The 56,375-nt window shown below is 71.4% G+C and carries 52 protein-coding genes and 2 pseudogenes (1 of these 54 running past the window's edge); 24 read left to right on the top strand and 30 right to left on the bottom strand.

Annotated features, from left to right (window positions below; all coding sequences use genetic code 11):
- From M1R94_RS14450 to M1R94_RS14440, 3 genes are all read right to left on the bottom strand, one after another.
- A protein-coding gene (locus M1R94_RS14450) for an aconitate hydratase (protein WP_249382417.1) crosses the window boundary here: on the bottom strand, positions 1-2,066 show its 5' portion. It extends 769 nt beyond the left edge of the window; only the first 2,066 of its 2,835 coding nucleotides appear in the window; the start codon lies at positions 2,064-2,066; its stop codon lies beyond the left edge, outside the window.
- Positions 2,067-2,227: 161 nt separating this feature from the next.
- Positions 2,228-3,466 (bottom strand): class I SAM-dependent RNA methyltransferase, encoded by a 1,239-nt coding sequence (locus tag M1R94_RS14445; RefSeq protein ID WP_249382416.1) that lies wholly within the window; start codon positions 3,464-3,466, stop codon positions 2,228-2,230.
- The gene (locus tag M1R94_RS14440; protein ID WP_249382415.1) at positions 3,463-5,547 is read right to left on the bottom strand and encodes an APC family permease; all 2,085 of its coding nucleotides are present in this window, start codon (positions 5,545-5,547) and stop codon (positions 3,463-3,465) included. Before M1R94_RS14440 ends, M1R94_RS14445 begins: the two co-directional genes overlap by 4 nt.
- Before the next feature lie 110 nt (positions 5,548-5,657).
- Between M1R94_RS14440 and M1R94_RS14435 the strand changes: the two genes are divergently transcribed.
- Entirely contained in the window at positions 5,658-6,308 is a 651-nt protein-coding gene (locus M1R94_RS14435; protein WP_249382533.1) for a potassium channel family protein, read from the top strand.
- Positions 6,308-6,979: a potassium channel family protein gene (locus M1R94_RS14430; protein WP_249382414.1), complete on the top strand. Its 672-nt coding sequence runs from the start codon at positions 6,308-6,310 to the stop codon at positions 6,977-6,979. The genes M1R94_RS14435 and M1R94_RS14430 overlap by 1 nt, the downstream gene beginning before the upstream one ends.
- Here the strand turns inward: M1R94_RS14430 and M1R94_RS14425 are convergent.
- From M1R94_RS14425 to dut, 4 genes are read right to left on the bottom strand one after another with little or no spacing between them, the layout of a single operon-like run.
- Positions 6,909-7,604 carry a DUF3159 domain-containing protein gene (locus M1R94_RS14425; RefSeq protein ID WP_249382413.1) on the bottom strand — a complete coding sequence of 232 codons (696 nt, stop codon included), beginning with the start codon at positions 7,602-7,604 and terminating at the stop codon, positions 6,909-6,911. The genes M1R94_RS14430 and M1R94_RS14425 overlap by 71 nt on opposite strands.
- 55 nt (positions 7,605-7,659) lie before the next feature.
- A complete protein-coding gene (locus tag M1R94_RS14420; protein ID WP_249382412.1) occupies positions 7,660-8,082 on the bottom strand; it encodes an OB-fold nucleic acid binding domain-containing protein in 423 nt (140 codons plus the stop codon).
- Positions 8,082-8,804, bottom strand: coding sequence for a DUF3710 domain-containing protein (locus M1R94_RS14415; RefSeq protein ID WP_249382411.1), 723 nt, complete (start codon positions 8,802-8,804; stop codon positions 8,082-8,084). The genes M1R94_RS14420 and M1R94_RS14415 overlap by 1 nt, the downstream gene beginning before the upstream one ends.
- Positions 8,805-8,852: 48 nt before the next feature.
- On the bottom strand, positions 8,853-9,434 hold the full coding sequence (gene dut / locus M1R94_RS14410) for a dUTP diphosphatase (RefSeq protein WP_283253436.1): 582 nt from the start codon (positions 9,432-9,434) through the stop codon (positions 8,853-8,855).
- Between dut and M1R94_RS14405 the strand changes: the two genes are divergently transcribed.
- Positions 9,433-9,945, top strand: a complete 513-nt coding sequence (locus M1R94_RS14405; protein ID WP_249382410.1) for a DUF3093 domain-containing protein — start codon at positions 9,433-9,435, stop codon at positions 9,943-9,945. The genes dut and M1R94_RS14405 overlap by 2 nt on opposite strands.
- On the opposite strand, the gene M1R94_RS14400 is transcribed toward M1R94_RS14405, so the two are convergent.
- On the bottom strand, positions 9,915-10,214 hold the full coding sequence (locus tag M1R94_RS14400; protein ID WP_199424216.1) for a DUF4193 domain-containing protein: 300 nt from the start codon (positions 10,212-10,214) through the stop codon (positions 9,915-9,917). The genes M1R94_RS14405 and M1R94_RS14400 overlap by 31 nt on opposite strands.
- A 179-nt stretch (positions 10,215-10,393) precedes the next feature.
- Positions 10,394-11,248 (bottom strand): inositol monophosphatase family protein, encoded by an 855-nt coding sequence (locus M1R94_RS14395; RefSeq protein ID WP_249382409.1) that lies wholly within the window; start codon positions 11,246-11,248, stop codon positions 10,394-10,396.
- A gap of 142 nt (positions 11,249-11,390) precedes the next feature.
- Between M1R94_RS14395 and sepH the strand changes: the two genes are divergently transcribed.
- Entirely contained in the window at positions 11,391-12,539 is a 1,149-nt protein-coding gene (gene sepH, locus M1R94_RS14390; RefSeq protein ID WP_249382408.1) for a septation protein SepH, read from the top strand.
- Positions 12,540-12,617: 78 nt separating this feature from the next.
- On the opposite strand, the gene M1R94_RS14385 is transcribed toward sepH, so the two are convergent.
- From M1R94_RS14385 to M1R94_RS14370, 4 genes are all read right to left on the bottom strand, one after another.
- The gene (locus tag M1R94_RS14385; RefSeq protein ID WP_249382407.1) at positions 12,618-13,256 is read right to left on the bottom strand and encodes a thymidine kinase; all 639 of its coding nucleotides are present in this window, start codon (positions 13,254-13,256) and stop codon (positions 12,618-12,620) included.
- Between the two features lie 10 nt (positions 13,257-13,266).
- Positions 13,267-14,430 (bottom strand): alkaline phosphatase family protein, encoded by a 1,164-nt coding sequence (locus M1R94_RS14380; RefSeq protein WP_249382406.1) that lies wholly within the window; start codon positions 14,428-14,430, stop codon positions 13,267-13,269.
- Positions 14,427-15,002, bottom strand: a complete 576-nt coding sequence (locus M1R94_RS14375) for a DUF5998 family protein (RefSeq protein ID WP_249382405.1) — start codon at positions 15,000-15,002, stop codon at positions 14,427-14,429. The genes M1R94_RS14380 and M1R94_RS14375 overlap by 4 nt, the downstream gene beginning before the upstream one ends.
- A gap of 80 nt (positions 15,003-15,082) precedes the next feature.
- A complete protein-coding gene (locus M1R94_RS14370; RefSeq protein ID WP_249382404.1) occupies positions 15,083-17,890 on the bottom strand; it encodes a GNAT family N-acetyltransferase in 2,808 nt (935 codons plus the stop codon).
- Between the two features lie 106 nt (positions 17,891-17,996).
- On the opposite strand from M1R94_RS14370, the gene M1R94_RS14365 reads away from it, so the two are divergent.
- Positions 17,997-20,450 carry a DNA gyrase/topoisomerase IV subunit A gene (locus M1R94_RS14365; protein ID WP_249382403.1) on the top strand — a complete coding sequence of 818 codons (2,454 nt, stop codon included), beginning with the start codon at positions 17,997-17,999 and terminating at the stop codon, positions 20,448-20,450.
- Positions 20,451-20,526: 76 nt separating this feature from the next.
- Positions 20,527-20,673: pseudogene (locus M1R94_RS14360) on the top strand (putative PEP-binding protein); the annotation flags it as partial.
- Positions 20,674-20,681: 8 nt separating this feature from the next.
- Here the strand turns inward: M1R94_RS14360 and M1R94_RS14355 are convergent.
- On the bottom strand, positions 20,682-21,713 hold the full coding sequence (locus M1R94_RS14355; protein ID WP_249382402.1) for a GNAT family N-acetyltransferase: 1,032 nt from the start codon (positions 21,711-21,713) through the stop codon (positions 20,682-20,684).
- A gap of 23 nt (positions 21,714-21,736) precedes the next feature.
- Positions 21,737-23,908: a DNA gyrase/topoisomerase IV subunit B gene (locus M1R94_RS14350; RefSeq protein ID WP_283253434.1), complete on the bottom strand. Its 2,172-nt coding sequence runs from the start codon at positions 23,906-23,908 to the stop codon at positions 21,737-21,739.
- 195 nt (positions 23,909-24,103) lie between these two features.
- On the opposite strand from M1R94_RS14350, the gene M1R94_RS14345 reads away from it, so the two are divergent.
- Positions 24,104-24,322, top strand: coding sequence for a DUF7455 domain-containing protein (locus tag M1R94_RS14345; RefSeq protein ID WP_249382400.1), 219 nt, complete (start codon positions 24,104-24,106; stop codon positions 24,320-24,322).
- Positions 24,323-24,472: 150 nt separating this feature from the next.
- Positions 24,473-24,928 carry a DUF456 domain-containing protein gene (locus tag M1R94_RS14340; protein ID WP_249382399.1) on the top strand — a complete coding sequence of 152 codons (456 nt, stop codon included), beginning with the start codon at positions 24,473-24,475 and terminating at the stop codon, positions 24,926-24,928.
- A gap of 44 nt (positions 24,929-24,972) precedes the next feature.
- Here the strand turns inward: M1R94_RS14340 and M1R94_RS14335 are convergent, their stop codons facing one another.
- From M1R94_RS14335 to M1R94_RS14320, 4 genes are all read right to left on the bottom strand, one after another.
- Positions 24,973-25,245 (bottom strand): hypothetical protein, encoded by a 273-nt coding sequence (locus M1R94_RS14335; RefSeq protein WP_249382398.1) that lies wholly within the window; start codon positions 25,243-25,245, stop codon positions 24,973-24,975.
- The gene (locus M1R94_RS14330; RefSeq protein ID WP_249382397.1) at positions 25,229-26,749 is read right to left on the bottom strand and encodes an RNA polymerase sigma factor; all 1,521 of its coding nucleotides are present in this window, start codon (positions 26,747-26,749) and stop codon (positions 25,229-25,231) included. Before M1R94_RS14330 ends, M1R94_RS14335 begins: the two co-directional genes overlap by 17 nt.
- 171 nt (positions 26,750-26,920) lie before the next feature.
- Positions 26,921-27,319 (bottom strand): universal stress protein, encoded by a 399-nt coding sequence (locus M1R94_RS14325; protein WP_249382396.1) that lies wholly within the window; start codon positions 27,317-27,319, stop codon positions 26,921-26,923.
- Between the two features lie 59 nt (positions 27,320-27,378).
- Positions 27,379-28,563, bottom strand: coding sequence for a DUF4192 domain-containing protein (locus M1R94_RS14320; RefSeq protein ID WP_249382395.1), 1,185 nt, complete (start codon positions 28,561-28,563; stop codon positions 27,379-27,381).
- Between the two features lie 113 nt (positions 28,564-28,676).
- On the opposite strand from M1R94_RS14320, the gene M1R94_RS14315 reads away from it, so the two are divergent.
- Positions 28,677-29,249, top strand: coding sequence for a hypothetical protein (locus M1R94_RS14315; RefSeq protein ID WP_249382394.1), 573 nt, complete (start codon positions 28,677-28,679; stop codon positions 29,247-29,249).
- A 19-nt stretch (positions 29,250-29,268) separates the two neighbouring features.
- Entirely contained in the window at positions 29,269-30,399 is a 1,131-nt protein-coding gene (locus M1R94_RS14310) for a polyprenyl synthetase family protein (protein WP_249382393.1), read from the top strand.
- A 39-nt stretch (positions 30,400-30,438) separates the two neighbouring features.
- Here M1R94_RS14310 and M1R94_RS14305 read toward each other — a convergent pair whose 3' ends face one another.
- The gene (locus tag M1R94_RS14305) at positions 30,439-30,834 is read right to left on the bottom strand and encodes an Rv2175c family DNA-binding protein (protein WP_249382392.1); all 396 of its coding nucleotides are present in this window, start codon (positions 30,832-30,834) and stop codon (positions 30,439-30,441) included.
- 201 nt (positions 30,835-31,035) lie between these two features.
- Here M1R94_RS14305 and M1R94_RS14300 point away from each other — a divergent pair, with 201 nt between their 5' ends.
- Together M1R94_RS14300 and pknB are read left to right on the top strand one after the other, a co-directional pair.
- Positions 31,036-32,418, top strand: a complete 1,383-nt coding sequence (locus tag M1R94_RS14300) for a lytic transglycosylase (protein WP_249382391.1) — start codon at positions 31,036-31,038, stop codon at positions 32,416-32,418.
- A gap of 36 nt (positions 32,419-32,454) precedes the next feature.
- Positions 32,455-34,476, top strand: coding sequence for a Stk1 family PASTA domain-containing Ser/Thr kinase (gene pknB, locus M1R94_RS14295; protein ID WP_249382390.1), 2,022 nt, complete (start codon positions 32,455-32,457; stop codon positions 34,474-34,476).
- An 11-nt stretch (positions 34,477-34,487) separates the two neighbouring features.
- On the opposite strand, the gene M1R94_RS14290 is transcribed toward pknB, so the two are convergent.
- The 3 genes from M1R94_RS14290 to M1R94_RS14280 are packed head-to-tail and all read right to left on the bottom strand — an operon-like array spanning position 34,488 to position 37,910.
- Positions 34,488-35,840: a class II 3-deoxy-7-phosphoheptulonate synthase gene (locus tag M1R94_RS14290; RefSeq protein ID WP_249382389.1), complete on the bottom strand. Its 1,353-nt coding sequence runs from the start codon at positions 35,838-35,840 to the stop codon at positions 34,488-34,490.
- Positions 35,837-37,057 (bottom strand): pyrophosphate--fructose-6-phosphate 1-phosphotransferase, encoded by a 1,221-nt coding sequence (locus M1R94_RS14285; protein ID WP_249382388.1) that lies wholly within the window; start codon positions 37,055-37,057, stop codon positions 35,837-35,839. The genes M1R94_RS14290 and M1R94_RS14285 overlap by 4 nt, the downstream gene beginning before the upstream one ends.
- A gap of 52 nt (positions 37,058-37,109) precedes the next feature.
- On the bottom strand, positions 37,110-37,910 hold the full coding sequence (locus M1R94_RS14280) for a lysophospholipid acyltransferase family protein (RefSeq protein ID WP_249382387.1): 801 nt from the start codon (positions 37,908-37,910) through the stop codon (positions 37,110-37,112).
- Positions 37,911-37,978: 68 nt separating this feature from the next.
- Between M1R94_RS14280 and M1R94_RS14275 the strand changes: the two genes are divergently transcribed.
- On the top strand, positions 37,979-38,605 hold the full coding sequence (locus tag M1R94_RS14275; RefSeq protein ID WP_249382386.1) for a hypothetical protein: 627 nt from the start codon (positions 37,979-37,981) through the stop codon (positions 38,603-38,605).
- Positions 38,606-38,644: 39 nt separating this feature from the next.
- Here the strand turns inward: M1R94_RS14275 and M1R94_RS14270 are convergent, their stop codons facing one another.
- Positions 38,645-39,586: an ROK family glucokinase gene (locus tag M1R94_RS14270; protein ID WP_249382385.1), complete on the bottom strand. Its 942-nt coding sequence runs from the start codon at positions 39,584-39,586 to the stop codon at positions 38,645-38,647.
- Between the two features lie 176 nt (positions 39,587-39,762).
- Between M1R94_RS14270 and M1R94_RS14265 the strand changes: the two genes are divergently transcribed.
- Entirely contained in the window at positions 39,763-41,583 is a 1,821-nt protein-coding gene (locus tag M1R94_RS14265; protein ID WP_249382384.1) for an AMP-dependent synthetase/ligase, read from the top strand.
- A gap of 42 nt (positions 41,584-41,625) precedes the next feature.
- Here the strand turns inward: M1R94_RS14265 and M1R94_RS14260 are convergent, their stop codons facing one another.
- Positions 41,626-41,841, bottom strand: coding sequence for a hypothetical protein (locus tag M1R94_RS14260; protein ID WP_249382383.1), 216 nt, complete (start codon positions 41,839-41,841; stop codon positions 41,626-41,628).
- 137 nt (positions 41,842-41,978) lie between these two features.
- Between M1R94_RS14260 and M1R94_RS14255 the strand changes: the two genes are divergently transcribed.
- Both M1R94_RS14255 and M1R94_RS14250 read left to right on the top strand, forming a co-directional pair.
- Positions 41,979-43,856, top strand: coding sequence for a DEDD exonuclease domain-containing protein (locus M1R94_RS14255; protein WP_249382382.1), 1,878 nt, complete (start codon positions 41,979-41,981; stop codon positions 43,854-43,856).
- Between the two features lie 34 nt (positions 43,857-43,890).
- Positions 43,891-44,172 (top strand): Lrp/AsnC family transcriptional regulator, encoded by a 282-nt coding sequence (locus M1R94_RS14250; protein ID WP_249382381.1) that lies wholly within the window; start codon positions 43,891-43,893, stop codon positions 44,170-44,172.
- 36 nt (positions 44,173-44,208) lie between these two features.
- Here M1R94_RS14250 and trpD read toward each other — a convergent pair whose 3' ends face one another.
- Together trpD and M1R94_RS14240 are read right to left on the bottom strand one after the other, a co-directional pair.
- The gene (trpD, locus tag M1R94_RS14245; RefSeq protein WP_249382380.1) at positions 44,209-45,255 is read right to left on the bottom strand and encodes an anthranilate phosphoribosyltransferase; all 1,047 of its coding nucleotides are present in this window, start codon (positions 45,253-45,255) and stop codon (positions 44,209-44,211) included.
- On the bottom strand, positions 45,252-45,698 hold the full coding sequence (locus tag M1R94_RS14240; RefSeq protein ID WP_249382379.1) for a response regulator transcription factor: 447 nt from the start codon (positions 45,696-45,698) through the stop codon (positions 45,252-45,254). Before M1R94_RS14240 ends, trpD begins: the two co-directional genes overlap by 4 nt.
- Before the next feature lie 178 nt (positions 45,699-45,876).
- Here M1R94_RS14240 and ctaE point away from each other — a divergent pair, with 178 nt between their 5' ends.
- The 5 genes from ctaE to M1R94_RS14215 all read left to right on the top strand — a co-directional run bounded on the left by ctaE (position 45,877) and on the right by M1R94_RS14215 (position 50,935).
- A complete protein-coding gene (ctaE, locus tag M1R94_RS14235; protein ID WP_249382378.1) occupies positions 45,877-46,515 on the top strand; it encodes an aa3-type cytochrome oxidase subunit III in 639 nt (212 codons plus the stop codon).
- A 111-nt stretch (positions 46,516-46,626) separates the two neighbouring features.
- Positions 46,627-47,406, top strand: a complete 780-nt coding sequence (qcrC, locus tag M1R94_RS14230; RefSeq protein ID WP_249382377.1) for a cytochrome bc1 complex diheme cytochrome c subunit — start codon at positions 46,627-46,629, stop codon at positions 47,404-47,406.
- A complete protein-coding gene (qcrA, locus tag M1R94_RS14225; protein ID WP_249382376.1) occupies positions 47,403-48,449 on the top strand; it encodes a cytochrome bc1 complex Rieske iron-sulfur subunit in 1,047 nt (348 codons plus the stop codon). Before qcrC ends, qcrA begins: the two co-directional genes overlap by 4 nt.
- Complete coding sequence (gene qcrB / locus M1R94_RS14220; RefSeq protein ID WP_249382375.1) at positions 48,446-50,197, top strand: cytochrome bc1 complex cytochrome b subunit; 1,752 nt, start codon at positions 48,446-48,448, stop codon at positions 50,195-50,197. Before qcrA ends, qcrB begins: the two co-directional genes overlap by 4 nt.
- 111 nt (positions 50,198-50,308) lie before the next feature.
- Positions 50,309-50,935, top strand: coding sequence for a superoxide dismutase (locus M1R94_RS14215; protein ID WP_249382374.1), 627 nt, complete (start codon positions 50,309-50,311; stop codon positions 50,933-50,935).
- 174 nt (positions 50,936-51,109) lie between these two features.
- Here the strand turns inward: M1R94_RS14215 and M1R94_RS14210 are convergent, their stop codons facing one another.
- Genes M1R94_RS14210 through ctaC form a run of 3 tightly spaced genes read right to left on the bottom strand, consistent with a single transcriptional unit; the run spans position 51,110 to position 54,203 of the window.
- A complete protein-coding gene (locus M1R94_RS14210; protein WP_249382373.1) occupies positions 51,110-51,508 on the bottom strand; it encodes a cytochrome c oxidase subunit 4 in 399 nt (132 codons plus the stop codon).
- Positions 51,505-53,328, bottom strand: a complete 1,824-nt coding sequence (gene ctaD / locus M1R94_RS14205) for an aa3-type cytochrome oxidase subunit I (protein ID WP_249382372.1) — start codon at positions 53,326-53,328, stop codon at positions 51,505-51,507. Before ctaD ends, M1R94_RS14210 begins: the two co-directional genes overlap by 4 nt.
- Complete coding sequence (gene ctaC, locus M1R94_RS14200) at positions 53,328-54,203, bottom strand: aa3-type cytochrome oxidase subunit II (protein WP_249382371.1); 876 nt, start codon at positions 54,201-54,203, stop codon at positions 53,328-53,330. Before ctaC ends, ctaD begins: the two co-directional genes overlap by 1 nt.
- A 251-nt stretch (positions 54,204-54,454) precedes the next feature.
- Here ctaC and M1R94_RS14195 point away from each other — a divergent pair, with 251 nt between their 5' ends.
- From M1R94_RS14195 to M1R94_RS14185, 3 genes and pseudogenes are all read left to right on the top strand, one after another.
- Entirely contained in the window at positions 54,455-55,627 is a 1,173-nt protein-coding gene (locus M1R94_RS14195; RefSeq protein ID WP_249382370.1) for a cysteine desulfurase family protein, read from the top strand.
- Positions 55,624-55,938 (top strand): sulfurtransferase TusA family protein, encoded by a 315-nt coding sequence (locus tag M1R94_RS14190; protein ID WP_249382369.1) that lies wholly within the window; start codon positions 55,624-55,626, stop codon positions 55,936-55,938. The genes M1R94_RS14195 and M1R94_RS14190 overlap by 4 nt, the downstream gene beginning before the upstream one ends.
- Positions 55,939-56,081: 143 nt before the next feature.
- Positions 56,082-56,375: pseudogene (locus M1R94_RS14185) on the top strand (hypothetical protein); the annotation flags it as partial.

The following is a 56,375-nucleotide window of genomic DNA, read 5'->3' as shown; positions in this document are numbered from 1 at the left end:
ACGTAGGTCGACGACTCGTCCCAGGCGAAGGTGCTGCCCTCGGGGGTGGAGAGCCCCTGCCACCGGTGGTCCCCGGCGAAGACGTCGGCGTAGTCGGTGGTGAACATGGCACGGTCGATCGAGGAGTCCATCGTGGACTGCACCTCGGCCGGGGCCGGCCAGATGTCGCGCAGGAAGACGGGGTCGCCCGACTCGGTGTGCCCGAGGGGTTCGTTCTCGAAGTCGAAGTCCATGGTCCCGGCGAGCGCGTAGGCGATGACCAGGGGCGGGGAGGCGAGGTAGTTCATCTTCACGTCGGGGTTGATGCGGCCCTCGAAGTTCCGGTTGCCCGAGAGCACCGAGACGACCGACAGGTCGTGCTCGTTGACCGTCGCGGAGACCTCCTCAGGCAGCGGGCCCGAGTTGCCGATGCACGTGCCGCAGCCGTACCCGACCAGGTGGAAGCCGAGCTTCTCGAGGTAGGGCCACAGCCCGGCCTTCTCGTAGTAGTCGGTGACGACCTTGGAGCCGGGCGCCATCGAGGTCTTGACCCAGGGCTTGGCGGCGAGTCCCTTGGCCACGGCGTTCTTGGCCAGGAGGGCGGCTGCGAGCATGACCGACGGGTTCGAGGTGTTGGTGCACGAGGTGATCGAGGCGATCACGACCGAGCCGTGGTCCAGCTCGGTCCGCGTCCCGTCCGCGAGGGTCACGGGAACCCGCTTGTGCGGTCGGTGCTCGACGTCACCGTGCCCGACCGGCGCGGGTGCGTCCGAGGTGTCGGCGTGCTCGCCGGCAGCGATCGGGTCGGAGGCCGGGAACGTCTCCTCGACCGAGGCGTCCAGCCCGGTGAACCGTGCCTTCTCGTCCGCGCCGACGTAGTCCAGGATCGATGCGGCGAAGGCCTCCTTCGCGGCGGTGAGCTCGATGCGGTCCTGGGGGCGCTTGGGGCCGGCGATCGAGGGCACCACGGTCGAGAGGTCCAGCTCGAGGTACTCGGAGAAGGCGGGCTCGACGTAGTGCGCCGAGGCCGGGTCGTGCCACAGGCCCTGCTCCCTGGCGTAGGCCTCGACCAGCGCGACCTGCTGGTCGGAGCGTCCGGTCAGGCGCAGGTAGTCCAGGGTCACCCCGTCGATCGGGAAGATCGCGCAGGTCGAGCCGAACTCGGGGCTCATGTTCCCGATGGTGGCACGGTTGGCCAGCGGCACCTCGGCGACACCGTCCCCGTAGAACTCGACGAACTTGCCCACGACCCCGTGTGCGCGGAGCTGCTCGGTGATGGTCAGCACGACGTCGGTCGCGGTCACCCCGGGCGGGATGCTCCCGGTCAGCCGGAAGCCCACCACCCGCGGGATGAGCATCGAGACGGGCTGGCCCAGCATCGCCGCCTCGGCCTCGATGCCGCCGACACCCCAGCCCAGGACGCCGAGACCGTTGACCATCGTGGTGTGCGAGTCCGTGCCCACGCAGGTGTCGGGGTAGGCGCGCAGGACCGTCTGCCCGTCCACCTCGACCTCACGGGTCATGATGCCGCGGGCCAGGTACTCGATGTTGACCTGGTGGACGATCCCGGTTCCGGGAGGCACGACCTTGAAGTCGTCGAAGGCGGTCTGACCCCAGCGCAGGAACTGGTAGCGCTCGTGGTTGCGTTCGTACTCGAGCTCGACGTTGCGTTCGAAGGCATCCGCGCGACCGGCCACGTCGATCTGCACCGAGTGGTCGATGACGAGCTCGGCCGGGGCCAGCGGGTTGATGCGTGCGGGGTCCCCGCCGAGATCGGCGACGGCCTCGCGCATGGTGGCCAGGTCGACCACGCACGGGACGCCGGTGAAGTCCTGCATCACGACACGCGCGGGGGTGAACTGGATCTCCACCGAGGGCTCGGCCGTGGCGTCCCACCCGGCCAGGGCCTGGACGTGCTCGGCGGTGATGTTCGCGCCGTCCTCGGTGCGCAGCAGGTTCTCGGCAAGCACCTTGAGGCTGAACGGCAGGCGCTCGAGCCCCGGCACCGAGGCCAGCCGGTAGATCTCGTAAGAGGTCCCTGCGACCTCCAGGGTGCCCTTCGACCCGAACGTGTCGACGCTGCTCACAGTGGCTCCTTCACCTGGTTCTCGTCCTGGGGCGGCACCGGGCCGCCGGACCTCGCAGACCTTCTCGCAGGCTACCGACTTCGGGTCTCCGCGGATATCTCGATGTCAAGATACATCGTACCGGACAACGCCCGGGCAGGCGCCGACTGACCTCGCGCGCCTCAGGGACGATCGAGGACCGCGACGCACTCCACGTGGTGCGTCATCGGGAACAGGTCCAGCGCCCGCAGGTCGCGCAGGGCGTACCCCCTGTCCCCCAGGTACGCGACATCCCGCGCGAGCGCCGCAGGGTCGCACGCGACGTAGACCACCCGCTGCGGCGCGAGCCGGACCACGTGCTCGATGACCGCGCGCCCCGCGCCCACCCGCGGTGGGTCGAGGACGACGACGTCCGCGGCACCCACCACGTCGCGGGCCAGGACCTCGCGGACCTCACCCAGGTGGAGCTCTGCCTGCGGGTGGTCGTGCAGGTTCCGGCGCGCGTCCCTGACGGCCCGGGCATCCCCCTCGACCGCGACGACCCTGCCCGACTCGCCCACCAGCCCGGCCAGCGGCAGCGTGAGCAGTCCCGCCCCGGAGTACAGGTCGACGACGGTCGCACCGGGCCGCGGACCGACGGCGTCGACCACCGCCCCGGCGATCACCGCCGGAGCCTCCCGGTGCACCTGCCAGAACCCGTCCGCGGCGACCCTCCAGGTCAGCGTCCGCCCGTCCACGACAGCCCGCTCACGCACCGAGGAGCGTGCGTTGGGACGCCGGTCCGGGCCACGGTCGGTCCACGGCACCCCGTCCACGAGCACGAGCGGACGGTCCTGCCCGACCGGCGCCACGACGGTCAGCCTCGCCCCGGCGGGCCAGCTGCGCCCCAGGACCCCCAGCTCGGTGATGCCGGGGACCGCCAGAGGCATCGAGTCCAGCGGCACCACCTCGTGCGAACGGTGACGGTGCATGCCCGGCCGCCCCTGGGCGTCGGCCACCAGCTCGATCCGGGTGCGCCAGGCCAGGCCTCCACGCTGGTCGTCCCCGGGGGCCGCCTCGACCACCACGTCGAGGTCGGTGCGGGCGAGGCGGCGGAGCTGCTCCGCCACGACCGCGCCCTTCCAGGCGCGCTGGGCAGGCAGGGAGACGTGCGACAGCTCGGCTCCCCCGACCCCGCCCGGTCCCGCCTCGGGCCAGGCGTCCGCCACCCGGTCGGGGCTCGGCTCGAGCACCTCGACGACCTCGGCCCGCCAGAACCTTGCCCCCGGGTCGGTGCCGGTCACCCGCGCACGCACCCGCTCACCCGGCAGGGCGTGCCGCACGAAGACGACCCGGCCCTCGTGCCGCGCGACGCAGTGGCCCCCGTGTGCCACCGGCCCGATCTCCAGGGTCAGGACCTCGTCGGAGGTCGCGACGCTCATCGCGGAGTCTCCGGGGAGGGCGGAGCGGTCGGCTCCTCGGGCGACCCGGCGGGCGTGGCACGCTCGTCCACCGCCGCCGGGGGGATCCGGGTGCGAGGGTCAGGGGCGCCCGGACGCGACCCCGCGGCCGAGGCCGAGGACGCCAGCTGCCACGGGACCGAGGCGACCACGACCCCGGGCGTGAAGAGCAGGCGGTTCTTGAGTCGCATCGCGCTCTGGTTGTGCAGCAGCTGCTCCCACCAGTGCCCCACGACGTACTCGGGCACGTAGACGACGACCAGGTCCCGCGGGCTCTCACGCCTGATCGACTTGACGTACCCCAGGATCGGGCGGGTCACGTCACGGAACGGTGAGTCGAGGATCTTGAGGGCGACCGGCAGGTCCAGGGCCTCCCACTGCTCGCGCAGGGCCGCGATCTCGGCGGGGTCGACGCTCACCGTGACCGCCTCGAGCACCGAGGGGCGCGACGCCCTCGCGTAGGACAGCGCGCGCATCGTGGGCTTGTGCAGCCGCGACACCAGCACGATCGCATGCACGCGGCTCGGCAGGGCCCGGGCGGCGGCCGGGTCCTCACCCAGCGCGAGCTCGTCCCCGACCATCTCGTAGTGCTTGCGGATACCTCGCATCAGCAGGTAGGCGACACCCATCGCCACGATCGCGATCCAGGCACCCCGGCTGAACTTGGTGATCAGCACCACGACCAGCACCGTCCCGGTCAGGGCCAGTCCGACCGCGTTGATCGAGCGCGAACGGAGCATGCGCGTCCGGGCACCCGGGTCGTGCTCGGTCCGCAGGAGGCGGTTCCAGTGCTTGACCATGCCGAGCTGGCTGAGCGTGAAGGAGACGAACACGCCGACGATGTACAGGTGGATCAGCCTGGTCACCTGGGCGTCGAAGGCCCAGATGAGCACCATCGCGCCCACGGCCAGGGCGACGATCCCGTTCGAGAACGCCAGCCGGTCGCCGCGCGTGTGCAGCTGACGGGGCAGGTAGCCGTCGCGGGCGAGGATCGACCCGAGCACCGGGAAGCCGTTGAAGGCCGTGTTGGCGGCGAGCACGAGGATCAGCCCCGCGACCACCGCCACCAGGAAGAACGCCGGCGGGAAGCCCGAGAAGACCGTCTCGGCCAGCTGGCTCAGCACGGGGTTCTGGACGTAGTCCTCCCCCACCAGCTGACCGTCACGGGTCAGCTGCTCGGCCGGGAACTCCACGTAGTGGACCCCGGTGGCCCGGGCCAGCAGCAGGATCGACATGATGAAGGTGACCGAGAGCGTCCCGAGCAGCAGCAGGGTCGTCGCGGCGTTTCGGCTCTTGGGCGCCCGGAAGGCCGGCACCCCGTTGCTGATCGCCTCGACCCCGGTGAGTGCGGCACAGCCCGAGGCGAAGGCCCGCAGGACCAGGAAGCCTCCAGCGATCCCGACCAGCCCCTGGTCGAACCCCGAGACCGGGACCACGCCGAGCTCGGAGCTCGCGGCCATCGGCAGCGTCCCGGTGACGTAGCGCAGGAAGCCCACCACGGCGATCAGCCCGAGCGCGAACATGAACAGGTACACCGGGAGCGCGAAGAGCCGGCCGGACTCCTTGACCCCGCGCAGGTTGGCCAGGGTCAGGACCAGGACGAGGCCGATGGCGAAGTGCACCTCGTAGCCGCGCAGCGCCGGGACCGCGGCCGCCGCGTACTGCGCCCCGGCCGAGATCGACACGGCGACCGTCAGCGCGTAGTCCACGAGCAGCGCGCTGGCCACCGACAGACCCGCCCGCGGGCCGAGGTTGACCGTGGCCACCTCGTAGTCGCCACCGCCCGAGGGGTAGGCGTGCACGTTCTGCCGGTAGGAGGCCACCACCACGGCCATGACCAGCACGACCGCCAGGCCCACCCACGGCGAGATGAAGGCGGCGCTCAGCCCGGCGATCGACAGGGTCAGCAGGATCTCGTCAGGGGCGTAGGCCACCGAGGACAGCGCGTCCGAGGCGAAGGCAGGCAGGGCCAGCCGCTTGGGCAGGAGGGTGTGACCGAGACGGTCGCTGCGGACCGGGCGGCCCAGCAGCAGACGCTTCGCGGCATCAGCGATGTCCGACACGAGAGCCCATGCTAGGCCTCATCGCGGACCCCGTCCGCCAGGCCTGCGACGACGACCCGCGTGAACGGTCCCCGGACGGTATAGCGTGGCCGATCGTGCACTTCATCATCATGGGTTGCGGCCGGGTCGGAGCCACCCTCGCGCAGTCGCTCGAGAGCCGTGGGCACTCGGTCGCGGTCATCGACCAGAACCCCGAGGCCTTCCGGCGGCTCGACGCAGCGTTCGACGGCAAGCGGGTCACCGGTCTCGGTTTCGACCGCGAGACCCTCATCCAGGCCGGCGTCGAGGACGCCTACGCCTTCGCGGCCGTCTCGGACGGGGACAACTCCAACATCCTGGCCGCTCGCGTGGTGCGCGAGACCTACGGCGTGGGCAACGTCGTCGCGAGGATCTACGACCCGCACCGCGCCGAGATCTACCAGCGCCTGGGCATCCCGACCGTCGCCACGGTGCGCTGGACGGCCGACCAGGTGCTGCGGCGCATGCTGCCCATGGGCGCCACCGACGAGTACCGGGACGCCTCGGGCCAGATCCTCATGGCGCAGATGGACACCCATCCCGGGTGGATCGGCCATGCCCTCGTCTCGATCGAGAAGGCGACCGGCGCGAGGGTCGCGTACGTGACCCGCTACGGGGACGGTGTGCTCCCCACGCCCACCACGGTGCTGCAGGAGAACGACGTGCTGCACGTGCTGCTGCAGGCCACGGACATGGCCCGCGTCGAACGGGTGCTGACCCATGTGCCGACAGGGGTGAAGTGATGCGCGTCGTCATCGCCGGTGCCGGCTCGGTCGGCCGGTCGATCGCCCGCGAGCTGCTCCTCAACGACCACGAGGTCACGCTGATCGACAAGCAGCCCTCGGCGATGCGCATCGCCTCGGTCGCCGACGCGGACTGGCTCCTGGGAGACGCCTGCGAGCTCTCGACCCTGACCCAGGCAGCCACCGAGGAGTGCGACGTCGTCGTCGCAGCGACCGGCGACGACAAGGTCAACCTCGTGGTCTCGCTGCTCGCCAAGACCGAGTACGGCGTTCCGCGCACCGTCGCTCGCGTCAACAACCCCAAGAACGAGTGGATGTTCGACGAGGCCTGGGGTGTGGACGTGGCGGTCTCGACGCCCCGGATCATGACGGCGATGGTCGAGGAGGCCGTGGCCGTCGGTGACCTCGTGAAGATCTTCACCTTCCACCAGTCCAAGGCCGACATCCTCGAGCTGACCCTGCCCGAGCACTCGGCGCTGGTCGGGGTCCGTGTCGGTCAGGTCGTGTGGCCGCTGGACACCGTGCTGGCCGCGGTGGTGCGGGGCCGCAAGCCCCTCGCCCCCAGCCCGGACGACACCCTCGAGGCTGGTGACGAGCTGCTCATCGTGGCGGGCTCGGACGCTGATCTGGATGCGCTGCACGACCTCCTGGTGACACCAGCAGCCACGTGATCCACAGGCCCAGAGCGAAGAGCGGGAGGCCCATCACCAGCCGTGCGGTACCGAGCCAGCCGACGGCGTCGGTCCCCTCGAGGTAGAGCGGCACCTGCACCACCAGACGCAGCCCGAACACGGCGACCCACAGCCAGGTGGCCCACACGTAGCGCCGGCGCAGCGGTGCCGCGTCGGCCGCGGTTCGCCAGGACATGTCCTGACCACGCAGCAGGCTCACGATCACGCCCACGACCGGCCAGCGCACCAGGACCGAGATCACCGCCCCCGCACCCCAGATGACGTTGACCCACAGTCCCCAGGCGAAGTAGTCCTGCGCTTCGCCGGTCCGCCAGGCCCACAAGACCCCGATCCCCACGCCCAGCACCCCCGAGAAGGCCTGGGTCACGGGGGTCCGCTGCACCAGCCGGACCACCACCGCTACGACCGCGGGCAGCACGGCGGCGATCAGGGCCGTCCTCAGGTCGCGGGTGGCGACGAAGACGGTCACGAAGATCAGTGCGGGCAGGGTGGACTCGACCATGCCTCGGACCCCGCCGACGGCGTCGACGAACGAGAACTGCTCTCCGGCGAGCACCTTCACGCCCTGCGGACGCGCCTCGGGCTCGGGCGCGGCACCGCCCACGGCGCGGTCCTGGGGTCCAGGGCTGTCGGCCCCGGGCGGCGGTCCTGTCACCGGCTCACTCACCGGCCTGGGGGCTGAGCTCGTAGCGCGGGTTGTACATCGTCGGTCGGCCGTCCTGCACGCAGACCAGACCCTCGAGCCTGGCCCTGCGCCCTGGCTCGATGCCGGCGATCTGGCGACGCCCTAGCCACACGACCTGCACGCTGCCGCTGCCGTCGTACAGCTCGGCCTCGAGAGCGGGGACGGTCTGGCGCGGGCGCAGCGTGACGCTGCGCAGCACCCCCGAGACCTCGGCCCGACGGCGGTCCTCGAGCTCCGAGACCGCCGTGCATCCCCGGCGGTGCGTCTCCTTGCGCTCCTCCGTGGCCTCGATCTCGGCCTGCGAGGCCACCAGGCCGTGCAGCGCGCGACGCAGGCGCGACGTCCGGCGGGCACCGCCTGCCGTGCTGCCCGGTGGCATGCTCACGGGGGTGCCCATCAGCGCACCTCGGTGATCTCGGGTCCGCGGGCGAGCAGCGGGTCGACGGCCGACGGCGCGACCACGGCATCGCTGGGCCTCGCACCGGGGACCTGGAGCGGAAGGAGGTCGCGGGGCGCCCGGGGCTCCGAGCCCCGCACGACGACGACGTCAGCGAAGACCGCCTCGAGCTCGGCCGCGGCCGAGGGGTCGACCGCGGCCTTCCCGGTGAGGACCCCCCGAAGGAACCACCGACGCCCGTCGTGGCCGATGAAGCGCGCTGGTCGGTGGCCGGTGCGACCCTCGCTGGTCCGCACCGGCAGGCGCGCCAGCAGCTCACGGCCGAACGGACCCGGCAGGTCGTCGACCGAGCCACCCTGTTTGGTCACCGACTCGGCGATCTCGGCTCGGATGTCGTCCCAGATGCCCTCGGAGCGCGGCGCGGCGAACACCTGGACCTGCAGACCCGACCCGTTGAGGGCGATCGCCGCGGCGGTCACGATCTTCGTGGACTTCTCGATCTCCATCCGGAGCTCCATGCCCTCGCGACCGGGCAGCCAGATCGCGCCCAGGTCGACACGGCGACCCCGGTCGGCGACCTCCTCGACGTCCCACGGGCCTCGCTCCCTGCCCGCGACGACGGACCCGCCCTCGGGCACCGAGGGGCTGCCCTCGTCCGATGGGGTCGGCGCGTCGCCCGCGGGCTCGTCGGCAGACTTCTTGCCACGCCGGAACAGGCTCACGACTTCCTCCTTGATGACGGTGCCAGGCACGGAAGCACCCCTTCGACCCTAGACGCCATCGGACGGCAGGTCATGCCCGGTGTCGGGACCCGCGGCGGGCACGGTCGGGGCCCGCCAGCCACCGCTCGAACCGAAGCCCTCGGTGCCGCGGTGCGAGCCGGGCAGGCGCTCGGCTCGCACGAACCGCGCACGGCTCACCTCCTGGACGACGAGCTGAGCGATCCGGTCGCCTCGTCGCAGGTGCAGGGTCTCGTGGGCATCGGTGTTGAGCAGGGTGACCTTGATCTCGCCGCGATAGCCCGCATCGACCGTCCCCGGGGCGTTGACGATGGTCAGACCGTGACGAGCCGCCAGACCTGAACGGGGGTGGACGAAGGCGGCATAGCCGTCGGGGAGCGCGATGCTGACCCCGGTCGGGACCGTGGCGCGGCCCAGAGGCTCGAGGACGACGTCCGTCCGGGCCACCAGATCGGCACCGGCATCACCGGGATGGGCGTACCGCGGCTCGGGCAGGCCGTCGTCGAGCATGACCAGCAGCACGTCGACGGGCGTGGGTGAGCCGGCGCTGCCGGGACGGGGGTGATCCACGGGCCCAGACTCTAGCCCCCCGACCTGGGATGCTTGACCCATGACCGACTCGTCCGCCGCCCCCACCTCCCCCGGGTCCACCGTCCGTGCGTACCGGGAGCGCCTCTGGCCCGGACCGCTCGGCTGGTCGTTCGTGGTGGGCTTCGCGCTCCTGGTGCTGATCGCCCTGCTGCCGGTCGACCGGCTCGTCGCTCTCGTGGTCTCCGCGGCAGCCTTCGCCGGTGCCGTCGTCGTGGCGGTCGTCTGGAGCCCGGTGGTCGCCGTGGAGGCCGGCGAGCTGCGGGCCGGTGCCGCGCACATCCCGGTCAGGGTGCTGGGTGCAGCGGACGTGCTCGACAAGGACGGCCTGCGCGCAGCACTGGGACCCGGGTCGGACGCCCGCGCGTACGTCTGCCTGCGGGCGTGGATCCCGGGCGCCGTGGAGGTCCGGGTGGACGACCCGCTGGACCCCACCCCCAGCTGGATCGTCTCGACCCGACACCCCGAGCGCCTTCTCGCGGCGATCGGGGTCCCTTCCTCAGGTCAGGCAGCGCACTCCGAGCAGATCGGCTGACCGTTCTTCTCCGAGGCCAGCTGGCTGCGGTGATGCACCAGGAAGCAGCTCGAGCAGGTGAACTCGTCGGCCTGGCGCGGCAGCACCCGGACCGAGAGCTCTTCACCGGAGAGGTCGGCGCCGGGCAGCTCGAAGCCCTCGGCGGCTTCGGTCTCGTCCTCGTCGACGACACCCGAGTTCTTGTCAGAGCGCCGCGCCTGGAGCTCCTGCAGGGAGTCCTCGGAGAGGTCCTCCTCGGTCTTGCGCGGGGCGTCGTAGTCCGTTGCCATCAGGCGTTTCACACTCCGTGTCGGGGTAGATATCCGTTGGGTGCACGCGGCTCGCGCGCACCCGGGTACGTAGTCAATGCACGGCGCACGCGTCTTGTTCCCGAGTGGTCGGCGTGGGGATTGTGCCTCATCCGCGGCCCGGAAGCACACCCGGCACGTCCACCGTCCCTCGACGAGCCTCAGAGACGGTCGGTGTCGGCGTCCAGGGCCTCGAGGATCCCCACCAGGGCCCGTGCCGTGGCGGGCGGTCCGGCCACCGCCATCGACTCCCCCGCGGGTGCGCCGCGCAACCCGACCACCGACGCGCCCGCCTCCTGGGCGACCAACGAGGCCGCGGCCAGGTCCCACGGCTGCAGACCCCGCTCGTAGTACGCGTCGAGACCGCCCGTCGCCACCGTGCAGAGGTCCATGGCGGCCGATCCGATCCGGCGGATGTCGCGGACCTGCGGCAGCACCTCGGCCAGGACCCTCGCCTGTGACCGTCGTCGCTCCGACAGGTACCCGAACCCTGTGCCCACCAGCGACTCCGCCAACGGACGTGCCGCGTTCACCGCGACACGCCCCCCGTCCAGGTACGCCCCTCGTCCCAGGCCGGCCGTCCAGGTCCGTCCGTCCGCCACGGCGTGCACGCAGCCCGCCACCACGGTCCACCGTGCGGGGTCGGGCTCACCGACCACGGCAGCGACCGAGACCGCGTAGGCCGGGATCCCGTAGAGGTAGTTGACGGTGCCGTCGATCGGGTCCAGCACCCACGTCACGCCGCTGGTCCCGACGAGCAGACCCTCCTCCTCGCCCAGGATCGCGTCCTGGGGACGCTCCTGGGCCAGGAGCCGTCGTAGCAGCGCCTCCGAGGCCAGGTCCATCTGGGTCACCACGTCGACCGGGCTCGACTTGGTCGACGCCACGTCCGGGCGGTGCGGGCGGCCCTCGAGCACGAGCCTGCCGGCCTCGCGAGCCAGGTGCTCGGCGAGATCCACGAGGAGGTCGACGTCGGCGGGGTCGGCGGGAAGGGGACCGGGTGCTGGGCTCGTCACCCGGTCATCCTGCCCGACGTCGTGCCGGACACGCCCGGACCGCCACCCCCTCGCGAGCGATCGGCACGTGCGGCACACCGAGCCACCTCCCCACGCACGGGCAGGACAGGTGGCACCCTCGGGGGGAGGTCAGGGAGGTCGGATGAGCGAGCTGAAGCTGGTAGGGCTGCACGAGGACGGTGAGCACGTCGTCCTCGAAGGACCGGACGGGCAGAGATTCCACCTGCCCATCGACGAGGCGCTGCGCGCTGCGGTGCGGCGTGACCGCCCCCAGCTCGAGCAGGTGCGCGTCGAGCAGTCCGGGACGTTGCCCCCTCGGGAGATCCAGGCCCGCATCCGCAGCGGCCTGACCGCGGCGGAGGTCGCCGAGTCCGTCGGGATGGCCGTCGAGCAGGTGCGGCGCTACGAGGGCCCGGTGCTGGCCGAGCGCGAGTTCATCGCCGCGCAGGCGCGTGCGACGCGTATCGGCCGTGAGGCGAGCGCCCCCGTGCTCGGAGATCTCGTGACCGATCGTCTGGCGACCCGTGGTGTCGACCTGTCGACCCTGGCCTGGGACGCCTTCCGACCCCCGTCCGCGCCGTGGACCGTCCAGGTCTCGTTCACGGTGAGCGGGCCGACGGCAGCAGAGCGGAGCGCTCGCTGGGTCTACGACGCCGGGACCCGGTCGGTCCGAGCGGTCGACGACGAGGCCCGCTGGCTCTCCGAGACCGAGCTCGCCGACGAACCGATCCCCCGCCGCCACCTCGCAGCCGTGCGCAGCTCGGTCTTCGACGTCGAGGTGGACGACGCCCTGCGTCCGCTGCTCACCGCGGTGGACCTGCCCTCGTCGCCCGAGCCCGAGCCCGACGACTCCACCCACGCCCTGCTCGACGACCTGAGCGACCGCCGCGGGTTCCGCCAGGCCCTCGACGAGCACGACGACGACCACGAGGAGTTCGAGGGGTTCGGCCCGCAGCACGCCTTCGACTTCGACAACCCCGAGCTGGCTGTCGGCCCGGTGCCGGCGGCCCACCCGCCGCACTCCCGGCCCCAGGACGCGGTCGACGCGACGGTCCTGCCCATGCCCCCCTCGGGGCAGCGTGCGGCTGTCGAGGCCACGACCGCCGCCGCCCAGGACGCTGGCACGCCTGACGCTGACACCGGCGCCCGGGCCTCGACGGGCACCGAGGACAGCGGCGAGACCGCCGATCCCCCGGCCCCTTCACCCCCTGCCCGCTCCCGCGGGTCCCGCAAGGGACGAGCGAGCGTCCCGAGCTGGGACGAGATCGTGTTCGGCGCCAAACCGGAGTGATGCCCACGCCGCGGTGACGCCCGCACGCCGGGCACCGCGGCACCCGGTCGCTCAGGACGCCCGTCGTCAGACCCTCGCCTAGAAGGCCAGTGTCTGCGGCGAGGGTGACACCGCCCGCGCGGCAGCAGAGGTCATCCGGCGCATGTGGTGACGTCGGCACAGCACCTCGTAGCCGACGTCCTGGTGGGCGTCGGTGTCGCCCACGACGACCTGCTCCCCCTCGACGACCATCACCCCGCCGACGGTACGAGCGTTGTGCGTGGCGCGTGCTCCGCACCAGCACAGCGACTGCACCTGGAGCACCTCGCAACGGTCCGCGAGCTCGGTGAGTCGCTGCGACCCGGGGAAGAGACGGGTGCGGAAGTCCGCGGTGATGCCGAACGCGAAGACGTCCACCCCCATTTCGTCGACCAGCCGGGCGAGCTGCTCGACCTGGTCGGGAGAGTAGAACTGCGCCTCGTCGCACACGAGGTAGTCGACCCGCTCCCCACGGGTCCGACGGACCACGACGTCGTCCCAGAAGTCCATCTCGTCCGTGACCTCGACCGCCGGGTGGCGCAGGCCGAGCCGCGACGACAGCACGTCCACGCCGGCCCGGTCGTTGCGGGTGTACACGACGCCGCCGCGCCCCCGGGCCGAGTGGTTGTGGTCCAGCTGCAGCGCGAGGGTGGACTTGCCGCAGTCCATCGTGCCGCTGAAGAAGACGAGCTCTGCCACGGGGACTCCCTCAGCCGACGACCATCAACGGGACGAGCATCTCGTCCGGGGTGAACGAACCGTGCATCCCCCTCAGCGCGAGGGAGTGCGGCGTCTGGGTGCGCGAGTCGACGATCCCGGACCGGCCCGTCGCGGCGACGACGAGATCGCCGAGCATCGGAGCCACGTGGTCCGCGACAGGGCCGAACCACCCGGCGTCGAGGGCCTCGGCCCTGGTTGCCACGACCGCGGCATCGCCGAGGGTCTCGCGCCATCGCTCGGCCATCCCGTCGAGCCGCCCGGGGTGCGCATGGACGTGCGTGGCCCGCGGTTCGCCGGCGATCAGCTCGACACCGGACCGCAGCGCGCGCGACCCGGCGACGTCGTGCAGCGCGGTGGGGTCGATGTCGACCATGCCGTGGTCCGCGGTGATCAGGATGAGCGTCCCCCGGGGTACCGACCGTGCCAGCCGCGCGAGCTCGGCGTCCAGGACGGTCAGCGCGTCGCCCCACTCACGGGATCGCCAGCCGTGCTGGTGCCCGGTCTTGTCCACGTCGCCCCAGTACAGGTAGACCAGCCCGGGGGCTGAGAGCTCGAAGAGGGTGGCGTCGACACGGTCGGCCAGCGACTCGGCACCGACGTACCGTCCACCGCTCAGGGCCGCCTCGGTCAGTCCCGAGCCGGCGAAGCGGGCCGGCCCGACCGAGCACACCTCGATCCCGGCGGCCACGGCCGAGCAGAAGAGCGAGGGCTCGTGCTGGAGGTCCGCGGGCGCGGGGGCACCCTCCCAGGACACCAGGTTCGCCAGCCGGCCGGTGACCGGGTTGCGCACTGTGTATCCGGCCAGGCCGGTGCGTCCCGCCGGGCGCCCCGTCCCGAACAGTCCCATCGAGGCGGCGGTGGTCGAGGGATAGCCGACGGTGAGCACCTGGGCGGTGGGCAGCTGGGACCGCAGGAAGGGGGCGTGGCCCGATCGCTCGGTGAGCATCCGGTGCCCCAGCCCGTCGACCAGCACCACGCACACCCGGTCCGTGCGCGGAAGCCCGAACCGGCTCCGCGCACCCTCGGCACCTTCGTGCACCTGCGGCGCGCCGAGCGCTGCGACCGCAGCGGGGAGCACGCCGTCGAGGCAGGCACCCCCGTAGTCCGGTGCCAGGAAGCCCGCGGCGACGAAGGCCTCTGCCGGTGCGGTCACCGAACCCCCGGGCTCGCCGCCGACAGGGCACGCGCGAAGGCGACTGCCGCACGCACCGCGTCGGCCCCCTCGGCCTGGGCGGAGACCCGCACGACGATGTCGTCCGGGGAGCTCGTGCCGGTCAGGCCGTGGTCTGCCTCGCACGCGGGATCGGCGCAGGTCGCGGGCTCGAGGTCGATGCGGCGGACCGCGCCCCATCCCAGGGCGAGGGTCAGCTCGGCGGGCACGCTGCCCGGGCGGTGCTTCTCGGGCACCGGTACCACGTGCGTCAGGGCGACGGTGCGCAGCTCCCCGAGCGGCACGGCCTCGGTGGTCGCGGAGGCACTGGCCGAGGGGTGCTCGCTGTCGGCCGGGTGGTCGTCGACGTGAGCCACGACCAGGCGTGTGGCGGTCAGCACCAGCACCGTCACGTGGCGGCGCACCTCGGCGGCGTCGAAGGTCGTCTCGACGTGGACCAGGTGCGCGACGACGTCCTCCCCGGCGAGCGCGACGTCGAGCACGTCACTGACGAGCTCGGGGTAGTAGCCGGCGTGATGCAGACTCCGGCGAAGATCGGTGGTCAGCTTGGGCACGGCCCCATCCTTCCACCCTTCGGTCTGCGGGCGGTCCACCCGGACCCCGCCCACCCGGCCCCGACGGCTGCGCCACCGCCTCACTGCGGCAGCGACCGTCGTCCGCCGTCGGCACGTCCGGCCTCGGCGAGCTCGACCCGCACGGTGAGCACAGCAGCACCGGTCTCGGCGACCACCACCGGGTGCAGCTCGAGGCTACGGACCTCGGGCAGGTCGTCGGCCAGCACGCTGACCCGGGCCAGGACCTCCTCGAGCGCCTCGACGTCCAGGGCCGGAAGCCCGCGGTACCCGAAGAGCCGGGGTGCCGCCCGGATCGAACGGACCATCGCCGAGACGTCGACGTCGGTCAGGGGCGCCACCCCGTAGCTGACGTCGCCCAGCAGGTCGACCGCATCGCCCGCGAGCCCGAAGGAGACCAGGGCGCCGTAGAGAGGGTCCTCGCTGGTGCGGATCACGCAGGCGGCACCGGCAGGGGCCATCCGCTGCACCTCGAAGGAGGAGGCGTCGACCCCCAGGTCGGACAGGTGGGCCTGCATCTGTGCGAGGTGGTCCACCAGCGCCGCGGGACCGCCGATGTCCAGCCGGACGCCCCCCAGGTCGATCCGGTGCCGCAGGTGTGCGGCGGTGCTCTTGAGGGCGACCGGCCAGCCGAGCTCCTCGGCCGCCCCGACAGCCTCGGCGGGGGTGCGCACCACGCGGGTCGGCCACACCCCGAGCCCGTAGCACGCCAGCAGCTCCGCGGCGGCCTCAGGTGCCAGTGACACCCCGTCACCGCCGGAGGACTCGAGGTGGCTCTCGACGAGCCGCCGTGCACGGGGCCGGTCGACCCCCTCGGGATGGAGCGGTTGACCGTGGCCGGCCGCGCGCCATGCGCTGTACCGGGCCGCAGCGGCCAGGGCGAGCACACCGTCCTCGGCTGCCGCGTAGGCCGGCACGGTCCACACGGCCCCCGAGGCGTCCGGGGCCGAGAGATCGGCGCCCACACCTGTCAGCCCGAGGATGCAGGCGACGGTGGTCCGGCCCGACCCTGCTGCCGCGTGGGCGACCGCGCGTGCGATCCGCGGGTCGGGTGCACCCACCGTCGGGACGTGGACCACGACGACGACGTCGCAGGCCGGGTCTGCGTAGACCTGGGCCAGCTCGGCGTCCAGCGCGGCGAGATCGGCGTCGTCGTCGCCCAGGCCGGCCAGGATCCCGCGGCGGTCGGACACGATCAGGCCAGCCGAGGCCGCCGCCTCGGCGACCAGCGCCGCGAGCGGCTCGGACGAGGCCAGGACGCTCACCCTGCGACCCGCGGGCAAGGGCTGGTGGGCGAGCAGCTGTGTGACGTCGAGCAGCTGGTGGGTGTTGTCCACCCGGATCACGCCGGCCTGCCGGAGCATCTCCTCCAGGGTGCGGCGGGGCGCCTTGGTGACCCTCACGGCATGGCCGGCCGGGACGACGTGCCCGGTGCGTCCTGCGGTGAGGACGACCACCGGCTTGGTCGAGGCCAGTCGCCGGGCGACCCTGGCGAACTTGCGCGGGTTGCCGATCGACTCGAGGTACAGGCCCACCACCGTGGTCTGGTCGTCCTCGGTCCAGAACTGCATGAGGTCGTTGCCCGAGACGTCGGCGCGGTTGCCCGCCGAGAGGAAGGTCGACAGGCCCAGCCCACGACGACGCGCCGAACCGAGCATGCCCACGGCGAGGGGGGCCGACTGGCAGAAGAGCCCGACCGTGCCGGCCGACGGCATCCGTGGGTGCAGCGAGAGGTTGAGCGCGGACCCGGCGCCCTGCGACCGGCGGAGGAACCCGTACGAGGACGGACCGACCACGCGCATCCCGGCGGCGTGGGCTGCCCTGACCAGGTCACGCTGGTGTGCCAGGCCGTCGGGCCCGGTCTCGGCGAAGCCGCTGCTCAGCACCACCACGGCGCGCGGGGTGAGCCGCGCGCACTGGCGGACGGTCGCTGCCGCCGAGGCGGCTGGCACCTCGAGGACCAGCAGGTCGACCGGGCCGGGCACCTGTGCGATCTCGTCCCACTGCTCGGCGGGGGCGGGTGCTCGGAGCGGCCCGACCACGTGGACGGCAGGCCCACCGTCCACGTGCGGCGCGTCGGCACCGGCCAGCAGGTGGTCGAGCACCGCCTGCGCGAGGCCTGTCCGAGCACCCCCTGGACCTGTCGAGCGGGCGGAGTCGGCACGGGCCACGACGAGCACCGACCTCGGGTCCAGGATCCCCTGCACGCTGCGCGCCTCGGCGCGGTGCTCGCGGTCCGCCATCACCGCGAGCGACCGCTCGGTCGGGTCGATGTCGAAGGACACCGACACGATGCCGTCGTCGAGGTGCTGGGCGACGACGTACCCCGCCTCGCGGAACACCCCGATCATCTGGCCGTTCTGGGGCAGGACCTCCGCGGTGAAGCGGCTGATGCCCCGCTCTCGGGCCGCGGCGGCGAGGTGCTCGAGCAGCACCGAGCCCAGCCCTCGACCGTGGTGGTCGTCCGCCACGTTGAAGGCGACCTCGGCGGTCTCGGCGTCGGTCCGGTCGTACCGGCCCACCGCGATGATGCGCTCGTCCTGGTCGACGTCGCGTCCGGGCTCGATCTCCTCGGCGCCGTCGGGCATCTGGCTCGAGACCGCCACCAGCGCCACCCGGTCGTGGTGGTCGACCTGGGTGAACCGGTCGAGGTCGCTCTGCGGGAGCCTGGACAGCGGCGCGAAGAAGCGGAAGTACGTCGAGCGCTCGGACTGCCCCACGTGGAAGGCCTGCAGCGCGGCTGCGTCGCCCCGCCGGATGGGTCGGACGTGCGCCGTCCCTCCGTCGCGCAGCACGACGTCGGCCTCCCAGTGGGTCGGGTACCCCGGGGTGACGGCGGGCTCGCGCGCGTCGTCGGTGCTGGCTGGCATCCCGCCAGGCTAGTTGGTCGTCCGCGCGTCGGTGCGGAGCGCACCCGGCGAGCGGGGACAATGGATGCGCTGTCCCACCCCCGACCCCGAGGGAGCACCCCCGACGATGGCACGACGACCTGCCGGCCCTCCCGACCCGTCCCTGGACGCTGTCGAGGAGAAGATCGTCGACATCGACGTCGCGGCGGAGATGGAGGGCTCGTTCCTCGAGTACGCCTACTCGGTCATCTACGCACGTGCGCTGCCCGACGCGCGCGACGGGCTCAAGCCGGTCCAGCGGCGGATCCTCTACCAGATGTCCGACATGGGCCTGCGTCCCGATCGCAGCCACGTGAAGTCGGCGCGCGTCGTGGGTGAGGTGATGGGCAAGCTCCACCCGCACGGTGACACCGCGATCTACGACGCGCTGGTGCGCATGGCCCAGCCGTTCTCGTTGCGCCTGCCCCTGGTGGACGGCCACGGCAACTTCGGCTCGCTCGACGACGGCCCGGCCGCCCCCCGGTACACCGAGGCACGGCTGGCACCCCCCGCCATGGCGATGGTCACCGGTCTGGACGAGGACGAGGTCGACTTCGTCCCGAACTACGACAACAAGCTGACCCAGCCCGAGGTGCTGCCCGCGGCGCTGCCCAACCTCCTGGTCAACGGAGGCTCGGGCATCGCGGTGGGCATGGCCACCAACATGGCCCCGCACAACCTGGTCGAGGTCATCACGGCTGCCCGGCACCTCGTGGCTCACCCGCACGCCTCCCTCGAGGACCTGATGCGCTTCGTCCCCGGGCCGGACCTGCCCACCGGCGGCAAGATCGTCGGGCTCGAGGGGATCCGCGACGCCTACCGGACCGGACGCGGCAGCTTCCGCACCCGTGCCACGGTCAAGGTCGAGAACGTCACCCCCAAGCGCAAGGGGCTGGTCGTCACCGAGCTGCCCTATCTCGTGGGCCCCGAGAAGGTGATCGAGAAGATCAAGGAGGGCGTGCAGGCGAAGAAGCTCTCCGGGATCACCTCGGTGGTCGACCTGACCGACCGCCAGCACGGGCTGCGGCTGGTGATCGAGGTCAAGACCGGCTTCAACCCCGAGGCAGTCCTCGAGCAGCTGTACCGCTACACGCCGATGGAGGACTCCTTCGGCATCAACAACGTCGCCCTCGTCGACGGCCAGCCCCGCACCCTGGGGCTGCGCGAGATGCTCGAGGTGTGGGTCGACCACCGGCTCGACGTGGTGCGACGACGCTCGAGCCACCGGCTGGCCCGGCGGCGCGAGCGGCTGCACCTCGTCGAGGGGCTCCTGGTGGCGATCCTCGACATCGACGAGGTCATCCAGGTCATCCGCACCTCGGACACCGCCGACGTCGCCCGCGAACGGCTGCGGGGGGTCTTCGACCTGTCCGAGCCCCAGGCGGAGTACATCCTGGAGCTGCGGCTGCGCCGGCTGACCAAGTTCTCCCGGATCGAGCTCGAGAAGGAGGCCACCCAGCTGCGGGCTGAGATCGCCGAGCTCGAGGCGGTGCTCGCCGACGAGGCGATGCTGCGCGAGGTGGTGAGCTCGGAGATGGCCGCTGCTGCCACGACCTTCGGCACGCCGCGCAGGACCATCCTCCTGGAGTCCGCAGGCTCCTCGGTCACCACCGCGGCGGCTCCGCTCGAGGTCGCCGACGCGCCGTGCTGGGCACTGCTCTCGGGCACCGGGCTGCTGGCCCGCACGGCCGACGGCAGCCCGCCCGTGCGTGACGGGCGGCGCTCCTCGCACGACGTCCTGGTCTCCCACGTCGCTGCGACGACCCGCGGGGACGTGGGGGCCGTGACCTCGAGGGGACGGGTCCTCCGGCTGCCCGTGCTCGACCTGCCCGGGCTGCCGCCGACCGACGGCCCTCCGTCGTTGTCCGGAGGTGTGCCGGTCTCGGAGGTGCTCGACCTCGCGCCAGGAGAGAGGGCGCTCACCCTGGTCGCCCTCGCCCCTGACGCACCGACCCTGGCGCTGGGCACCGCCCAGGGTGTGGTCAAGCGGGTCGCCGCAGAGCCTGCGCCGAGCCGTGCCGCGTGGGAGGTGATCGGACTGCGCGAGGGCGACGAGGTCGTCGGCGCGGCAGCGGTGAGCGACGAGGACGAGCTCGTGCTGGTCAGCTCCGACGCCCAGCTGCTGCACTTCCCCGCCTCGGCGGTCCGACCCCAGGGCCGCGCCGCCGGCGGGATGGCCGGCATCAAGCTGACCGCCGGTCAGCAGGTCGTCTTCTTCGGAGCGGTGGCGCCGACCGAGGTCGGTACGGACGGGGCCGTGGTCGTCACGATCGCCGGCGCCTCAGCCACCCTGCCCGGCATGCAGGCGGGGTCGGCCAAGGTCACCCCGCTCGAGGTCTACCCGGCCAAGGGGCGGGCCACCGGCGGGGTCCGCGCACAGCGCTTCCTGCGTGGCGAGGACGCCGTCGTGCTGGCGTGGGTCGGCCCCTCGCCCGCGCGGGCGAGCGGGTCCGCCGGTCAGGCCGTCGACCTTCCAGCCGTCGATCCGCGGCGCGACGGCTCGGGGGTCGCCCTCTCGGCACCGGTGCACACCGTCGGCTGACCTGGGATCAGTCGGACGGGGCGGCGTCGACGGGGCCACGTGCCTGAGGGCATGATCGCGTTCGTCCGGACGCTGCTTGGCTGCCGGCTTCGACGAGCGTCACCCGGCGGTGACGTTCATGCTCAGCGCCGCCATCACCTCCTGCAAGGCTCGCGGGAAGCACGTCCGCATCTGCGGTCAGGGCCCCAGCGCTCACCCCGACCTCGCCGAGTGGCTGCTCGAGCCGACGCGCTAGATCTCGACGCTGTAGAGGACCTCGCCGTGGGTGGCCTCGTAGCCGAGCCGGGCGTACAGGTCGTGGGCCCCGGACGGGTTGGCCGTGTCCACGCTCAGGCTCGCGTACTGCATGCCGTCGGCCCGGTAGGCGAGCATCGCGCTGGCCAGCAGCGCGATGGCCAGTCCTTGGGACCGCCACGCCTCCCGTACGCCGAGCAGCTCGGTGTAGCCGTAGGAGTAGCCACGCGTGGCCCACGTCTGCTCGTAGCGACCGGAGAGCAGGTAGGCGGCGACCTCCTCGGTCCCGCTCCGCTCGTCCACGACCACGAAGCTCCAGTCGGGGGCGAAGTGCCCACCGTGCGCCTTCCAGGTCTCCCGTGTCTGCGGCTCGGACCCCCAGTGGTCGGCGAACGTCTCGTTGTGCGCGAGTCGGACCCGCTCGTCCAGGCTCGGGCACCAGGGGACGATCCGCAGCCCCTCGGGGACAGACGGCGGGGTGACCGGGGCTCGCAGGTCCCGTCGCATGTCGCGGTACCAGCGCACAGGGCTGAACCCCGCCGCGGCGTAGAGCCTGCGCTGGTCCCTGGCGGCCTCGTCCACGTACACGGCGAGCCGGGCCGGCAGGTCCTTGCCCGACGCGGCGAGCATCTGCCGGCCGCGTCCTTCCATCCAGGACAGCACTGCCCGACCGATGCCCCGCCCACGCCACTGCGGGTGCACGGCCCCGGTCAGGAACGCTCGCAGCGTCCTCTCGTCACCAGGCCGGACCTCGACGACCGCGAAAGCCCGCAGGGCACCGCCGTCGTCGAAGCCACCGAGGCTGTCCCGGGACAGGTCCTTCCACTCACCCCGCAGGAGCTGCTCGACCTCACCGGGCGAGGTCCGGCGGTGGGAACGGTCGACGGTCTCGACCGCTTGGACCAGCGTCGCCAACGCCGGGGCGTCGTGGATGCTCAGTGGTCGCCAGGTCAGCTCGAGGTGAACCGGTGGCAGATCCAGGACCGCGGGTGGGTTGGCGCGGACGGCGATCGGCTCTGACGTGCTCACAGCACCAACCTAGGCGATCCGGGTCATGCGTCGATGCGCGCACGGTCGAGCTGTGCGGCTCCCGCCACGATGAACTCCCGACGCGGCGCCACCTCGGATCCCATGAGCAGCTCGAAGACGTTCTCCGCGGCCGCGGCGTGCTGGGCGGTGACCCGCCGGAGCGTGCGGTGGCGCGGGTCCATCGTCGTCTCGGCGAGCTGGTCGGCATCCATCTCCCCGAGACCCTTGTAGCGCTGGATGTCCTCCTTGTACCGCTTGCCGGAACGCTGCAGCTTCTTGAGGGTCGAGGCGAGCTCGGCCTCGGAGTAGGTGTAGACGTACTCGTTCTTGCGCGAGCCCGCGCCGATCACCTCGACGCGGTGCAGGGGCGGCACCGCCGCGTAGACCCGTCCTTCGTCGACCAGGGGTCGCATGTAGCGGAAGAACAGCGTGAGGAGCAGCGTGCGGATGTGGGCGCCGTCGACGTCCGCGTCGGTCATCAGGACGATCTTCCCGTAGCGGGCGGCCTCGAGATCGAAGCTGCGGCCCGACCCCGCACCGATCACCTGGATGATGGCAGCGCACTCGGCGTTCTTGAGCATGTCCGAGATCGAGGCCTTCTGGACGTTGAGGATCTTGCCGCGGATGGGCAGCAGGGCCTGGAAGTCCGAGCTGCGGGCCAGCTTGGCCGTCCCCAGGGCCGAGTCCCCCTCGACGATGAACAGCTCGCTGCGCCCGACGTCGTCGCTGCGGCAGTCCGCGAGCTTCGAGGGCAGCGCCGAGGTCTCGAGGGCGTTCTTGCGCCGCGAGATCTCCTTCTGCTTGCGCGCCGAGAGCCGGGCGCGCATCTCCGCGACGATCTTGTCCAGCACCAGGGAGGTCTGGGTCTTGTGGTCACGCTTGGGTGAGGACAGGAGGGCGTTGAGCTCGGACTCGACGACCTTCGCCACGATGCCGCGCACCGGGCCGGTCCCCAGGACCTCCTTGGTCTGCCCCTCGAACTGGGGCTCGGCGAACCGGACCGTCAGGACCGCCGTCAGGCCCGCCAGGACGTCGTCCTTCTCGATCCGCTCGCCGTTGTCCTTCGTCGAGACCTTGAGCCGACGCGCATTGGTCTCGACGGCCTTGCGCATGGTCTTGAGCATGGCCTGCTCGAAGCCCTGCAGGTGGGTCCCCCCCTTGGGGGTCGAGATGATGTTGACGAAGGTGCGCACCTCGGTGTCATAGCCGTTGCCCCATCGCAGCGCGAGATCGACCTCGCACTCACGGGTCACCTCCTGAGAGGTGAGGTGGCCCCGGTCGTCGAGCACCGGCACGGTCTCCGTGAACGACCCGGAGCCGGTCAGGTGCCAGGTCTCGGTGAGCGGGACGTCCGGCGCGAGGAAGTCGACGAAGTCGACCGTCCCGCCGTGATGCACGAAGACCTCCTCGTGCGGGCCGTCGGCACCCGGGGTCCCTGGCAGCCCACGTTCGTCGCGCACCGAGACCGTCAGGCCGGGCACCAGGAAGGTCGTCTGGCGTGCGCGGGAGATCAGCTCGTCGTAGGAGAAGACGGCAGACCGGGGGAAGACCTGGCGGTCTGCCCAGTAGCGCACCCGGGTCCCGGTCCTGGCACGTGCCACCTTGCCCACCACGGCCAGCTCGGAGCCGTCGATGAAAGGGGTGAAGGGCGCGTCGGGCCCGCGTCGGACGCTGTCGTCGAACTGGCCGGGCTCACCCCGGTGGAAGGTCATGCGGTGGGTCCGGCCACCACGGTCCACCTCGACGTCGAGACGTGAGGAGAGTGCGTTGACCACGCTCGCGCCCACTCCGTGCAGACCGCCCGAGGCCGCGTAGGAGCCACCGCCGAACTTCCCGCCCGCGTGCAGCTTGGTGAAGACGACCTCGACACCGGTCAGTCCCGTCTTGCGCTCGACGTCCACCGGGATGCCCCGCCCGTTGTCGCCGACCTCGACGGACTCGTCGGCGTGGAGCACGATCTCGATCCGGTCGCAGTGCCCGCCGAGGGCCTCGTCGACCGAGTTGTCGATGATCTCCCACAGGCAGTGCATGAGCCCGCGCGAGTCGGTGGTCCCGATGTACATGCCCGGTCGCTTGCGGACCGCCTCGAGGCCCTCCAGGACGGAGAGGTGCCGGGCGGTGTAGGAGGACTCGGGGAGCGTGCTGGTCACGGTGGTCGAGCCTAGACGGTCCCGACGGTGCGGTCCGGGTGCCATGCCGCACACCGTCGACCGGCTCCGGCAGACGAGCGCGGACCACTGCCCAGGCGTTGCGCGCCCTGGCGTGACGGCGGCGGATCCGTCCTGCGGTGTCGGGCTCGGCCGGCGGGGCTGGGCCGAACGGGCTACGCGGTGAGCGAACCTGGCACCGCCAAGAAGGCCGAAGGTCCCCCGGGGTGGTTCTATGGGGGGGTGACAACGACGACGACCTCCCCGCTCACCGCAGCTGACCGCTGCGACCGCTGCGGCGCCCAGGCCTACGTCCGCGTGGTTCTGGCCAACGGCGAGCTGCTGTTCTGCGCCCATCACGCCCGCGCCCACGCGCCGGCCTTCACAGACGTGGCAACCCTCGTCCAGGACGAGACCGACCGCCTTCTCGAGGAGCACGGGGCCGGCGCCAACGCGCGCTGACCGGGCTCGAGCACGATCAGATGACCAAGGGCCCGACCGCGAACCGCGGCGCGGGCCCTTCGTCATGCCGCGGCTTCCCGCACGTCCCGCGGCTCCCTCGCGTGGAAGGCTGAGTCGATCGACGTCCTGACGGTGGTGTGCGGGCTCGCGATGCTCGTGGGTCTGGTCGGCATCATCGTGCCGATCCTGCCCGGATCGATGCTCATCGCGGTCTCGACGGTGGTCTGGGCGATCGGTACCGGCTCGGGCATCGGCTGGGCCGTCCTGGTCGTGATGCTCGCCCTGCTGGCGGTGGGCGTCGCCGCGACCTATGTCATCACCGGCAAGCAGGTCTCGGCGGTCGGTGTCCCGAACCGCTCGCTCATCCTGTCGGGCCTGGCCGGGATCGTCGGCTTCTTCGTCATCCCGGTGCTCGGGCTGTTCCTGTTCTTCGCCGCGACCCTCTACCTGACCGAGCACCTCCGGCTCAAGGACGCCCGGGCCGCACGGCGCACAGCGGGGGTCGCCCTGCGCGCGACGGCCCTCGGGCTCCTCGTCGAGCTGACTCTCGCCCTGACCGCCACCGGGATCTGGCTCGTCGTGGTGCTCACCGGCGTGGCGAGCTAGCCCGAGGCGATCCCTCACCGGCGCACCGGCATGTACGTGAGCCGTCAGCGCTGGTCGCGAGGCTCCTGGGCCCTGAGGGCCGCCACGCGACGCGCGTACCTCGCGTCGAGGACGACGAAGGTGATCCCGACGCCGACACCCACGCCCCCGACGAGAGCGAGCCATGGGTCGACCACGCCCTCGCTCCAGCCGAGGAGACCGATGGCCAGCGCCGCGAGCACCGCCAGGCAGAGCAGCAGCAGACCGCTGCTCTGCCGGGTCAGACGCAGCCTGCGCCCGGTCGACCGACGCATCCCCGCCTCAGTCGAGGTAGTCACGCAGGACCTGGGATCGGCTCGGGTGCCGGAGCTTGGACATCGTCTTGGACTCGATCTGGCGGATCCGCTCACGGGTGACCCCGTAGACCTTGCCGATCTCGTCGAGCGTCTTGGGCTGACCGTCGGTCAGACCGAACCGCATCGAGACGACCCCTGCCTCACGCTCGGAGAGTGTGTCGAGGACCTGGTGGAGCTGCTCCTGCAGGAGGGTGAAGCTCACCGCGTCGGCGGGCACCACGGCCTCGGAGTCCTCGATCAGGTCGCCGAACTCGGAGTCCCCGTCCTCACCCAGCGGGGTGTGGAGCGAGATGGGCTCGCGTCCGTACTTCTGGACCTCGACCACCTTCTCCGGGGTCATGTCGAGCTCCTTGGCGAGCTCCTCCGGTGTCGGCTCGCGGCCCAGGTCCTGCAGCATCTGCCGCTGGACACGGGCGAGCTTGTTGATGACCTCGACCATGTGGACCGGGATGCGGATGGTGCGCGCCTGATCCGCCATCGCACGCGTGATCGCCTGACGGATCCACCAGGTGGCGTACGTCGAGAACTTGTAGCCCTTGGTGTAGTCGAACTTCTCCACGGCACGGATGAGCCCGAGGTTGCCCTCCTGGATCAGGTCCAGGAAGAGCATCCCGCGACCGGTGTACCGCTTGGCGAGGGACACCACGAGCCGCAGGTTGGCCTCGAGCAGGTGGTTCTTGGCGCGTCGCCCGTCTCCGGCGATCCACTCGAGCTCACGGCGCATCTTCGGCTCGAGCTTGCCGGGTGCAGCGAGCTTCTCGTCGGCGAAGAGACCCGCCTCGATCCGCTTGGCGAGGTCGACCTCCTGCTCGGCGTTGAGCAGCGCGACCTTCCCGATCTGCTTGAGGTAGTCCTTGACCGGGTCGGCCGTCGCACCTGCCGTGACGACCTGCTGCGCAGGTGCGTCGTCGTCGTCGGCGTCGGAGTAGGTGAACCCCGCGTCCTCGGTCTCCTCGGGCTTCGCGCCGGCAGCGACGGCGGCGATGACGTCGCCGGTGGTCACGTCGACCTCGACCGCGAGGTCCTCCTCGACGGGCTCGGTGTCCCGTGACCCGGCCTCGGCGTCCGCCTTGGCCTGCGCGGCCCGCGCCTCCTTGGCCGTCGGCTTCTTGACAGCGCCGGCGGCAGGGGCTGCAGCACGGCGGCGCTTGGGGGCCGCAGGGGCCTCCTCGAGGCCCTCGGCGGCGGCCGGTGCAGCGACCTTGGCCTTCGCGGTCCGGGGGGCAGGGGCCTTGGCGGTGGCGGTGGCCGACCGGGGTGCGGTGGCGGCAGCGACGGTCGAGCGGACGGTCGTCTGCACCACGGTGATGCCGGCCTCGTCGAGGCCGCGCAGCACGGCCTTGAGCCGTGGGGTGGCGACGTCGGCGACCTCGCAGGCGTGGCGCAGCGAGTCCCCGTCGACGGATCCGTGGGTGCTCCCGCGGCGGATCAGCTCCTGCAGGGCAGGGTGCTCGAACTCACGGGGAAGCGCAGTGCGTGGGGGCATGGATGACACAGAGAACCTTTCGGCAGCGCCAGGCTCGGAAGAGTGTTCGGGAGTAGACGGACATTGTAACGTCCGGGGCCCGCCAAAGGTTGCCCGATTCGCTGGTCCGGCACTCCTCGCGCGCCGGGCCCGGGCATCTCCTCACGCACCCCGCACCGGCGACCGCCCAGGTCAGGTGGGCTGCGGCTTGACAGCGAGCACCGCGCAGGGCGCGTCGAGAAGGATCCGCTGAGCGTTCGAACCCAGGATCAGCTTGCCCACGGGGCTGCGTCTGCGCAGCCCGATGACGATGAGCTGCGCACCGGTGTCGGTGGCGGTGCTGATGAGGTCGTCCGCCACGTCACGACCCCGGCTGGTCTGGCGGATCTCGTACGGGAGGTCGTCCTTGTCGAGCTGCTCACGCAGCTCGTCCTCCTGGGTGCCGAGATCCACCTGGTCCGAGCCGAAACGGTGACCCCGCTCGCTCAGGACGACGACCAGCCTCGCGCTGCGGGTTGCCGCCTCCTGACGACCGGCGGCCAGTGCCGCGCGCCCCTCGGGTGTGGCGACGTATCCGACCACGACAGTCATCTGTCCTCCTCTGGGCGCACGACCCGACATCGGCTCCGGTGTCAGTCGACGCTACCGGATCACAGGCCCCCCGGCCCTCCCGCGGGCTCCTCGCGCCCCGGACGCAGCCAGCCTGGGGGCATCCCCGCGCTGAGCGCCTCGTCGAGCAGGAGTGCGAGCCGGTAGCCGGGCGAAGCCGCGAGCGCACGTTCGACGAGGACTCCCGCACGCGCGCCGTCCCCCTCCCACCACGCGAGGACACCCAGCAGGGTGAGGGCCGGACCGTGCCCACGCCGCACCCCGTGCGCCACGACCTGCTCGAGGACCAGCCGGGCCGCGCGGTTCACGTCCTCCTCGGGGGGTGTGCCGTCGCTCGGGTCGGTCAGTGCCCGCAACGCCTCACCGACCTCTTCGCCCGCGTCACCGACCAAGATGCGCTCGCCCACCCTGGCCGGCCCGGGCAGCACGCTGAGCAAGACCGCGTCGCGCACCAGCACGTCCTCGAGCGCGGCCTGCAGGCGCCCGAGCGCCGTGGTCCCTGGGACCGTCCAGGTCTCCGACCCTCGTCGTGCGGCGTCGAGCTCGTGCCGCCAGAGCTGCAGCCCTTCCAAGCGCCAGCGGTACAGCTCGCTGCTCTCGACCGCGGCCCTGGCGCGGGCGGCCCATCGTGAGCCGGAACGCCGGGCCGAGCGCCTCGCCGCAGCGGGGGCCATCTCGATCCGCCCCACGTCAGCCCGGGACGGCGCGACGGTCGCACCCCGCAGGACCATCTCAGCCCCGACGGCTGTGGACTGGAGCTCGTGCAGCGGACGTCCGCCCGGCGGGCAGCACGCGCGGTCGAGGCACTCGAGGTTGTAGAAGCCGCGGGGTCCCACGACCCAGCACTCCATCTCGCCCAGGAAGTACTCCCCGGCCTCCCGCAGGGCGTACGCCGCCAGCACCCCGTGGGGCGGGTCGACGGCCGTACCGCGCGGAGCGACCTCGTCCTGGTCGCGGGACTGGAGGTCGTCGTCGGTGTAGACGACCACCACCGCGCTGCGCGCGCCGTCCGAGACCAGGTGCGTCACCAACGAGCGAGCCACCTGCGGCCCGTCCGTCGCATCGGTCAGGTCCGCCAGGTCGACCCGTGCGACCAGTCCCACACGACGCCGTGGGCTGCGGAGGCTGACGACCACGGCGCTGTCGCGTGGCGCGAATCCGAGCTGGAAGGGGATCAGGGCGAGCAGCTCGCGGGGCTCGCCGACTCTCAGGGTGGTGGTCTCCATGATCTGATGTCATCGCGGAGCCGCTCCCCGCGGTCGGCGGGGGCCGTCATGCTGTGGATTTCACCCGGGGTGTGAGGTCTGTGGACACCGGGTCGACGGGTTACGGTTGAGGCATGGCCAGGGCCCGGCAGATCCCGGCCGGGTGCCCCCGCAGCCCGGAGCGGACGAGGGCTGTCGTGACGGGTCTGAGCGTCCTCCTCCTCGCCCTCACCGGATGCGCCGCGACCCCCGAGGAACCGGTCGACCAGTCACCGCAGACCACCGCGACCGCGCGTGAGCAGGAACCGGCTGAGCAGGCACCTGACGAGACCCTCGTCGCCCCGACCCCCGACCAGCACTCCGAGGTGGGCAGCCTGGTCGAGGGGTTCCCGGTCGATCTGCTCCCGCTGCCCCAGGACGCGGTGATCCTGGTGACGTCTGCCGTCCCGGTCGGTGACGCCGACGTCCAGGAGGTGAGCCTGAACCTGCGGACTGCGATGAGCAGCGACGAGATCCTCACCACGTACCGTGACGCGCTCACCGCGGCGGGCTTCGCCGAGCTGCCGGAGACGAGTCCTCAGAGCGACCTCGCCGTCGAGTCCACCTTCACCCGATCGGGTGGGGACGAGCTCGTGTCGATCGGCGTGCTCGACACCGACAGCGGCCGGACCGTGAGCATCGGTGGGCGCATCCGGTCGCAGGGCTGAGTCCGTCTAGGGTGAGGGCGTGATCAGCCCCGACAACGCCGTGGTCCCCCTGGTCGAGGTCGAGCAGGTGCGCGCGCAGGTCGACGCACTCCTCACCGAGCACGTCGACGGGCTCGCGGCCGAGCTGTCCTCGCTGAGTCCCGATGCGGACCACCTGACCCGCGCGATGCGCAGCATGCTGTCCGGGGGCAAGCGTCTGAGGGCCGCGTTCTGCTACTGGTCCTGGCGTGCCCACAGCCCGTCCCCCTCCGCGGAGGGTTCTGTGACGGGCCTGCAGGAGGTCCTGCGGGTCGGCGCCGCGCTCGAGCTGTTCCAGGCGGCAGCACTGTTCCACGACGATGTCATGGACAACTCCGACACCCGGCGCGGGCACCCCACCGCGCACCGCCGCTTCGAGCGTCTGCACTCCGAGAAGGGGTGGACGGGTGAGGCCCCGCACTTCGGGGTGTCCGCGGCGATCCTGCTGGGAGACCTTGCCCTGATCGCCTCCGAGCGGGAGTTCTCCCGCGCCCTCCGGGACCTGCCTGCCACGACCCGGGCCTCCGCTGCGCTGGTCTTCGACCGGATGCGTACCGAGGTGACCGCGGGCCAGTTCCTCGACGTCCTGGGCCAGGTGCTCCCCTGGGGCACCGACCCGGTCGCCGACGAGTCGCGCGCCAGGACCGTCATCCGCTCCAAGTCCGCCCGCTACAGCATCGAGCACCCGGTCAGCCTCGGGGCTGCTCTGGCCGGCGCCGACACCGAACGTCTCGCGGTCTGCCGAGCGGTGGGCCTGCCCCTCGGCGAGGCCTTCCAGCTCCGCGACGACCTGCTCGGGGTGTTCGGCGACCCTCGCACGACGGGCAAGCCGGCCGGCGACGACCTGCGTGAGGGCAAGCGCACGGTGCTGGTCGCACGGGTGATGCAGCACGCCGACGAGGCCGATCGCCTGCTCGTCCAGGAGTCGCTGGGACGCCTGGACCTGTCCGAGGAGGACGTCTCCAGGTTGCGGCAGGCGATCCAGCGCAGCGGCGCCGTCGCGGGTGTCGAGCGGCTCATCAGCGAGCTGTCGGAGCCCGCACTGGAGATGCTGCGCACAGCAGACCTCGCCGAACCCGGGCGAGGCATGCTCGTCTCGCTGGGACGCGCGGCGGTCGAGCGCACCTCCTGACCTGGGTGCGGCCGCTCGGACGGCGGAAGTGCCGGGCGATCAGAGCGCCAGAGCCTGCGCCCTTCGCCGGATCTCGGTCTTGTGCCCCGCCTGCAGGGCCTCGACCGGGGTGCCAGGTCGGGTCTCACCCGTGCCGAGCGAGAGCAGCGAGTCGTCGGGGGTGAACAACCAGGTGATGGCCTCCTCCGGGGCGAACCCCGCGTCCATCAGCAGCTGGATGGTGCCCTGCAACGAGGGGATCACCTGGTGGTTGCCGTCGGTGCCGGGCATCAGGAACGCACGCGGCACGCTGAGGATCCGCCGCTCACCCACCCGGACGGCCAGCAGCCGGCTCTCCTGAAGGAGGCGTCGGACGCGACCGACGTCCGTGCCGAGCAGGTCGGCGACGTCGGGGAGCGGGAGCCACTCGGGGACCAGGGCATCGAGTTCAGTCACCAGGCAAGCGTAGGACCCTGACGGCGATGGGCCCACCGATCCGCTGCGCTGCGTCGGAGAACTCACCCGCTACGGCCCCCCAGAGGGGTTCCACTAGCCACCGGCGGTCCGATAGGTTTCACTTCTGTCACACCAGTCACACTGTTACCACCCGCCACACTCGAGCACTTGCCTGCACGGACGAGCACCCTGGGACGGACCATGACCGACGCTGCCCTGCGCACCACGCCCTCCGTGGCCGAGCGCACACCCGCACGCCCGTACGTCCGCCGCGCAGCCGGGGGTACCGGGGTCGGGCTCGCCCTCGCGGTCGCGTCGGTGACCGGCAGCGCCACACCGGCTGCGGCGCAGGACTACACGGTTCAGCCGGGCGACACGGTGAGCCACATCGCGCAGCGGACCTCCACCACCGTCCAGAAGATCGTCGCCGCCAACGGGCTGGACCAGCGCGCGAGCATCCGCGCCGGGCAGAAGCTGTCCATCCCGACGGCCACCGCGACGGCGCCCGCGACCGCACCGACAGCCGCCCCCGCGAGCCACACCGTCGCCGCGGGTGACACCGTCTCGGCGCTGGCCCTGAGGTACGGCACCACGACCGGGGCCATCATCCAGGCCAACGGCCTGAACGCCTCGGCGATGATCCGCGTCGGTCAGGCACTGTCCATCCCGACGGCGGGGGCAGCCAGCGCCGCGTCCCCCGCGGCGACCGCCCCGGCCGGCCCGCGCACCCACGCAGTCACCGCCGGCCAGACCGTCTCGGGCCTCGCCGCCACCTACGGCACCACCACCAGCGCGATCATCCAGGCCAACGGCCTGAACGACGCCGCTCTCATCCGGATCGGCCAGAGCCTGACCATCCCCGGCGCCTCGGCCGCGCCGAGCGCAGCACCCACCGCCGGCGCACCGGTGGCACCCGCCGCCGCGGCACGCACGCACACGGTCACCGCCGGCCAGACCGTCTCGGGCCTCGCCATCACCTACGGCACCACCACCAGCGCGATCATCCAGGCCAACGGCCTGAACGCCTCGGCCATGATCCGCATCGGCCAGAACCTCACGATCCCCGGCACCTCGGTGGCGACACCCGCTCCGACGACCCTGGTGGGCAACACGTTCGCCGGACGCACCTACCCCGAGGCGACCGTGTCCTCGGCGAACCAGAACAAGGCGACGCTGCTCGACATGGGTGTGCCCAGCAAGGCGCAGATGCAGGCCCTGGTGGTCTCGACCGCTCGCGACATGGGGGTCGACCCCGCCCTGGCCCAGGCGATCGCCTTCCAGGAGTCGGGCTTCAACCACACCTCGGTCTCCCCCGCCAACGCCATCGGCACCATGCAGGTGATCCCGTCCTCGGGGCAGTGGGCCTCGGACCTGGTCGGACGTCAGCTCAACCTGCTCGACCCGACGGACAACGTCACCGCCGGGGTCGCGATCCTGCGTCGGCTCGTCGACACCAGCCCTGACCTGCCCACCGCCATCGCGAGCTACTACCAGGGGCAGGCGGGGGTCAAGAAGCACGGCATGTACCCCGACACCCGCCGCTACGTGGCGAGCGTCCAGACCCTCATGTCGCGTTTCGCCTGACGGGTTCGACGGTCGGACGACCGTAGACTGCGACCCGTGGCAGCCACTCTGACCGACCCCCTGATCGGCCACCTGGTCGACGGGCGGTACGAGGTGCTCTCACGCATCGCCCGGGGAGGGATGGCCACGGTCTACCTGGCCGTGGACCGTCGGCTCGACCGTGAGGTGGCCCTCAAGGTCATGCACGCGCACCTCGCCGAGGGAGGTGCCGGATCGGAGTTCATCGCCCGCTTCCGGCGCGAGGCACGCGCGGCGGCGAGGCTCACCCACCCTGGTCTGGTCGGAGTGTTCGACCAGGGGGTCGACGGGGAGACGAGCTACCTCACGATGGAGTTCATCGACGGGGTCAACCTGCGCCGACACCTGGGTGAGCGCGGTTCGCTGACCCTCGGAGAGGCGTTCTCGACCGCCGAGTCGATCCTCGACGCCCTGGCGGCCGCCCACCGCGTGGGTCTGGTGCACCGGGACGTCAAGCCCGAGAACGTCCTGCTCGCGACCGACGGCCGGGTCAAGGTCGCCGACTTCGGGCTGGCACGCGCGGTCACCGAGGTCACCTCGACGACCACCGGCACCGTGCTCGGAACCGTCGCGTACCTGTCGCCCGAGCTCGTGGCGCACGGGACCAGCGACGCGCGCACCGACGTGTACGCGGTCGGCATCCTGCTCTACGAGATGATCACCGGGAGGCAGCCCTTCACCGGGGCGACCCCGATCCAGGTCGCCTACCAGCACGTGAACTCCGACATCCCCGACGCGTCCGCGGCGGTCGAGTGGCTGCCCGTCGAGGTCGACGAGCTCGTGGGTGCCCTCGCAGCGCGCGACCCCTCCGACCGGCCGGCCGACGCGGGGTCAGCCCTGGAGGTCGTCCGCCGCACGCGCGCCACCCTGGACGCCGCGACCCTGGCACGCCGGGCCGACGTCGCACCCACGCTGAGCGTCGCGACCGACACGAACGGCTCGGCCGAGCCCCAGGTCGAGGACGGCACCGGGACGTCCGACGGACCCGACGACCCGGACGCGACCGCGGCGCTGGGTGTGCGCCACCCGCGCACCGACCCTGACGACGATCGCCCCGGACGCACCGTCGCCCTCAAGATCGGCTCCGGCATGGGTGACTCCGACCAGGAGCAGCCGACCCCCATCCCACGGCCCCGCACCCGACGGCGCCTGTGGGTGCTCATCGCACTGCTCCTGGCCACCGTGGTCGGCCTCGGTCTGGGCGCCCGCTGGTACGTCACCGCCGGACCGGGCGCGTACACGCAGGTCCCGGTCGGACTCGTCGGTGCCGAGCTGGCCACCGCGCAGGACGCCCTGACGGCGGCCGAGCTCGACGGGGACGTCCGGGAGGTCTTCGACCCCGTGATCGCCCAGGGGCTGGTCGTCGAGGTCTCGCCGGGTGAGGGTGAACGCATCGCCCGGGACGGGACCGTCGAGCTCGCGGTCTCCCAGGGCCCCGACATGCGCAGGATCCCCACGGACCTGCTGGGCAAGCCGGTGGCTGACGTCACCACGGCCCTGGAGGAGGCCGGGTTCCTCGTGCCCGAACCCGAGCTGGTCTACAGCGACGACGTCGCGGCCGACGCCGTGATCGCCGTGTCCCAGCAGGCCGGGACCGAGCTCCCGGTGAACAGCGAGGTCCGGCTGACCGTCTCCCGAGGTCCCGCGCCGGTCCGGATCATCACGGTGGTCGGCGTCGACCGGGACACGGCCGTCGCCCAGCTGCAGGCCGACGGGCTGGTCGTCGACGTCCAGGAGCAGCACAGCACCGAGGTCGCGACCGGCCTGGTGGTGTCGCAGTCGCCCGAACCCGGTACCGATGGCCTCCGCGGCGACACCGTGACCATCGTCGTCTCGTCGGGCCCCCCGCCCGTCGAGGTGCCGAACGTGCGAGGGATGGGCGAGGGGCAAGCGGTCGAGGTTCTCGAGGGCGCTGGCCTTGCGGTCGACGTCCGATACGGCCTCTTCGGTCAGTTGTTCGGCTCTCGCGTCGTCTCGCAGGAACCCAGCAGCGGCGAAACCGTCCCGCTGGGCAGCACCGTCGCGATCACGGTGAGCTAGCGGCCGGAGGATCAGCTCCCCCGGATCATCTCCGCCACCTGGAAGGCCATCTCCAGCGACTGCTGGTGGTTGAGCCGCGGGTCGACGAGCGTCTCGTAACGCCGCGCGAGGCCGGCGTCGTCGATCTCCTCGCTCCCGCCGAGCACCTCGGTGACGTCGTCCCCGGTCAGCTCGACGTGGATGCCGCCGGGCACCGACCCGATCGCCCGGTGCACCTCGAAGAAGCCACGGACCTCGTCGAGCACGTCGCCGAGCCTGCGGGTCTTGTACCCGCTGGCCGAGGAGATCGTGTTCCCGTGCATGGGGTCGCACACCCAGGTCACGGGTCGGCCCGAGGCGGCGACCTTATCCACCAGACCAGGGAGCGCGTCACGGATGCGACCGGCACCCATCCGGGTGATGAAGGTCAGGCGGCCCGGTACGTCGGACGGGTTGAGGCGATCCATGAGCGCCAGCGCGTCGTCGGCGGTCGTGGACGGACCGAGCTTGACCCCGATGGGGTTGCGCACCCGCGACAGGAAGTCGACGTGCGCACCGTCGAGCTGGCGGGTCCGCTCACCGATCCACAGGAAGTGTGCCGAGCAGTCGTACGGGTTGCCCGTGCGGGAGTCGATCCGGGTCAGCGCGCGCTCGTAGTCCAGGAGCAGCGCCTCGTGGCTCGAGAAGAACTCCACGGTGCGCAGGGCGTCGAAGTCGGCACCGCACGCGGCCATGAAGCGGATCGCGCGGTCGATCTGGCCGGCCGTCTCCTCGTACCGGGAGTAGGCCTTGTTCGCCAGGAAGCCACGGTTCCACTCGTGCACCCGCCGCAGGTCCGCGAAGCCACCGGTGGTGAAGGCCCGGATGAGGTTGAGGGTCCCCGTGGAGCGGTGGTACGCATCCAGCAGACGCCGGGGGTCCGGGATCCGGGCCTCCGGGGTGAAGGGGTGTCCGTTGACCGCGTCCCCGCGGTAGGCAGGGAGCGTGACGCCGTCCCGCGTCTCGTCGTCCGAGCTGCGGGGCTTGGCGTACTGCCCGGCCATGCGGCCCATCTTGATCACGGGCAGGCTCGCACCGTAGGTGAGCACGACGGCCATCTGCAGGATCGTCTTGATCTTGTTGCGGATGTTGTCGGCAGTCGCGTCGACGAACGTCTCGGCGCAGTCGCCGCCCTGGAGCAGGAAGGCCTCACCCCTGCCGGCCGCGGCCAACCGGGCCGTCAGCACGTCGGCCTCGCCCGCGAAGACCAGGGGTGGCAAGGTGGAGAGCTCGCTGCGGACCTGCTCGACGGCAACCGGATCGGGCCACAGCGGCTGCTGCCGGGCCGGCAGCGAACGCCAGGCGTCGAGCCCGTCCACGACGCCCGGCCCGGGCGCGACGCTCATGAGGTGCTCACCGGGACGGCGTGCTGCCCGATACCGTCGAGCAGCGAGGTGAACCACGGCTGGGACACGTCGAAGGCCTTGCCACCGGCGATCCTCGGGAACGCGATGGCCTTGAGACGGTCGCCGTCCTCCTCGTCGTGTCCGATCACGCCGGCCTCGCCACGCAGGGCGCACTCGACCGCGAGGTCCGTCATGGACTTGATCAGGCGGAGGTCCTCGGCGTTCGCCGCGGCGGCGCGCGAGTAGTAGCCGCTCTTCTGGACCATGGTCTTCTCGGCGCCGAGAAGCTCGGCGAACTGCTTCGCGAACCACTGACCCGGGTTGATCGTGTCGAGCTTGACGTGCCCGAACGGGTCGCGCTCCACGGTCTCGCCCGCGCTCTCGAGCTGCGCGACGATCTCGTGCATGCCGGCACCCTCGGACAGGAAGATGTTGACGTTGCCGATCTCGTCCATGACCCTCCGCAGGCGGTCGGCCTCGGCCTGGATGTCCAGGGCGAGCTCGGGCACGAACACGGCGTGGATGTCCCAGCGCTCACGGGACAGGCCGATGCTCGGCACCCACTCCTGGGTGTCGAGCCACCGCCGGTACTCGGCCGCGGCCGCAGCCGTCAGCCAGCCGCAGTGCCGACCCATGACCTCGTGGACGATGAGCATGCGGTTGCCCGACCGGTGCTCACCGATGACGTTGCGGGCGAAGCCTGCGGCCTCCTCGGCCGCGGTCCAGGCACCGAGCGACTGCTTGATCGGCACGACGTCGTTGTCGATCGTCTTGGGCAGTCCCACGACGGTGAGCTCGTAGCCGTTCTCGTGCAGGAAGGCGGCCAGGTCGGCCGCCGTGGTGTTGGTGTCGTCCCCGCCGATCGTGTGCAGGACGTCCACGCCGTCGGCCTTGAGCTGCTCGGCCGCCACGTGCAGCGGGTTCTGGCCCTCCTGGACCAGGCCACGCCGTGCGCAGTCGGCCGCGTTGGTGAGCTTGACCCGCGAGTTGCCGATCGGGCTGCCGCCGAAGCGGTGCAGGATGCCGGCCTTGGCCCGGGTCTCGCCGTCGACGACGATCTTGTTGCCGGTCAGCAGGCCGTGGTAGCCGTGCTGGTAGGCGATGATCTCGATCTCCGGGGCGATCTCCGTGTACCGCTCGATCAGTCCACCGACCGCAGACGACAGGCACGGGGCGAAACCACCGGCGGTCAGCAGGGCGACACGACGAACGGACATGGGAGTGCACCTTCCGTAGACACAGGATGTTGGCCCGCGCCTGCGGGCGCGCTCATCCTACTGGCGTCTCGCCCTCGTCCTCGGCAGGGACCGGCACCTGGACCGAGGGCACCGGCCGGCCACCCGGAGCCGTCGGTCCCACGTCGACCGGGGCGACCTCGTCCGGTGTGTGACCTGCGGCGATGCGGGCCTTGGCGGTCGCCGCGTAGATGTCCACATACTCCTGACCGGACAGGCTCATCAGCGCGTACATGATCTCGTCGGTGACCGACCGCAGGATGAACCGGTCGTTCTCCATGCCCTTGTAGCGGCTGAAGTCCAACGGGGCGCCCACCACGATCCCGATGCGCATGGGCTTGGGCATCACCGTGCCGATCGGCTGTGCGACGTCGGTACCGATCATGGCGACGGGGATGACCGGGGCCCCCGACTCGAGGGCCAGTCGCGCGACACCCGTCTTGCCACGGTAGAGACGCCCGTCGGGGCTGCGCGTCCCCTCGGGGTAGATGCCGAAGAGGTCACCTGCCTCCAGGACGGCCAGCCCGGTACGCAACGCACCCTCGCTCGCCTTGCCGCCCCCGCGGTCGACCGGGATGGTGCCCACCCCGCGCATGAAGCCCGAGGTGAGCCGCCCCTTGATCCCGGTGCCGGTGAAGTACTCGGCCTTGCCGATGAACCTGATCTTGCGCGACAGGATGAGCGGCAGCACGAACGAGTCGATCACCGCGAGGTGGTTGCTCGCCAGGATCGCAGCACCCTCGGTCGGGATGTTCTCCATCCCCCGGACCCACGGACGGAACATCCCGCGCAGCAGCGGGCCCGCCAGGACCCGCTTCATCAGCCAGTAGAACAACCCGTCACCTCCGCTGCGGCGCCCACGCGATCCGCGCGCAGCGTCCCTTCGACTCTAGAGTGCTCATCATGTCGCCACGTCCGCACGGCGCAGATGCGCCCGATCACGACGACGGACCCGACGGTCGGTCCGAGGACTCCTCGGACCAGGTCGAACCCGCCGCAGAGCCGGACCGCTCCCCCACCGAGGACGAGATCGTCTCACCTGATCGTCCCGAGGATGACACCTTCGACGCGCGATGGGCCGCGATCGTCGAACGGCTGGGCGATCTGGACACGGGCGATGATCCAGGGTCCGTGCCCGAGGGTCCCGCCGACGAGCCGCAGCCGACCGGTCGCGAGAGGCCGAGCGACCGGCGGTCCCCAGCCGACCAGACCGAGACCACCCCCGAGGTGGCCGCCCGTCCCACGGCGCCTCGCGGGTGGTCCCCCGACGAGGACGTCGAGGAGGCCGAGACCCACTTCACCCCTCCCGAGCCGGGCCCCGTCCTGGGGGGCGAGCCGCTGCTCACCCTGGCCTGGTCGGTCGTGGTGGCGGTGCCGCTGCTCCTGCTGCTCGTCGTGGTCTTCTGGCAGGACGCACCCGACCTCCTCCTGCAGCTCGCAGGAGGAGCCTTCCTGCTGGCCTGCGGGCTCCTCGTGTGGCGCATGCCGCACCGCCGCGACGACGACGAGGGGCCGGGCGCCGTCGTCTAGCCGGACCGGCTGCGGCCAGTCTGACCGGCTGCGCGAGGATCAGAGGCGGGCGAGGTCGGCGGCACCGACGATGCCGGCGTCGTTACCCATCGAGGCCAGCGCGAAGTCGGCCACGGGACGGTGACCCTGCCCGGACAGCTGCGCACCGAAGGCGGTGCGGGCCGGCTCCAGCAGCAGCGGCCCCGCCGCGCCCACCCCCCCACCGATCACGATGAGCGCGGGGTCGAGGAGCGCGGCGACCGAGGCGCAGCCCTCACCGATCCACCGGCCGAGCTCGGCCAGCAGGGCGATCGCGAGCGGGTCCCCCTCCTGGGCGGCCTGCGTCACGTGGGGACCGCCGATCCCCGCGACCGAACCGCCACCCAGCTCGAGCAGCCGGGCCGCGCCGGCCGGGTCGTCCTGCGCCGCGAGCCGGGCGTCGCGGACCAGGGCCGATCCCGAGGTGTACTGCTCCCAGCAGCCGCGAAGCCCGCAACCGCACAGGTGGCCCCCGGGCACGACCCGCAGGTGCCCGACCTCGGCCGCCACACCCCAGGCACCCCGGACCAGGCGACCGCCGACCACCAGCGCGCCTCCCAGCCCGGTCCCGACGGTCAGCAGGAGCATGTCGTGCACGTCCCGTCCGGCACCGAACCGGAACTCGGCCCAGCCGGCTGCGTTCGCGTCGTTCTCCACCACGATCCGCACGCCGGGGAACTCGGTGGCCACCCGGTCACGCAGTCGGTGGTCGCGCCACGGCAGGTTCGGGGTGAACAGGACCGTCGCCTGGTCCGAGCTCACGAAACCCGGTGCGGCCAGGCCGATCGCACCCACCTGGTACTCCGACGCGAGCTCCCGGCACACCGCCACGACTGCGCGATCCACCGATCCCGAGTCCACCGCGACCGTGTGGGTACGCGTCTTGGCGAGGATCACACCGTTCTCGTCGACCACCCCCGCAGCGATCTTCGTCCCGCCGATGTCGACACCGATCGTGTGCATGTCCGTCCTTGCTGACCGAGGCTGGTGGTGCCCGGGCCTCGGTGAGGTCCCGGGTGGGAGCCGTGGTTCCGGGCCACGGACGTCCCCGTGCAGGCTACAGATCTCCGGGCGTGCACGACCGGGACGGTCGGAGTAGGTAGGGTCGGGGGAAACATCCGTCTGCCAATGGAGCCAGCATGGACGAGTTCCGATCCCCCTCCCTCGTCGACGTCGACCCGTCGGACAACCTCAACGCGTTGCTCGCGCAGCGTGTCGCGGCTGATCCCGACGGCTCGATCATCGAGCACAAGACGACACCTGACGGACCCTGGATCCCGATCAGTGCCCGAGCTTTCGACGCCGAGGTCGTGGCCGTGGCCAAGGGTCTGGTCGCCCTGGGCATCGAACCCGGGGACCACGTCGGCATCATGAGCCGGACCCGCTACGAGTGGACGCTGCTCGACTTCGCGGCCTGGGCGGCCGGGGCCATCCCCGTCCCGCTGTACGAGACGTCGTCGGCCGAGCAGGTCGAGTGGATCCTGACCGACGCCGACGTCCGCCTCCTGGTGGTCGAGACGGCCGAGATCGAGGCCACCGTCGCGGAGGTCAGGGCAGCCGCCCCCCGGCTCGAGACGGTCCTGCGGCTCGACGACGGTGCGATCGACGCGCTGGTGACCGCCGGCGCGGGGGTCGATGACGCCGAGATCGTCCGGCGACGCGGCCTGGCCACGCTCCAGGACGTCGCGACGATCATCTACACCTCGGGAACCACGGGCCGCCCCAAGGGGGCCGAGCTCACGCACGGCAACTTCGTGGTGCTCTCCCGCGAGGCCGTCGCGGGGCTCGGGGTCGTGTGCCCACCCGGCTCACGCACCCTGCTCTTCATGCCGCTGGCGCACGTCTTCGCACGCTTCATCGAGGTGCTCATCGTGCCGGCCGGTGCCGTTCTGGGGCACACCCCCGACACCAAGAACCTGGTGGCCGACCTGGGCACCTTCCAGCCCACGTTCATCCTCTCGGTGCCGCGGGTCTTCGAGAAGGTCTACAACTCCTCGGAGCAGAAGGCCGCCGCGGGCGGCAAGCGTGGGATCTTCCAGCGCGCGGCGAAGACGGCGATCGTCTACTCGCGGGCGCTGGACACGCCCCGTGGCCCGAGCCCCTGGCTCAAGCTCCAGCACAAGGTCGCCGACGTCCTGGTCCTGTCCAAGATCCGCAAGGCGCTCGGCGGGCACGCCGAGTGGGCGATCTCCGGTGGGGCACCGCTCGGCGAGCGGCTCGGCCACTTCTACCGGGGCGTCGGCCTCAACGTCCTCGAGGGCTACGGGCTCACCGAGACCACGGCACCCACGTCCGTGAGCCGACCCGACGCGACCAAGATCGGCACGGTCGGTCCGCCCCTGCCCGGCACCGCTGCCAAGGTTGCTGCCGACGGCGAGATCCTGGTCCAGGGCCCGCACGTCTTCCGGGGTTACCACAACAACCCGGAGGCGACCGCGGAGTCCTTCGAGGACGGCTGGTTCCGCACCGGCGACCTGGGGTCGCTCGACGAGGACGGCTTCCTGCGGATCACCGGCCGCAAGAAGGAGATCATCGTGACGGCGGGGGGCAAGAACGTCGCCCCGGCCGTGCTCGAGGACCGTCTGCGAGGCCACCCAGTGGTCAGCCAGGTCGTCGTCGTCGGTGACCAGAAGCCGTTCATCGGCGCGCTCATCACCCTCGATGCCGAGGCGCTGCCCGGATGGCTCTCGACCCACGGCCTGCCTGAGATGGACGTCGCGACCGCTGCCAAGCATCCCGAGGTGCGGGCCGCGATCGACCGCGCTGTCGAGCGCACGAACAAAGCGGTCTCCCGGGCGGAGTCCATCCGCAAGTTCTCGGTGCTCGACATCGACTTCGCGATCGAGAACGACTACCTCACCCCGTCGATGAAGGTGAAGCGCTCGAAGGTGCTGAACGACTTCGACACCGAGATCGAGGCCCTCTACGCAGGGACTGCCCCGCAGGGCGCCAACGCCTGACCCTCGCTGCGCCCGGTGCGCGTCGCAGTGCCTTCCGGCACGTCAGACGGCGCGCACCAGCCGCAGGGGTGGGACCAGGCCCGACCGGGCCAGCACGTCGATCGCCCCCTGCTCGGCGGCGTCGAGGTCGACCGCGGCGCTCGGTGCCACGGGGCTGCCGGGAGCCGAGCGGTCGCGGACCTCGATGGTCAGGAACGTCACGACGCAGTCGGTGCAGGCGTCACCCCGCACGGTGCAGGTACCACAGTCGATCATCATGACGGTCACGCTAGGCGGGGGCACCGACACGCCCGCCGGCACGGTCGCGGCGTCGGGCTCGCTCGGTACGCAGCGGCGCCGCCCCCGACCCTCGCGCCTCCCGGTTCGTGTCGGCGGTCCGGGCTACCGTCGCCGCCATGCCTCGCCCCACCGCCAGCACGCACGGCGCCCGACCCGCCGCGGACGGGAGCGCCGACCACGCAGGCGTGATCACCGGACCCGTGGAGCGCGGCATCCAGCTCACCCTCGACGAGATCGGCACACCGCTCTCGGAGGTGATCTTCGTCGTGGTCGACCTGGAGACCACGGGCGGGTCACCCGCGACCTCGGCCATCACCGAGATCGGCGCGGTGAAGGTCCGCGGCGGCGAGGTGCTCGGGGAGCTGCAGAGCCTCGTCGACCCGGGGTGCCCCGTCCCCGCGTTCATCGCGACCCTGACCGGCATCACCACCTCGATGGTCCGTGACGCCCCCGGGATCGAGGTCGTCCTGCCCGCCTTTCTCGAGTTCGCCCGCGGCTCGGTGCTCGTGGCGCACAACGCATCGTTCGACGTGGGCTTCCTCAAGGCTGCCGCCGCGGCCCAGGGGTACGACTGGCCCCCGTTCCAGGTGCTCGACACCGTCGCCCTGGCCCGCCGTGCGGTCACGCGCGACGAGGTGCCCAACCACAAGCTCGGCACCCTCGCCGCGTTCTTCCGCGCCACGGTCACGCCCGACCACCGGGCGCTCTCGGACGCGCGCGCGACGGTGGACGTCCTGCACGCCCTGCTGGGCCGTCTGGGTCCGCTCGGGATCACCCACCTCGAGGACCTCGCCACCGCGACCGACGCCGTACCCCCGGCCAGACGACGCAAGCGCCACCTGGCCGACGGGCTCCCCGACGCGCCCGGCGTCTACCAGTTCCGCGACGCGCGCGGCGAGGTGCTCTACGTCGGGACCTCGACGTCGATCCGCACGAGGGTGCGCAGCTACTTCACCGCTGCTGAGCACCGACGCCGCATGGACGAGATGGTCGGCCTCGCCGAGGAGGTCGTGCCCATCGTGTGCGGCACGGTCCTCGAGGCGCGGGTCCGAGAGCTGCGACTGATCGCCGAGCACGCCCCCCGCTACAACCGGCGCTCACGCTTCCCCGAGCGGATGCCCTGGGTCAGGCTCACCCACGAGCCCTATCCACGGCTGTCGGTGGTCCGCGAGGTTCGGCCCGACGGCGGGCGGGGCTCGCACGAGGCGGACGCCCACCTCGGTCCTTTCCCGAGCAGGCTCGCGGCCCAGCAGGCCGTCGAGGCCCTCGAGGCGACGTTCCGGGTACGGCAGTGCAACCGACGGCTGCCTCTGGTCCCTGCCCCGGGTTCCGGCGCGTGCGCGCTCGCGGGGATCGGCCGCTGCGGGGCGCCCTGCGTGGTGAGTGGGCAGTCGCGCGACTCCTACGCCGAGGTGACCGCAGCCGTCCGGGACGTGATGACCCGAGACCCTGGACCCGTCGTGGACGAGGTCGCCGGCCGCATCGCCGCGCTGACCGCCCAGGAGAGGTTCGAGGAGGCCGCCGCGTGGCGTGACCGGCTCACGGCCTTCCTGCGCTCGGCGGGCCGGGCCCAGCGCTCGGGCAGGATCGCCGCCCAGCCGGAGCTCGTCGCGGCCCGTCGTGCGGCATCGGGTGGCTGGGAGATCGTCGTCGTGCGGCACGGCAGGCTCGCTGCGACCGCGACCACCGCGCCCGGGCTCGACCCGCGCCCCGTGGTGGAGTCCCTGCAGGCGACCGCCGAGCACGTCGCCGCGCCCTGCCTGCCGTCCTCCGCTGCCCACCCCGAGGAGACCGACCTCGTCCTGACCTGGCTCGAGGAGCCCGGGGTACGGCTGATCGAGGTCGGGCCGGGGTGGGCCTGCCCGGTCCGCGGCGCAGAGGCGTTTCGTGGAGGTGATCGGACGCAGTCCGCGGTCGCAGCCGCGATGGCCGCCCAGAGGTCAACGACCGATCCGCGCCCACCGCGGCGGGCTGCCGAAGGCAGCGCGGCATGATGGTGACCGACCCGACAGCACCGAGAGGATCCTCATGATCACCGCGATCGTCCTGATCGACACCGACGCCGCACGCATCCCTGAGATCGCCGCACAGGTCGCGGAGATCCCCGGCGTGAGCGAGGTCTACAGCGTCACCGGCGAGGTCGACCTCGTGGCCATGGTGCGCGTCCGCGAGCACGACCGCCTGGCCGATGTCATCGCCGACCAGGTGAGCAAGGTTGACGGGGTGCTGCGCACCCGGACCTACATCGCCTTCCGCGCCTACTCCTCGGGTGACCTCGACCAGGCGTTCGCCCTGGGCCTGGAAGGCTGACTCCCCCGGCCGGTGCTGTACGGGCCGTGCAGGCCGTCAGCTGCGCGAGGCGCCGATCCAGCGGTCCAGCACGTCGGCGGCGGCCCCGGAGTCCACAGCGCCTGCTGCGATCTCCAGGCCTGCGCTCATCCGCGCGACCAGGTCACCGGTACCCACGCCGTCCAGGGTCCCGTCCGCCACGAGGGCGGCCGCTGCGTTGAGCAGCACCGTCTCGCGAACCGGCCCCGGGGTCCCGGCGAGGAGGTCGCGCACCACCTGGGCGTTGGTCGCCGCGTCCCCGCCGCGGAGCTGTTCGACCGCGATCGGCGCGAGCCCGAGGTCGGTCACGGCGTCGAGCAGGTGCTCGGAGACCACGCCGTCGTGCACCCACCACACCCGCGACCTGCTCGTGGCGGCAAGCTCGTCGAGCCCGTCCTCCCCGCGGAAGACGAGGGCGCTCACCCCCCGCGCCGCGAGCACGCCGGCCATGAGCGGGGCCATCCGCAGGTCCGCCACGCCGATCGCTGCTGCGGCCGGCTGCGCCGGGTTGGTCAGCGGGCCCAGGAAGTTGAAGGCGGTGGCGACACCGAGATCGCGCCGGACGGCACCGGCGTGACGCATCGCCGGATGGAAGACCTGGGCGAAGCAGAAGGTGATGCCCACCTCCTGAGCCAGCTCCGCGACCCGATCGGGACCGTGGTCGAGTCGCAGGCCCAGCGCCTCGAGCACGTCCGCCGTGCCGGTCGACGACGACGCCGCGCGGTTGCCGTGCTTGACCACGCGCAGCCCCGAACCTGCCACCACGAGCGAGGCCATCGTGGAGATGTTGACCGTGTGGGCGCGGTCGCCGCCCGTTCCCACGATGTCCACACAACGACCGGGTACCGCGATCCGGTGCGCGTGCGCGAGCATCTCCTCGACCAGCCCTGAGAGCTCGGTGACCGTCTCACCCTTGGCCCGCAGCGCGACCAGGAAGCCGGCGAGCTGCACGGGGCTCGCCTCGCCCCGCATGACCTGCCCCATGGCCCAGCGGGTCGCCTCCAGGTCGAGGTCCTCCCCGCCGATCAGGCGGGTCAGCAGCGCGGGCCAGGACTGACCGCTCATCCGCGGGCGGCAGCGGTCCGCAGCAGCCCGAGCACGGCCTCGTGGAGCACCACCGGGTCGAGGGGGTGAGACACCACGGCGTCCGCCTGGGACCACGAGGCCAGCCACGCGTCCTGCGGACGCCCGATCAGCACGAGCACCGGTGGGCAGTCGAAGATCTCGTCCTTGAGCTGCCGGCACACCCCCATGCCACCGGCCTTGCCGGCCTCCCCGTCCAGCACCAGGAGGTCGAAGCCCCCTGCGTCGACCATCGTCACGACGGCATCGGCGGTCGCAGCCTCGACCCACTCCACCGGCGGGAGGTCCTTGCCGACCCGACGACCCACCGCGAGCATCACGGCCTCGCGGGTGCGCAGGTGGCTGCTGTAGAGCAGGACCCGCAGCGCGGTGGCGCGGTCCTCGTCCTCGACGGCCCACTCGTCGTGCGCTTCGGTCGTGCTCATCGTCGCCTCGCTCAGTCTTCGGGACGCCTGGAGACCATCGCACCAGGCCACGTACGCCACCACGCATCTTGGCACGGACGACCCGTGCGGACCGATCCGCCCGCCGATGCGGCCCATGTCACAGACTCGACCTAGGCCCTTGGACCCATTCCGCCGGAGATTCAGCCATAATGACAAGGTGTCAACCGCAACGGCTGCCCCCAGAACGCAACCACACCTGAGCGTCAACCGCCCCAACCCGGTGTCGGTCGGCACGATCGTGTGGCTCGCGAGCGAGCTCATGTTCTTCGCCGGGCTCTTCGCCATGTACTTCACGATCCGGGCGACGGTGCCCGAGATCTGGCCCGAGGAGACCGCCAAGCTCAACCTCACGTTCGCGGTGGTCAACACCACGATCCTGGTGCTGAGCTCGGTGACCTGCCAGATGGGGGTGTGGGCCGCCGAGCGGTTCCAGCCGGTACGGACCGGCTCGCTGTGGCAGGTGAACCGCTGGGGCATGAACGAGTGGATGACCACGACGTTCGTCATGGGCTCGATCTTCATCGGCGGCCAGGTGTTCGAGTACGCCGAGCTCGTCGAGCACGGCCTGACGATCTCCTCGAGCCCCTACGGGTCGGTCTTCTACCTGACCACCGGCTTCCACGGCCTGCACGTGGTCGGCGGGCTCCTCGCCTTCCTCTTCCTGCTCGGCCGCTCCTTCTCGGCCAAGCGCTTCGGCCACCACGAGGCCACGACGGCGATCGTCGTCTCGTACTACTGGCACTTCGTCGACGTCGTGTGGATCGCCCTCTTCGGCGCGATCTACCTCATCCGGTGAGCACCCGGGACACCCCGTGAGAGCCCCGGACCCGCAGTCGCCGCAGCAGCCGGCAGACCGACCCTCCCGCACCGCAGCGGACGTCAGCACCATCGAGATGAGGACCTCTTCGTGAAGGCAATCGCCGCCCGCCGGAACCACCGGTTCGCCCCGGTCGTCCTGCTCGCGCTGGCGCTGCTCGTGACGGGCGGGCTCTACGCCGCCTTCGCCCCGAGCGCGAGCAGCGCGCAGACCCCGAGCGCCAGCGACGTCGAGATCGGCTCCCGGCTGTTCCAGGCGAACTGCGCGACCTGCCACGGGCCGGACGCAGCAGGACGGGCGGAGGCGCCCTCGCTCATCGGTGTCGGCGCCGCCTCGGTCGACTTCCAGGTAGCCACCGGCCGCATGCCGATGCAGATGAACAGCCCGCAGGCCCCGGCCAAGCCCCCGCAGTTCGACGACGAGCAGGTCCGTCAGCTCGCCGCCTACGTCGCCTCCCTCGCCCCCGGTCCTGCGATCCCGACCGCCGAGCAGGTGGACCCGGAGCTCGGGGACGCGGCCAACGGCATGGTCCTGTTCCGCACGAACTGCGCGATGTGCCACGGCGCGGCAGGCAAGGGCGGTGCTCTGACCGAGGGCAAGTACGCCCCGACCCTCGAGGGCGTCGAGCCGCGTCACATCTACGAGGCGATGACCACGGGCCCGCAGTCGATGCCGGTCTTCAACGACGCCAACCTCAACCCCGAGGAGAAGCGCGACATCATCGCCTTCCTCGCCGAGCAGGAGCGCGGGGCAGCCGGCGGCGCCGAGCTGGGCTCGATCGGACCCGTCGCCGAGGGCCTGTGGGCCTGGGTCGTCGGGATCGGTCTGCTCATCGCCTGTGCCGTCTGGATCGGAGCGAAGTCCTCATGAGCAACGACCGCCCCTCGTCGGACCTCACCGTCCCTGCGGCGACCGGCGCCGTCTCCGCACGAGGTGACGTCCCCGAGCGCTTCGAGAACCCGGGTCTGCCGCCTCACCAGCCCCGCCGAGCAGACTCCGAGCCGGCCGCCGACAAGCGCGCCGAGCGACAGGTCGTCGCACTCTTCGGGGTCTCGATCCTGGGCACCATCGGCGTCATCGTCACCTACTTCGTCTACCCGCACGACCCGTCGATCGAGAGCATGCGCACGGCCAACATGCTCTTGGGCATCGGGCTGTTCCTGGGCATGTTCGGCATCGGTGCCGCGGCGGTCCACTGGGCCAAGACGCTCATGTCCGACCACGAGCAGGCTGAGGCCCGCCACCCCCAGCGCAGCGACGCCGAGGTCCGGGCAGGAGCCCTCCAGGCCCTGTCCGACGGCGCGCAGGACTCCGGGATCGGCCGGCGGGGCCTGCTCAAGGGCGCGGTGGTCTCCGCCGTCGCACTGGCCCCGCTGAGCATCGCCGTTCCCCTGATCGGCCAGCTCGGCGGCGACTGGGACGTCTCGAAGTTCCGTCACACGATGTGGCGGTCCGGCACGCGCCTGGCGCGTGACCCCTCCGGCACGCCGATCCGGGCGGCGGACGTGACGATCGGGTCGGTCTACCACGTCATCCCCGAGGACCTGCGCGAGTCCGACCACTGGATCGAGGAGAAGGCCAAGGCCATCGTCCTGCTGGTACGCCTCGACCCCCAGGATCTCGTCGAGTCCGACGAGCGCCGTGACTGGTCCCACGAGGGGATCGTCGCCTACTCCAAGGTCTGCACCCACGTCGGCTGCCCGGTGGCCCTCTACGAGCAGCAGACGCACCACCTCCTGTGCCCCTGCCACCAGTCGACCTTCGACATGGCGGACGGCGCCAAGGTTGTCTTCGGGCCGGCCAGCCGCGCCCTGCCGCAGCTGCCGATCACCGTGGACGACGCGGGGTACCTCGTCGCGCAGAGCGACTTCCACGAACCGGTCGGCCCGAGCTACTGGGAGCGTCTCAAGTGAGCACAGCGCAGAGAGCAGCAGGCGGTACCGCGGACTATCTCGACCAGCGCACCGGCGTCGGCCTCGCCGTCAAGAGCTTCGCGCGGAAGATCTTCCCCGACCACTGGTCCTTCATGCTGGGCGAGATCGCCCTGTACTCCTTCGTCGTGCTGATCATCTCGGGCGTCTTCCTGACGATGTTCTTCGTCCCGAGCATGGGCCTGATCACCTATCAGGGAGCCCCCGCCTCGATGAACGGCCTGGAGATGTCCGAGGCGTTCGCCTCGACCCTCCACCTGAGCTTCGACGTGACGGGTGGGCTGCTCATGCGGCAGATCCACCACTGGGCCGCGCTGGTCTTCATGGCCGCCATCGTCACCCACATGATGCGGGTGTTCTTCACCGGCGCCTTCCGCAAGCCGCGCGAGCTGAACTGGGTCGTGGGATTCGTCCTGATGATCCTGGGGCTCGCGGCCGGCTTCACCGGCTACTCGTTGCCCGACGACGTCCTGTCCGGCAACGGGCTGCGGATCACCGACGGTGTGGTCCGTGCGATCCCGGTCCTCGGCAGCTACATGTCCTTCATGATCTTCGGCGGGGAGTTCCCGGGCGAGCACATCATCCCGCGGCTGTTCACCCTGCACATCCTGGTGATCCCGGCGCTGATCCTCGCCCTGGTGGGCCTGCACCTGTTCATGGTCGTGCTGCACAAGCACACGCACTTCCCCGGGCCGGGCCGCACCGAGCACAACGTCGTCGGTTTCCCGCTGTTCCCCGTCTACGTCGCCAAGGCGGGCGGCTTCTTCTTCATCGTCTTCGGCGTGCTGGCCCTGATGGGCGGGACCCTGTCGATCAACCCGGTCTGGAACTACGGGCCCTACGACCCGTCACCGGTCACCGCAGGAGCTCAACCCGACTGGTACATGCTCTTCCTCGAAGGGGCGCTCAGACTCATGCCCGGGGCCGGGATGGAACCCGTGATCGCGGGCTACACCCTCTCGCTCAACGTGATCATCCCCGCGATGATCATCCCCGGGATCCTGTTCACAGCCCTCGCGCTCTACCCTTTCATCGAGGCGTTCGCCACGGGTGACAAGCGCGAGCACCACCTCCTGGACCGGCCTCGCAACGTGCCGACCCGGACCGCCGTGGGCGTGGCGATCCTCACCGCGTTCTTCGTGCTGATCCTCGCGGGCTCGAACGACATCATCGCCACCCACTTCGCGCTGTCGCTCAACGACATCTCACGGTTCCTCCGGGTGATGATCTTCGTCGCACCGATCCTCGCCTTCTGGATCACCAAGCGCATCTGCCTCGGGCTGCAGCGCAAGGACCGCGAACTCGTCCTGCACGGGCACGAGACCGGTCGCATCGTGCGGTTCTCCCACGGCGAGTACATCGAGGTGCACAAGCCCCTCGACGAGTACGAGCGGTGGCTGCGGGTCCAGCACGTGCCCCAGCGCCCGCTCGAGCTCCTCCCCGCCGAGGACGAGCGGGGCGTGCGCCGCAAGGGCTACCGCAGGGACGCCGTGCGCGCCCGGGTCTCGCGCTTCTTCTTCGAGGACCGCGTCGAGCCGGTCACCCCGATGGAGCTCGCCGCCGCGCACTCCCACGGTGACCACGACGCGATCGGGTCCACCACCGAGGGTCACCAGACCCCGGAGATCTCCTCTGGGCCGGAGCGTCAGGTCGGTCAGCAGGTCGCCGAACCGGCCGGTGGCGCTTCGGGCAGCCGTCCCGGCCGCTCGGCCGACGCGCAGGATCACTGACGAACCGACAGAGTGGACAAGGCCGGAGAGGGCCGGGTGCGTGCACCCGACTCCCCTCGGTACGCAGGAACACCGTCGCAGCCCGCTGCGACCAGACTGGAGGAGTCCTGAATGGCTGACTACACCCTGCCCGACCTTCCCTACGACTACACCGCTCTCGAGCCGCACATCAGCGGCCGCATCATGGAGCTGCACCACGACAAGCACCACGCCGCGTACGTCGCAGGCGCGAACACGGCACTGGAGAAGCTGGCCGAGGCTCGCGAGACGGGCACGTTCGACGCGGTGAACCTCTTCGAGAAGAACCTGGCGTTCAACCTCGGCGGGCACATCAACCACACCGCCTTCTGGGCGAACCTCTCCCCCGACGGTGGAGACCGTCCCACGGGCGACCTCGGCGCGGCCATCGACGAGTTCTTCGGATCGTTCGACGGCTTCCAGAAGCACTTCGCGGCCAACGCCGCCGGCATCCAGGGCTCGGGCTGGTCCATCCTGGCCTGGGACTCGCTGGGCGAGAAGCTCGTGATCGTCCAGCTCTACGACCAGCAGGGGAACATCCCTCTCGGCCTGGTGCCGATCGTGCTGCTCGACATGTGGGAGCACGCCTTCTACCTCGACTACGTCAACGTCAAGGCCGACTACATCAAGGCCTGGTGGAACATCGTGAACTGGGCCGACGCGGCCGAGCGCTTCGCCCGGGCACGGACACAGACAGCCGGGCTCATCGTCCCGCTGTGACAGCCCTCTCGGGTGCCTGACGCACCCTCTGCGGACGCAGGAACGCCGGTGCCCTCCTGGGGGGGCACCGGCGTTCCTGCGTCCGCCTGAGGTCCGCACGGGCGCTCGCCCGGGCTCATCGACGAGGCCTTTCGGCGCACGCGCCCGGCGGGGCGGGCCGTACTGCTGCTCCGCTCAGTGCGCGTGCTGCCCGCGGGAGAACTCGAAGACCCAGCCGACGAGACCGACGACAGCCACTGCGAGGCCGAGGTAGACGACCCACCAGCCCACGGCCAGACCGAGGAACACCAGCGCAGCAGCGAAGCCGCAGACCAGTGGCCACCAGCTCCACGGGCTGAAGACCCCCTGCTCGCCGGCGCCCTGCTCGACCTCGGCGTACGGGTCGTCCTCGGGGCGAGGATCGATGCGACGGGACACGAGCCCCAGGTAGAAGCCGATCATCGCCATCAGCCCGGTGGTGAGCAGCAGCGCGGCGGTGCCGACCGGCTCCCATCGGCTCCAGAAGCCGTAGACCGTGGTCGCCAGGACGAAGAACGGCAGCGGGTAGATGAACAGCCGGGTCTCGAACTTCATCGCTGGTCTCCCTCGGGCTCGCCGTCCTGCGGCGGTGCGGGCGGGTCGTCGACGATCGTCGCAGAGGACTGCTCCGGCTCTGCGTCACCGGTGGCCAGACGCTCGCGGGCGAGCTCGGGCTGACCGCGTCGGTCGCCCTCCCAGTCCAGGATCCCGGCGTCCGGCTCGACGTGGTCCATCGCCGCGACCTCGGGGTGATGGAGGTCGAAGGCGGGACGTTCCGAGCGGATGCGCGGCAACGACGTGAAGTTGTGCCGCGGCGGCGGGCAGCTGGTCGCCCACTCGAGCGAGTTCCCGTAGCCCCACGGGTCGTCGACCGCGACCTTGGGTGCGTTGCGCCAGGTCACGAAGACGTTCCACAGGAATGGCAGCGTCGAGGCGGCGAGCACCACGGAGGAGACCGTCGAGACCTGGTTCATCCACGTGAAGTCGTCCTCGGGCATGTAGTCGGCATAGCGCCGCGGCATCCCCTGCACGCCCAGCCAGTGCTGGATCAGGAAGGTCCCGTGGAAGCCGAAGAACAGCAGCCAGAAGTGGATCTTGCCCAGTCGCTCGTCGAGCATCTTCCCGGTGAACTTGGGCCACCAGAAGTAGAAGCCGGCGAACATCGCGAAGACCACGGTGCCGAAGACGACGTAGTGGAAGTGGGCCACCACGAAATAGGTGTCCGAGACATGGAAGTCGAGCGGCGGCGACGCCAGGATCACTCCCGTCAACCCACCGAACAGGAACGTCACCAGGAACCCGATCGACCACAGCATCGGGGTCTCGTAGGTGATCTTCCCGCGCCACATCGTCCCGATCCAGTTGAAGAACTTCACACCGGTGGGGACCGCGATGAGCATCGTCGTCAGGGCGAAGAACGGGAGCAGCACGGCCCCTGTGACGTACATGTGGTGGGCCCACACGGTCACCGACAGAGCGGCGATCGCAATGGTCGCGTAGACCAGTCCCTTGTACCCGAACAGCGGCTTGCGGCTGAAGACCGGGAAGATCTCCGAGACGATGCCGAAGAACGGCAGGGCGATGATGTAGACCTCGGGGTGCCCGAAGAACCAGAACAGGTGCTGCCAGAGGATGGCTCCGCCGTTCTCCGGGTTGAACACCTGGGCGCCGAGTCGTCGATCGGCTCCCAGCGCGAACAGCGCCGCGGCCAGCGGCGGGAACGCCATCAGGACGAGCAGGCTCGTCACCAGGGTGTTCCAGGTGAAGATCGGCATCCTGAACATCGTCATGCCCGGGGCGCGCATGGTGATGATCGTCGTGATGAAGTTGACCGCACCGAGGATGGTGCCGAACCCTGTCATCGCCAGACCGAAGACCCAGAGATCTCCCCCGAGACCTGGTGAGAAGGTGGTGCTCGACAGGGGTGCGTAGGCGAACCAGCCGAACGACGCCGCACCCTGGGGGGTGAAGAAGCCACCGCAGGCGATGAGGCCACCGAAGAGGTAGAGCCAGTAGGCGAGCATGTTCAGCCGCGGGAAGGCGACATCCGGCGCGCCGATCTGCAGCGGCATGAGCACGTTCGCGAAACCTGCGAAGAGCGGGGTGGCGAACAGCAGCAGCATGATCGTGCCGTGCATCGTGAAGAGCTGGTTGTACTGCTCCTTGCTCTGCACGAACTGGATACCCGGCTCGAAGAGCTCGGCCCGGATCACCAGCGCCATCAGCCCTGCGATGCAGAAGAAGATGAACGAGGTGATCAGGTACATGTACCCGATGGTCTTGTGGTCGGTGGACGTCGCCCACTTGATGACCGTCCGCCCCAACGTCTGGCGGCGGGGAGCGAGCCCCGGGATCTTCTCGGCCTGGGTGCTCATCAACCTTCTCCGGAGGGGATCGCCTGGTCGTCGCCGCGGCTCTGCAGCCGGTTCAGCTCGACGCCGAGCTGGCCGGTCTGGCCACGCTCGCGGAGCAGGTCCATCTGCGCGTCGTACTCGGCCCGGGGCAGGACGGTGACGTTGAAGAGCATGCCCGAGTGGTGCTCGCCGCAGAGCTCGGCGCACTTGCCCGCATAGGTCCCCTCACGCAGCGGGACGATCTGGAAGACGTTGCTGCGCCCGGGGATCATGTCCTTCTTGTACAGGAAGGCGGGGACCCAGAAGGAGTGGATGACGTCGCGCGCCTCGAGCTGGATCTCGACCCGCTCGTCGACCGGCAGGTACAGGGTGGGCAGCGTCTCGGAGACGCCCTCGACCCCGATGTCGTCGACATGGACACCGGTCTCGTAGACGTCGTCGTCGACGTAGTTGAAGTCCCAGCTCCACTGCTTGCCGATCACCTGCACGGTGAGGTCGGGCTCGGCGGAGATGTCCTCGATCGCGGACATGTCGCGCTCGGTGTAGAAGAACAGCACGCCGATCATCAGGATCGGGAGGATCACGTACATGATCTCGAGCGGCACGTGGTACCGGATCTGCACAGGGAGCGTCTCGTCGTCCCGGCGCTTCCGGTACACCACGACGCACCAGAGGATGAGCCCCCAGGTGATCAGGCCGACCAGCAGGGCCGCGATCCACGAGCCGGTCCACAGGCTCGTGATGCGCTCGGTCATGTTGGTGACCGGGCCGTCCTCGTATCCGGGCAGGTAGCCGCGCTGTGCCTCGGCGGAGCATCCGCTCGCCAGCAGCGCGACCGAGCCCACCAGGGCGGTCAGCCGCACCGTGGTGCGGCGGCGGGGGTGTTGCACGTCCAAGAGGGCCTCTCACGTCACGGCCCGGGGCGGGACGACGACTGGCGCAGGCTCCCCGGGACTTTCGTCCTCGACAGCGTCAGCCTAGCGTGCTGAACGTAGGTCGCAGGGCCGGACGGCGAGCCCGGGAGTGGCGCCCGCACGACCGACCTCCCCCGTGGCGGCAGCACGACCCCGTCGCCGTGCTGCGTGGCACATCCCCACGCAGCACGGCAGCGCACGGCAGCGCACGGCAGCGCACTAGCGTGGGACCGGTGAGCGCACGCACCTACCTCGATGCGGGCGGGAGGGCCCCCCTGCACCCCCGTGCCCGCCAGGCCTTCGACGCTGCGACCGACGAGGGGTGGGCCGATCCCCGCCGTCTGCACGCCGAGGGTCGTCGAGCCCGCCTGCTCCTCGACGGGGCACGAGAGTCGCTCGCGGGTGCCCTGGGTTGTCGCACCGAGGAGGTGCACCTCTCCGCCCACCACACCGCGAGCCTGCACGCTGCGGTCCTGGCGATCTCACGGGGCCGACGGCGCATCGGCGCTCGCGTGGTGGTGTCCGCGGTCGAGCGCTCGGCGGTGCTCGCCGCCGCGCGCTTCGTCGCCGACGAGACCCCGGCCGGTCGGCGCACAGCCGGGCTTCCCGACGGTGTCGACACCGTCGGGGTGGACCGGTGGGGCAGGGTCGACCTGGACAGGTGGCAGGAGGCGGTGTCCCGTCGCGGGGTCGCCCTGGCCGCGCTGCAGCACGCGAACGGCGAGGTCGGCACGCTGCAACCGCTCGGCGAGGCCTACGGCCACGCGCGCGCAGCCGGCGTCCCGCTCGTCGTGGACGCCGGGGCGAGCGTGGGCCACGTCCCGGTCCAGGACACGTGGGACGCGCTGGCTGCCGACCCGGCCGACTGGGGCGGGCCGGCCGGGGTCGCCGTGCTGGCCGTCCGCTCGCGGGTCCGGGCGGTCCGTGCCTGGCCCGAGGACGAGGATCCGTGGTTCCCCGGGGGCGTGAGCGTGCCCGCGGCGCTCGCCGCAGCCGCTGCCCTGCAAGCCGTGCTGGCCGACAGGGAGCGTGCCGACCCCGATCGACGAGCCCTTGTCGACCTCGTCCGCTCGAGCGTCGCGCGCACCGTTCCCGACGTCGAGGTCGTCGGCCACGCCGACGACCGGCTGCCCCACATCGTGACGTTCAGCTGCCTGTACGTCGACGGCGAGGCCCTGCTGACCGAGCTCGACCGGCGCGGCTACGCGGTCGGGTCGGGTTCCGCCTGCACCTCGGGCACCCTCGAGCCGAGCCACGTCCTGGGCGCGATGGGGACGCTCACCCACGGCAACGTCCGGCTCGTCCTCCCCCGCGGGACGGTCCGCGACGACGTCGAGCGGTTCCTGCACGACCTTCCCGAGGCCGTGGCCGAGGTCCGCCGGATGATCGGGGCCACCGGCCTGTGAGCACCTCCCCGCAGGCCCAGCCACCCCCGGAGCGGACGCTCGTGGTCGATGCGCGCGGTCTTGCCTGCCCTCTGCCGGTGATCCGGCTGGCCGCAGCGGCACGAGCAGCGACCCCCGGGACGGTGGTCACCGTGTGGTGGACCGATCCCGCGGCACGGCACGACGTCCCCGCCTGGGCACGCATGCGGTCCCACACGCTGGTCGGCACCTGCCCGCTGGAGCAGCCGGCAGACCGGACCGGACCGTCGGGCCCGCAGGCCTGGGCGACCACCGTGGTCGTCGAGGGTCCTCCCGCGGCTCCCCCCGACTGACAGGGGCAGGACCGGTCCCCAACGCAAGGTCATGACGTGCAGAGGTCCCGCACGCCGAAGGCCCCTGCAACGCCGGAGGGCCCCTACACGTGGCGGGTTCACACGGTCGCTGCAACATCTCGATCTGAGGAGTTGCAGCGACCGTGGTCGTTTCTGGGGAGTTGAAGGAGCGGTTCTTCGTCGAACTGGACGGTGTGGGGTCGGTGATGTTGGCCGCGCGGGCGGTGGGCGTCAACGAGAACACGGCGTTCGGGTGGGCGCGGAAGGCGGGGCGTAGTTCGACCCGTTCTCTGGGCTCTAGTCGTGCCGGGCACCCGGGGCGAGCGGAGTTCGACCGGCTGCGAGCTGCCGGGGTGTCGCGGCGGCGTGCGGCCGAGCAGGTCGGAGTCCACGAGCGCACGGCCAAGGACTGGGAGCGAGGGGTTCGCAAGACCAAC

The organism is Actinotalea alkalitolerans, assembly GCF_023369855.1.
In the GTDB taxonomy this organism is placed as follows: domain Bacteria; phylum Actinomycetota; class Actinomycetes; order Actinomycetales; family Cellulomonadaceae; genus Actinotalea.
This window is presented reverse-complemented; position numbering and strand designations above follow the sequence as displayed.

What these genes read in the sequence shown, in the direction of transcription:
- M1R94_RS14370 (WP_249382404.1), bottom strand. Translation starts at nt 17,890, where the DNA reads ATGCCAGCCAGCACCGACGACGCGCGCGAGCCCGCCGTCACCCCGGGG.
- M1R94_RS14365 (WP_249382403.1), top strand. Translation starts at nt 17,997, where the DNA reads ATGGCACGACGACCTGCCGGCCCTCCCGACCCGTCCCTGGACGCTGTC.
- ctaD (WP_249382372.1), bottom strand. Translation starts at nt 53,328, where the DNA reads ATGAGCACCCAGGCCGAGAAGATCCCGGGGCTCGCTCCCCGCCGCCAG.
- dut (WP_283253436.1), bottom strand. Translation starts at nt 9,434, where the DNA reads ATGGGTCAAGCATCCCAGGTCGGGGGGCTAGAGTCTGGGCCCGTGGAT.
- M1R94_RS14255 (WP_249382382.1), top strand. Translation starts at nt 41,979, where the DNA reads ATGCCTCGCCCCACCGCCAGCACGCACGGCGCCCGACCCGCCGCGGAC.
- trpD (WP_249382380.1), bottom strand. Translation starts at nt 45,255, where the DNA reads ATGAGCGGTCAGTCCTGGCCCGCGCTGCTGACCCGCCTGATCGGCGGG.
- M1R94_RS14260 (WP_249382383.1), bottom strand. Translation starts at nt 41,841, where the DNA reads ATGATGATCGACTGTGGTACCTGCACCGTGCGGGGTGACGCCTGCACC.
- M1R94_RS14315 (WP_249382394.1), top strand. Translation starts at nt 28,677, where the DNA reads ATGGCCAGGGCCCGGCAGATCCCGGCCGGGTGCCCCCGCAGCCCGGAG.
- M1R94_RS14325 (WP_249382396.1), bottom strand. Translation starts at nt 27,319, where the DNA reads ATGACTGTCGTGGTCGGATACGTCGCCACACCCGAGGGGCGCGCGGCA.
- M1R94_RS14265 (WP_249382384.1), top strand. Translation starts at nt 39,763, where the DNA reads ATGGACGAGTTCCGATCCCCCTCCCTCGTCGACGTCGACCCGTCGGAC.
- M1R94_RS14350 (WP_283253434.1), bottom strand. Translation starts at nt 23,908, where the DNA reads ATGGCACCCGGACCGCACCGTCGGGACCGTCTAGGCTCGACCACCGTG.
- M1R94_RS14430 (WP_249382414.1), top strand. Translation starts at nt 6,308, where the DNA reads ATGCGCGTCGTCATCGCCGGTGCCGGCTCGGTCGGCCGGTCGATCGCC.
- M1R94_RS14435 (WP_249382533.1), top strand. Translation starts at nt 5,658, where the DNA reads ATGGGTTGCGGCCGGGTCGGAGCCACCCTCGCGCAGTCGCTCGAGAGC.
- M1R94_RS14445 (WP_249382416.1), bottom strand. Translation starts at nt 3,466, where the DNA reads ATGAGCGTCGCGACCTCCGACGAGGTCCTGACCCTGGAGATCGGGCCG.
- M1R94_RS14340 (WP_249382399.1), top strand. Translation starts at nt 24,473, where the DNA reads ATGCTCGTGGGTCTGGTCGGCATCATCGTGCCGATCCTGCCCGGATCG.
- M1R94_RS14320 (WP_249382395.1), bottom strand. Translation starts at nt 28,563, where the DNA reads ATGGAGACCACCACCCTGAGAGTCGGCGAGCCCCGCGAGCTGCTCGCC.
- M1R94_RS14285 (WP_249382388.1), bottom strand. Translation starts at nt 37,057, where the DNA reads ATGTCCGTTCGTCGTGTCGCCCTGCTGACCGCCGGTGGTTTCGCCCCG.
- M1R94_RS14250 (WP_249382381.1), top strand. Translation starts at nt 43,891, where the DNA reads ATGATCACCGCGATCGTCCTGATCGACACCGACGCCGCACGCATCCCT.
- M1R94_RS14290 (WP_249382389.1), bottom strand. Translation starts at nt 35,840, where the DNA reads ATGAGCGTCGCGCCCGGGCCGGGCGTCGTGGACGGGCTCGACGCCTGG.
- M1R94_RS14405 (WP_249382410.1), top strand. Translation starts at nt 9,433, where the DNA reads ATGACCGACTCGTCCGCCGCCCCCACCTCCCCCGGGTCCACCGTCCGT.
- M1R94_RS14420 (WP_249382412.1), bottom strand. Translation starts at nt 8,082, where the DNA reads ATGGGCACCCCCGTGAGCATGCCACCGGGCAGCACGGCAGGCGGTGCC.
- M1R94_RS14240 (WP_249382379.1), bottom strand. Translation starts at nt 45,698, where the DNA reads ATGAGCACGACCGAAGCGCACGACGAGTGGGCCGTCGAGGACGAGGAC.
- sepH (WP_249382408.1), top strand. Translation starts at nt 11,391, where the DNA reads ATGAGCGAGCTGAAGCTGGTAGGGCTGCACGAGGACGGTGAGCACGTC.
- M1R94_RS14300 (WP_249382391.1), top strand. Translation starts at nt 31,036, where the DNA reads ATGACCGACGCTGCCCTGCGCACCACGCCCTCCGTGGCCGAGCGCACA.
- M1R94_RS14210 (WP_249382373.1), bottom strand. Translation starts at nt 51,508, where the DNA reads ATGAAGTTCGAGACCCGGCTGTTCATCTACCCGCTGCCGTTCTTCGTC.
- M1R94_RS14270 (WP_249382385.1), bottom strand. Translation starts at nt 39,586, where the DNA reads ATGCACACGATCGGTGTCGACATCGGCGGGACGAAGATCGCTGCGGGG.
- qcrA (WP_249382376.1), top strand. Translation starts at nt 47,403, where the DNA reads ATGAGCAACGACCGCCCCTCGTCGGACCTCACCGTCCCTGCGGCGACC.
- M1R94_RS14400 (WP_199424216.1), bottom strand. Translation starts at nt 10,214, where the DNA reads ATGGCAACGGACTACGACGCCCCGCGCAAGACCGAGGAGGACCTCTCC.
- M1R94_RS14275 (WP_249382386.1), top strand. Translation starts at nt 37,979, where the DNA reads ATGTCGCCACGTCCGCACGGCGCAGATGCGCCCGATCACGACGACGGA.
- M1R94_RS14215 (WP_249382374.1), top strand. Translation starts at nt 50,309, where the DNA reads ATGGCTGACTACACCCTGCCCGACCTTCCCTACGACTACACCGCTCTC.
- M1R94_RS14330 (WP_249382397.1), bottom strand. Translation starts at nt 26,749, where the DNA reads ATGCCCCCACGCACTGCGCTTCCCCGTGAGTTCGAGCACCCTGCCCTG.